This window comes from Nonomuraea jiangxiensis (genome assembly GCF_900099965.1).
GTDB classification, from domain to species: Bacteria; Actinomycetota; Actinomycetes; order Streptosporangiales; family Streptosporangiaceae; genus Nonomuraea; species Nonomuraea jiangxiensis.
The window spans coordinates 400,384-457,113 of sequence record NZ_FNDJ01000004.1 but is presented as its reverse complement, the minus strand read 5'-3'; the positions used below and the strand labels follow the sequence as shown (position 1 = coordinate 457,113).

50 protein-coding genes (2 of these 50 cut by a window edge) are annotated in these 56,730 nt (G+C 73.2%); 22 read left to right on the top strand and 28 right to left on the bottom strand.

What is annotated here, in order from left to right; genetic code table 11:
• A protein-coding gene (mmsA, locus tag BLS95_RS11490) for a multiple monosaccharide ABC transporter ATP-binding protein (RefSeq protein WP_218135690.1) crosses the window boundary here: on the bottom strand, positions 1-1,033 show its 5' portion. Its footprint begins 488 nt before the window's first position; 1,033 of the gene's 1,521 nt are visible here — the first part of the coding sequence; it begins with the start codon at positions 1,031-1,033; its stop codon lies off the left edge, out of view.
• 340 nt (positions 1,034-1,373) lie between these two features.
• Between mmsA and BLS95_RS11485 the strand changes: the two genes are divergently transcribed.
• The 3 genes from BLS95_RS11485 (at position 1,374) to BLS95_RS11475 (ending at position 4,828) form a co-directional block, all read left to right on the top strand.
• Entirely contained in the window at positions 1,374-2,561 is a 1,188-nt protein-coding gene (locus tag BLS95_RS11485) for an ROK family transcriptional regulator (RefSeq protein ID WP_218135689.1), read from the top strand.
• An 18-nt stretch (positions 2,562-2,579) separates the two neighbouring features.
• Positions 2,580-3,539, top strand: coding sequence for an ROK family protein (locus BLS95_RS11480; protein ID WP_090930883.1), 960 nt, complete (start codon positions 2,580-2,582; stop codon positions 3,537-3,539).
• Between the two features lie 113 nt (positions 3,540-3,652).
• On the top strand, positions 3,653-4,828 hold the full coding sequence (locus tag BLS95_RS11475) for an extracellular catalytic domain type 1 short-chain-length polyhydroxyalkanoate depolymerase (RefSeq protein ID WP_090930882.1): 1,176 nt from the start codon (positions 3,653-3,655) through the stop codon (positions 4,826-4,828).
• Positions 4,829-4,837: 9 nt separating this feature from the next.
• Here BLS95_RS11475 and BLS95_RS11470 read toward each other — a convergent pair whose 3' ends face one another.
• From BLS95_RS11470 to BLS95_RS11435, 8 genes are all read right to left on the bottom strand, one after another.
• Positions 4,838-5,746 carry an amidohydrolase family protein gene (locus BLS95_RS11470; protein WP_090930881.1) on the bottom strand — a complete coding sequence of 303 codons (909 nt, stop codon included), beginning with the start codon at positions 5,744-5,746 and terminating at the stop codon, positions 4,838-4,840.
• Positions 5,743-6,906 (bottom strand): vWA domain-containing protein, encoded by a 1,164-nt coding sequence (locus BLS95_RS11465; protein ID WP_090930880.1) that lies wholly within the window; start codon positions 6,904-6,906, stop codon positions 5,743-5,745. The genes BLS95_RS11470 and BLS95_RS11465 overlap by 4 nt, the downstream gene beginning before the upstream one ends.
• A gap of 124 nt (positions 6,907-7,030) precedes the next feature.
• The gene (locus tag BLS95_RS11460; RefSeq protein ID WP_090930879.1) at positions 7,031-7,891 is read right to left on the bottom strand and encodes an AAA family ATPase; all 861 of its coding nucleotides are present in this window, start codon (positions 7,889-7,891) and stop codon (positions 7,031-7,033) included.
• Positions 7,888-8,190, bottom strand: a complete 303-nt coding sequence (locus BLS95_RS11455; RefSeq protein WP_090930878.1) for an EthD family reductase — start codon at positions 8,188-8,190, stop codon at positions 7,888-7,890. The genes BLS95_RS11460 and BLS95_RS11455 overlap by 4 nt, the downstream gene beginning before the upstream one ends.
• Entirely contained in the window at positions 8,184-9,197 is a 1,014-nt protein-coding gene (locus BLS95_RS58960; RefSeq protein WP_090930877.1) for a xanthine dehydrogenase family protein molybdopterin-binding subunit, read from the bottom strand. Before BLS95_RS58960 ends, BLS95_RS11455 begins: the two co-directional genes overlap by 7 nt.
• Positions 9,198-9,199: 2 nt before the next feature.
• Positions 9,200-10,588, bottom strand: coding sequence for a xanthine dehydrogenase family protein molybdopterin-binding subunit (locus tag BLS95_RS58955; protein ID WP_090930876.1), 1,389 nt, complete (start codon positions 10,586-10,588; stop codon positions 9,200-9,202).
• Positions 10,585-11,073, bottom strand: coding sequence for a (2Fe-2S)-binding protein (locus BLS95_RS11440; protein WP_090930875.1), 489 nt, complete (start codon positions 11,071-11,073; stop codon positions 10,585-10,587). Before BLS95_RS11440 ends, BLS95_RS58955 begins: the two co-directional genes overlap by 4 nt.
• A gap of 133 nt (positions 11,074-11,206) precedes the next feature.
• The gene (locus tag BLS95_RS11435; RefSeq protein WP_090930874.1) at positions 11,207-12,004 is read right to left on the bottom strand and encodes an FAD binding domain-containing protein; all 798 of its coding nucleotides are present in this window, start codon (positions 12,002-12,004) and stop codon (positions 11,207-11,209) included.
• 101 nt (positions 12,005-12,105) lie between these two features.
• Here BLS95_RS11435 and BLS95_RS11430 point away from each other — a divergent pair, with 101 nt between their 5' ends.
• On the top strand, positions 12,106-12,786 hold the full coding sequence (locus tag BLS95_RS11430; protein WP_090930873.1) for a GntR family transcriptional regulator: 681 nt from the start codon (positions 12,106-12,108) through the stop codon (positions 12,784-12,786).
• Positions 12,787-12,897: 111 nt separating this feature from the next.
• On the opposite strand, the gene BLS95_RS11425 is transcribed toward BLS95_RS11430, so the two are convergent.
• A complete protein-coding gene (locus BLS95_RS11425; RefSeq protein ID WP_176993134.1) occupies positions 12,898-15,687 on the bottom strand; it encodes an AfsR/SARP family transcriptional regulator in 2,790 nt (929 codons plus the stop codon).
• Positions 15,688-15,905: 218 nt separating this feature from the next.
• Here BLS95_RS11425 and BLS95_RS11420 point away from each other — a divergent pair, with 218 nt between their 5' ends.
• Positions 15,906-16,406 (top strand): hypothetical protein, encoded by a 501-nt coding sequence (locus BLS95_RS11420; RefSeq protein WP_143043669.1) that lies wholly within the window; start codon positions 15,906-15,908, stop codon positions 16,404-16,406.
• Between the two features lie 61 nt (positions 16,407-16,467).
• On the opposite strand, the gene BLS95_RS55560 is transcribed toward BLS95_RS11420, so the two are convergent.
• Positions 16,468-16,614 carry a hypothetical protein gene (locus tag BLS95_RS55560; RefSeq protein ID WP_176993133.1) on the bottom strand — a complete coding sequence of 49 codons (147 nt, stop codon included), beginning with the start codon at positions 16,612-16,614 and terminating at the stop codon, positions 16,468-16,470.
• Between the two features lie 739 nt (positions 16,615-17,353).
• Here BLS95_RS55560 and BLS95_RS11415 point away from each other — a divergent pair.
• From BLS95_RS11415 to BLS95_RS11380, 9 genes are all read left to right on the top strand, one after another.
• Positions 17,354-17,797 (top strand): helix-turn-helix domain-containing protein, encoded by a 444-nt coding sequence (locus tag BLS95_RS11415; protein ID WP_090930870.1) that lies wholly within the window; start codon positions 17,354-17,356, stop codon positions 17,795-17,797.
• Between the two features lie 47 nt (positions 17,798-17,844).
• Positions 17,845-18,324 carry a ParH-like protein gene (locus BLS95_RS11410; protein ID WP_143043668.1) on the top strand — a complete coding sequence of 160 codons (480 nt, stop codon included), beginning with the start codon at positions 17,845-17,847 and terminating at the stop codon, positions 18,322-18,324.
• Positions 18,309-19,478: a DUF6545 domain-containing protein gene (locus tag BLS95_RS11405; protein WP_090930868.1), complete on the top strand. Its 1,170-nt coding sequence runs from the start codon at positions 18,309-18,311 to the stop codon at positions 19,476-19,478. Before BLS95_RS11410 ends, BLS95_RS11405 begins: the two co-directional genes overlap by 16 nt.
• A complete protein-coding gene (locus BLS95_RS11400) occupies positions 19,475-20,464 on the top strand; it encodes a methyltransferase (RefSeq protein WP_090930867.1) in 990 nt (329 codons plus the stop codon). The genes BLS95_RS11405 and BLS95_RS11400 overlap by 4 nt, the downstream gene beginning before the upstream one ends.
• A gap of 6 nt (positions 20,465-20,470) precedes the next feature.
• Positions 20,471-22,015 carry a hypothetical protein gene (locus BLS95_RS11395; RefSeq protein ID WP_090930866.1) on the top strand — a complete coding sequence of 515 codons (1,545 nt, stop codon included), beginning with the start codon at positions 20,471-20,473 and terminating at the stop codon, positions 22,013-22,015.
• Positions 22,006-23,727, top strand: coding sequence for an HAD-IA family hydrolase (locus BLS95_RS11390; protein WP_090930865.1), 1,722 nt, complete (start codon positions 22,006-22,008; stop codon positions 23,725-23,727). Before BLS95_RS11395 ends, BLS95_RS11390 begins: the two co-directional genes overlap by 10 nt.
• Positions 23,728-23,868: 141 nt before the next feature.
• Complete coding sequence (locus BLS95_RS11385; protein WP_218135688.1) at positions 23,869-25,677, top strand: CocE/NonD family hydrolase; 1,809 nt, start codon at positions 23,869-23,871, stop codon at positions 25,675-25,677.
• 104 nt (positions 25,678-25,781) lie between these two features.
• A complete protein-coding gene (locus tag BLS95_RS55555; protein ID WP_176993132.1) occupies positions 25,782-25,931 on the top strand; it encodes a hypothetical protein in 150 nt (49 codons plus the stop codon).
• A gap of 99 nt (positions 25,932-26,030) precedes the next feature.
• Positions 26,031-26,903: an AfsR/SARP family transcriptional regulator gene (locus BLS95_RS11380; protein WP_090930864.1), complete on the top strand. Its 873-nt coding sequence runs from the start codon at positions 26,031-26,033 to the stop codon at positions 26,901-26,903.
• On the opposite strand, the gene BLS95_RS54030 is transcribed toward BLS95_RS11380, so the two are convergent.
• From BLS95_RS54030 to BLS95_RS11365, 3 genes are read right to left on the bottom strand one after another with little or no spacing between them, the layout of a single operon-like run.
• Entirely contained in the window at positions 26,824-29,538 is a 2,715-nt protein-coding gene (locus BLS95_RS54030) for an NACHT domain-containing protein (RefSeq protein ID WP_143043667.1), read from the bottom strand. The genes BLS95_RS11380 and BLS95_RS54030 overlap by 80 nt on opposite strands.
• Entirely contained in the window at positions 29,535-30,188 is a 654-nt protein-coding gene (locus tag BLS95_RS11370; RefSeq protein WP_090930863.1) for a hypothetical protein, read from the bottom strand. Before BLS95_RS11370 ends, BLS95_RS54030 begins: the two co-directional genes overlap by 4 nt.
• Positions 30,189-30,214: 26 nt before the next feature.
• The gene (locus BLS95_RS11365; RefSeq protein WP_143043666.1) at positions 30,215-33,775 is read right to left on the bottom strand and encodes an NACHT and WD repeat domain-containing protein; all 3,561 of its coding nucleotides are present in this window, start codon (positions 33,773-33,775) and stop codon (positions 30,215-30,217) included.
• A gap of 179 nt (positions 33,776-33,954) precedes the next feature.
• On the opposite strand from BLS95_RS11365, the gene BLS95_RS11360 reads away from it, so the two are divergent.
• Together BLS95_RS11360 and BLS95_RS11355 are read left to right on the top strand one after the other, a co-directional pair.
• Entirely contained in the window at positions 33,955-35,298 is a 1,344-nt protein-coding gene (locus tag BLS95_RS11360) for an ATP-binding protein (protein ID WP_090930861.1), read from the top strand.
• A gap of 129 nt (positions 35,299-35,427) precedes the next feature.
• A complete protein-coding gene (locus tag BLS95_RS11355; protein WP_090930860.1) occupies positions 35,428-36,444 on the top strand; it encodes an aminotransferase class V-fold PLP-dependent enzyme in 1,017 nt (338 codons plus the stop codon).
• Between the two features lie 13 nt (positions 36,445-36,457).
• On the opposite strand, the gene BLS95_RS11350 is transcribed toward BLS95_RS11355, so the two are convergent.
• From BLS95_RS11350 to BLS95_RS11325, 6 genes are read right to left on the bottom strand one after another with little or no spacing between them, the layout of a single operon-like run.
• Positions 36,458-39,139 (bottom strand): fumarate reductase/succinate dehydrogenase flavoprotein subunit, encoded by a 2,682-nt coding sequence (locus BLS95_RS11350; protein WP_090930859.1) that lies wholly within the window; start codon positions 39,137-39,139, stop codon positions 36,458-36,460.
• Positions 39,140-39,874, bottom strand: a complete 735-nt coding sequence (locus BLS95_RS11345; protein WP_090930858.1) for an ABC transporter ATP-binding protein — start codon at positions 39,872-39,874, stop codon at positions 39,140-39,142. It abuts the gene before it with no gap.
• Positions 39,871-40,623: an ABC transporter permease gene (locus BLS95_RS11340; RefSeq protein ID WP_245764986.1), complete on the bottom strand. Its 753-nt coding sequence runs from the start codon at positions 40,621-40,623 to the stop codon at positions 39,871-39,873. The genes BLS95_RS11345 and BLS95_RS11340 overlap by 4 nt, the downstream gene beginning before the upstream one ends.
• A 38-nt stretch (positions 40,624-40,661) precedes the next feature.
• Positions 40,662-42,047, bottom strand: a complete 1,386-nt coding sequence (locus BLS95_RS11335; RefSeq protein ID WP_090931038.1) for an ABC transporter substrate-binding protein — start codon at positions 42,045-42,047, stop codon at positions 40,662-40,664.
• Between the two features lie 11 nt (positions 42,048-42,058).
• Positions 42,059-42,286: a 4Fe-4S dicluster domain-containing protein gene (locus BLS95_RS11330; RefSeq protein WP_090930856.1), complete on the bottom strand. Its 228-nt coding sequence runs from the start codon at positions 42,284-42,286 to the stop codon at positions 42,059-42,061.
• Positions 42,283-43,020, bottom strand: coding sequence for a GntR family transcriptional regulator (locus BLS95_RS11325; RefSeq protein ID WP_090930855.1), 738 nt, complete (start codon positions 43,018-43,020; stop codon positions 42,283-42,285). Before BLS95_RS11325 ends, BLS95_RS11330 begins: the two co-directional genes overlap by 4 nt.
• A 273-nt stretch (positions 43,021-43,293) precedes the next feature.
• Here BLS95_RS11325 and BLS95_RS11320 point away from each other — a divergent pair, with 273 nt between their 5' ends.
• The 4 genes from BLS95_RS11320 to BLS95_RS11305 all read left to right on the top strand — a co-directional run bounded on the left by BLS95_RS11320 (position 43,294) and on the right by BLS95_RS11305 (position 47,456).
• Positions 43,294-44,262 carry an NAD(P)-dependent alcohol dehydrogenase gene (locus BLS95_RS11320; protein WP_090930854.1) on the top strand — a complete coding sequence of 323 codons (969 nt, stop codon included), beginning with the start codon at positions 43,294-43,296 and terminating at the stop codon, positions 44,260-44,262.
• A gap of 113 nt (positions 44,263-44,375) precedes the next feature.
• Positions 44,376-45,485, top strand: a complete 1,110-nt coding sequence (locus tag BLS95_RS11315) for a glycosyltransferase (RefSeq protein ID WP_090930853.1) — start codon at positions 44,376-44,378, stop codon at positions 45,483-45,485.
• On the top strand, positions 45,482-46,393 hold the full coding sequence (locus tag BLS95_RS11310) for an SGNH/GDSL hydrolase family protein (RefSeq protein ID WP_090930852.1): 912 nt from the start codon (positions 45,482-45,484) through the stop codon (positions 46,391-46,393). Before BLS95_RS11315 ends, BLS95_RS11310 begins: the two co-directional genes overlap by 4 nt.
• Positions 46,332-47,456, top strand: coding sequence for a glycosyltransferase family 4 protein (locus BLS95_RS11305; RefSeq protein ID WP_245764985.1), 1,125 nt, complete (start codon positions 46,332-46,334; stop codon positions 47,454-47,456). Before BLS95_RS11310 ends, BLS95_RS11305 begins: the two co-directional genes overlap by 62 nt.
• A gap of 96 nt (positions 47,457-47,552) precedes the next feature.
• Here the strand turns inward: BLS95_RS11305 and BLS95_RS11300 are convergent, their stop codons facing one another.
• Entirely contained in the window at positions 47,553-48,356 is an 804-nt protein-coding gene (locus tag BLS95_RS11300; protein WP_090930850.1) for an MBL fold metallo-hydrolase, read from the bottom strand.
• A 215-nt stretch (positions 48,357-48,571) separates the two neighbouring features.
• Here BLS95_RS11300 and BLS95_RS11295 point away from each other — a divergent pair, with 215 nt between their 5' ends.
• Positions 48,572-49,423, top strand: a complete 852-nt coding sequence (locus BLS95_RS11295; RefSeq protein ID WP_090930849.1) for an alkaline phosphatase family protein — start codon at positions 48,572-48,574, stop codon at positions 49,421-49,423.
• Positions 49,424-49,629: 206 nt separating this feature from the next.
• Entirely contained in the window at positions 49,630-50,157 is a 528-nt protein-coding gene (locus BLS95_RS11290) for a GNAT family N-acetyltransferase (RefSeq protein WP_090930848.1), read from the top strand.
• 7 nt (positions 50,158-50,164) lie between these two features.
• Here the strand turns inward: BLS95_RS11290 and BLS95_RS11285 are convergent, their stop codons facing one another.
• The 7 genes in view from BLS95_RS11285 to BLS95_RS11255 are tightly spaced (each overlapping or abutting the next) and all read right to left on the bottom strand, a layout consistent with a single transcriptional unit that may run on beyond the window.
• On the bottom strand, positions 50,165-51,547 hold the full coding sequence (locus BLS95_RS11285; protein WP_090930847.1) for an alkaline phosphatase family protein: 1,383 nt from the start codon (positions 51,545-51,547) through the stop codon (positions 50,165-50,167).
• Positions 51,544-52,653 carry a metabolite traffic protein EboE gene (gene eboE / locus BLS95_RS11280; RefSeq protein WP_090930846.1) on the bottom strand — a complete coding sequence of 370 codons (1,110 nt, stop codon included), beginning with the start codon at positions 52,651-52,653 and terminating at the stop codon, positions 51,544-51,546. The genes BLS95_RS11285 and eboE overlap by 4 nt, the downstream gene beginning before the upstream one ends.
• The gene (locus tag BLS95_RS11275; RefSeq protein ID WP_090930845.1) at positions 52,653-53,525 is read right to left on the bottom strand and encodes a TatD family hydrolase; all 873 of its coding nucleotides are present in this window, start codon (positions 53,523-53,525) and stop codon (positions 52,653-52,655) included. The genes eboE and BLS95_RS11275 overlap by 1 nt, the downstream gene beginning before the upstream one ends.
• On the bottom strand, positions 53,525-54,184 hold the full coding sequence (locus BLS95_RS11270) for an EboA domain-containing protein (RefSeq protein ID WP_176993130.1): 660 nt from the start codon (positions 54,182-54,184) through the stop codon (positions 53,525-53,527). The genes BLS95_RS11275 and BLS95_RS11270 overlap by 1 nt, the downstream gene beginning before the upstream one ends.
• A complete protein-coding gene (locus tag BLS95_RS11265) occupies positions 54,184-55,116 on the bottom strand; it encodes a sugar phosphate isomerase/epimerase family protein (RefSeq protein WP_090930844.1) in 933 nt (310 codons plus the stop codon). The genes BLS95_RS11270 and BLS95_RS11265 overlap by 1 nt, the downstream gene beginning before the upstream one ends.
• Entirely contained in the window at positions 55,113-56,120 is a 1,008-nt protein-coding gene (locus BLS95_RS11260) for an SCO3242 family prenyltransferase (protein ID WP_090930843.1), read from the bottom strand. Before BLS95_RS11260 ends, BLS95_RS11265 begins: the two co-directional genes overlap by 4 nt.
• Positions 56,113-56,730, bottom strand: the 3' portion of a protein-coding gene (locus tag BLS95_RS11255; protein ID WP_090930842.1) for an inositol-3-phosphate synthase. 594 nt of this gene lie beyond the right edge of the window; only the last 618 of its 1,212 coding nucleotides appear in the window; its start codon lies beyond the right edge, outside the window; it ends in the stop codon at positions 56,113-56,115. Before BLS95_RS11255 ends, BLS95_RS11260 begins: the two co-directional genes overlap by 8 nt.

Below are 56,730 nucleotides of genomic sequence, written 5' to 3'. Positions count from 1 at the left end.
CCTTGCGGTCCTCGCTCACGTAGGCCAGGCCGTGCCGGATGGCGTCGGCCACCGTACGCAGCTGGATCTCCTCGCCGTCCTTGAAGACCTGGCCGGACAGGTAGACCCCGTAGGAGCGGCCGAACAGGCTCATCGCCAGCTCGGTGCGCCCGGCCCCCATGAGACCGGCGAACCCGACGATCTCGCCGCGCCGGACGGTGAAGCTCGAATGCTTGCACACCAGCCGGTCGGCCGCGATCGGGTGCCGCACCGTCCAGTCGCGGACCTCGAAGAACACCTCGCCGATGCGCGGCGTGTGGTCGGGGAACCGGCTGTGCAGCTCACGGCCGACCATGCCGCGCACGATGCGGTCCTCGTCCACGCCGTCGGCCTTGACGTCGAGGCTCTCGATCGTCCGGCCGTCCCGCAGGATCGTGATGGTGTCGGCGACCGCCGCGATCTCGTTCAGCTTGTGGGAGATGATGATCGAGGTGATCCCGCGCTCCCGGAAGCCGCGCAGCAGGTCGAGCAGGTGCTGGGAGTCGGCCTCGTTGAGCGCCGCGGTCGGCTCGTCGAGGATGAGCAGCTTGACGTCCTTCGCGAACGCCTTGGCGATCTCGACGAGCTGCTGCTTCCCGACGCCGATGTCCTTGATCAGGGTGTCCGGGTCCTCTTGGAGCCCGACCTGTTCCAGCAGTTCGAGCGCCCGGTGCTGGGCGGCCTTCCAGTCGATCGCGCCGCGCCTGCGCGGCTCGTTGCCGAGGAAGAGGTTCTCGGCGATCGACATGCCCGGCACCAGCGCGAGCTCCTGGTGGATGATGACGATGCCGGCCTGCTCGCTGGCCCGGATGTTGGGAAAGCGGACCTCCTCGCCCTGGTAGACGATGTCGCCGGTGTAGGTGCCGTACGGGTGCACGCCGCTGAGCACCTTCATGAGCGTGGATTTGCCCGCGCCGTTCTCACCGCAGATCGCGTGGATCTCGCCCGCCCGCACCTTGAGGTTGACATCGGCGAGCGCCGTCACACCGGGGAAGGTCTTCGTGATGGAACGCATCTCGAGCAGGCTCGAGGCATGGGTCATGACCGGGGCTCCGCGCTTCGGGTGCCGCGAGGACCATGAGGATCCGGTCCTCGAGGGATGCGGGATGTCCTGGACATCAACTTGCCTCCGATGGCCTGGTCTGTCGGCCCGCAGCCCCCCGGCGCTGTACGCCGGGTCTCTGCGGGGTGCCTATGTTTCCGGTGGGTTACCAGCTATGGGGAGGAATCTAAATCCATTTGTTTTACTAAGTCAACGCCCTGGTGCAGAATGTCCGAGCGACGAGCAGAGAGGACCTCGGGTGCGACAAGCAGGTACGAATCTGCCCAAGGTGGGGCGCTACAATCGCGCAGTCGTGCTGGACCAGATCCAGCTCCGCGACGGCATCAGCCGGGTGGAGATCGCCCAGCGCACCGGCCTCACCCCACAGAGCGTATCGGGCATCGTGCGCCGCCTCCTCGACGAGGGCATCGTGCGGGAGGACCACGCCAACCGGGTCTCCAGGGGCGGGAAACCCCGGGTCGCGCTGCGGATCAACGCCGAGGCCGGCAGCGCGGTCGGAGTGCATTTCGACCCGGTCGAGCTCACCTGTGCCGTGGTCGACCTGCTCGGCCAGCCGCGGGTCGTCAAGCGGCGCCCCACCCCGCCCGGCATCGACCCGGCGCAGGTCGTCCCGGCCATCACCGAGCTGGTCGCCGACGTGCTGAAGGAGGCCGCCGTGCCGCCGAGCCAGGTGCTCGGCCTGGGCCTGGCCACCCCCGGCCCGATCGATCAGAACCGCGGCCTGGTCGTCTCCCCGCCCCAGCTCGCGCACTGGACGCGGGTGCCGTTACAGCAGATGCTGCGCGAGGGCACCGGGCTGCCGGTGACGCTGGACAACGACGCCACCGCCGCCGCGGTGGGCGAGCGCTGGTCGGGTGCCGGCCGGGGAGTGGCGAACTTCGCGTACTTCTTCTTCGGCACCGGCATCGGCGGCGGGCTCATCCTGAACCACCAGGTCTACCGGGGCGGTTCGCTGAACGCCGGGGAGTTCGGCCACTCCTCCGTGCTGGCCGACGGGCCGGAGTGCTACTGCGGCAACCGGGGGTGCCTGGAGGGGCTGGTCAACCCGTCGGCGATCGTCACCGAGGTGCACCGCCGGCTCGCTCAGGGGGACGGCGCGAGCGTGCTGCGCGAGCCGTTCGAGCGCGATCCCAGCTCGGTCGACCACGCCGCGATCCGGGGGGCGGCCGTCGCCGGCGACCCGCTCGCGACCGCGGTCATCGACGAGGCCGCGCGGCACGTCGCCTCGGTCGCCGTCAACGTCGCCAACTTCGTCGACGTGGACCTCATCGTCCTCGGGGGCCACGGGATCGAGCACGTCGAGAAGCGGTACGTCGACGCCGTCGCCGCGGCGCTGGCCACCAGGCCGCTGGCCCGCCACATCCGGATCGTCGACGTCGCGCCCTCCCCGCTCGGCGCGGACGCCGCCGTCGTCGGCAGTGCCGCGCTCGTCCTGCACGCCACGTACTCGCCACAACTGTCAGCACTCCTCGCCGACTGATCAGAACAGGATGATCACTTGGACCAGAACGTCGTGCTCGCCGTGGACATCGGCGGTACCAAGATCGCTGCTGGGCTGGTCGGCGCGGACGGGCAGGTGAGCGGGCACGCCGAGACCCCCACCCCGGCGACGGAAGGCGCGCTCGGCCAGGCGCTGCGGGCGCTGCTGACGTCGGTGACGGACGGCGTGCCGATCAGCGCGGTCGGGCTGGCCTCGGCCGGGCCGCTCGACATGGTGCGCGGCACGGTCAGCCCCGTCAACATCCCCGCCTGGCGTGACTTCCCGCTGGTCGAGGAGGTCCGAGGCATCGTGCCCGGGGTGCCGGTCAGCCTGGTGGGCGACGGCGTGGCGGCCGCGGTGGGTGAGCACTGGCGCGGCGCGGGCCGCGGCGCCGTCTCCATGCTCGGGATCGTCGTCTCGACCGGCATCGGCGGCGGCCTGGTGCTCGACGGCGCTCCTTACCCGGGGCCGAGCGGCAACGCCGGCCATATCGGTCACGTGGTGGTCGAGCCCGGCGGGCATCCCTGCTCGTGCGGGGGCGCCGGCTGCGTCGAGGCGTACGCGAGCGGCCCGTCGATGGTCCGCTGGGCCCGGGAGCACGGCTGGACCGGCACCGACGCCCGTGCCCTCGCCGCCGACGCCGGTCAGGGCCACGCCGTCGCGCTGGCCGCCTTCGACCAGGGCACCCAGGCTCTCGCCCGCGGCATCGTCGCCGCGTCGACGATGTGCGACCTCGACCGCGTCGTGATCGGCGGCGGCGTGTCGGCCGCGGGTCAGACCCTGTTCGCGCCGCTGCGCAGCCATCTCGGGCGGCTGGCCACACTCGGCTTCGTCCGGCGGACGACCGTCGAGCCGTCCCTGCTCGGACGGCAGTCCGGCCTGCTCGGAGCGGCGCGTACCGCGCTGCTCGCCTCGCGGGGCCCGGCGAGCGGAAATCCCAGCGAGGGCGGCGAGCAGCTGGTCGCTCCCCTGTCCTGACCCGCGGGTGCCGGGCGCACATGCCCGGCGCCCCTAAACCGGGCTCGTGCCACATATCCGGGGGCAGGCGCGGAGCGTACGGTCGCGGCAAGTCCCTCACCCCGGAGTCGGCCATGAATGGACTGCTCAGCCGCACCGCGACCGCCCTCCTTCTCTGTCTCGCGCTGATCGCCCTGCCGGTGGCCTCCCAGGCGGCCACCCTCGTCAGGGTCACCGGGTTCGGCTCGAACCCCGGCGCCCTCAACATGTGGGCCTACGTGCCCGACAACCTGCCGCCCGGCTCACCCGCCGTCGTCGCCCTGCACGGCTGCACGCAGAGCGCGAGCGCGTACCACACCAACTCGGGCTGGCGGAAGTTCGCCGACCAGCACGGCTTCGCCCTGATCTACCCGGAGGCCACGACCGCGCCCACGAACTGCTTCCAGTGGTTCCAGGAGGGCGACATCCGGCGCGGCCAGGGCGAGGCGCTGTCCATCGCCCAGATGGTGGCGTACGCGACGAGCACCTACCGGCTGGACCCGGCCCGGATCTCCATCACCGGCCTGTCGGCGGGCGGCGCGATGACCGCCGTGATGATCGCCACCTATCCCGAGCTGTTCCATGCCGCCTCGATCGTCGCCGGCCTCCCGTACCGCTGCTCTCCGCCCGCTGCCACCTACACCTGCATGCTCGGCCCGGTGAGCAAGTCACCCGCCGACTGGGGCTCGCTGGTCCGGGCCGCGTACGCCGGCTACACCGGCCCCCGGCCGAAGGTGGCGATCTGGCAGGGCCAGGCCGACTACACGGTCAACAAGGCCAACGGCGACGAGCTGAGAGACCAGTTCACCAACGTGCTCGGCCTGCCCACGACCCCGGCCTCGACGGCGAGCCTGCCGGGCGGCACGACGATGGAGACGTACGGGACCGGCGCGCTGCGCTACTACAAGATCGCCGGGATGGGCCACGGCACCCCGGTGGACCCGGGCGGCGCGGCCGACCAGTGCGGCACGGCGGGCGCCTACTTCCTGGACACGATCTGCTCGGCGTACCACGACACCCGCTTCTTCGACCTCGCCGGCGGCACCGGCCCCGGCCCTGATCCCGACCCGACCCCGACACCGACGCCGACGCCGCCGCTCGGGTGCTTCACCGCCAGCAACTACGCCCACACCCAGGCGGGGCGCGCCCACCAGTCGGGGGGCTACGCCTACGCCAACGGCTCGAACCAGCCGATGGGGCTGTGGAACACGTTCGTGATCACCACGCTCCGTCAGACCGGCCCGAACCACTACGAGGTGGGCACCTGCTGACCGCGCTGCTCAGAGGCGGTAGACGCGGGTGGCCGTGGCGGTGAACACGTCGTGGACCTCCTCGGCGGACCGGCCCGCGAGCACCTCCTGCCAGGTGGACAGCAGGGTGGGCAGGCCGGTCCAGAGTTTCTCGATGGGGAAGTTGCTCCCCCACATGCAGCGGCGGGAGCCGAACAGGTCCAGGCACGTGGCCGCCACCCGGTCGATCAGCGGCCGGTCCACGCGATGCACGAAGGTGCCCTGGCCGGTGAGCTTCACCACGACGTTGGGCAGCTCGGCCAGCAGCTTCATGCCCCGCCTCCACTCCGCGACGCCCGCCGGGTCGGTCTCCACCGGCATCCCGGCGTGGACGAGCACGAACGTCACCTCGGGGAAGCCGGCCACCAGCTCGGCGGCGTCGGGCAACTGGGCGGGGAACACCTGGAGCTCGAACAGCCAGCCGAGGTCGGCGAGCGCGGCGAGGTTGCGCCGGAAGACGGGATCCTTCATGCGGTCCGGGCCGGTCGCGAAGCGGAACTCGGGCCGCTCGTGCCAGTGCAGTTGCAGCCGGGTGCCGCGGACGAGCGGAGTGAGGGCGGCCTGGCGGCGCATGACGTCGGGGGCGTCCTCGTCGAACAGGTCGGCGCAGCCCACCACGGCGGTGGGCCAGCCGGTCTCGGCGTGTACGTCCCGCAGCCAGCGCACCTCGTCCACGCAGCGGTCGAGCGACCAGTTCGCCTGGACGTAGACCGCTGAGGAGATGCCGCAGGCGGTGGCCTCGGCGACGTACTCGGAGGGGAGATAGTCACGGCGGATCGGCTCGTACGGGCCGAAGATGCGCGGGACCATCTCCCCCTGCAGCCAGGGCAGGTCGGCGGCCCGCCAGATGTGGTGGTGCGCGTCGACGATCCCGGAGCGGCCGGGGGCGGAGGCGGTCATCGGGGGGCTCCCATGAGGTGCGGGGTGGACCAGTGGCGGGCCGCCGTGTGGCGGGGGCCGGACAGGACGGCGGGAAGGCGGCGGACCTCCGCCAGCGCGGTGGCCAGGTCGCGTACGCCGCCGAGGTGGTCGAGGCTCGGCAACTGGGCGGACATGGCGCGGGTGGCGGGGCGGTAGGCGGGCGAGCAGGCCAGCGGGGACCACCAGACGAGCCGGTGGCCGAGCCGCGACAGCCGGGCCGTGGCGCGGACCATGGGGGCGGGGTCGCCGCGTTCGAGCCCGTCCGACAGGACGATCACCAGCGCGCCGCGGGCGAGCGCGACGAAGCGCGGATCGGCCAGGAAGCCTTCCAGCGCCTCGCCGATCGCCGTGCCACCGTCGGCGTCGGTGACCATCCTCGACACCGACCTCAGCGCCCGGTCGGCGTGCGGGTGTGACAGCGCGGCCGTGACCCGGGTGAGCCGGGTGCCGAAGGTGAACACCTCGGTACGGGCGGGCGCGGCACGCAGCGCGGTGTGCGCCACGCGGAGCAGGTCGGGGGTGTGCTGCCGCAGCGAGCCTGACACGTCGACCAGGATCAGCAGGCGGCGCGGGCGGGGCGGGCGGGCGAGGTGGCGCAGTTCGATGAACTCGCCGTGGTGGCGGCGGGCTCGGCGCCAGGCGTGCCGGACGTCCAGCCGGTCGCCCGACCGGGCCGGGCGGCGGCGCCTGGACGGGGTGGCGGGCAGCGCGGCGGGCCAGGCGGCTTCGAGGGCACGCATGAGCGCGTGGCCGCGTTCGCCGGTCCGGCCGAAGTCCCGCGTGCCGTGGGTGCTCAGGGTGCTGGCCTCGATCCCGTCGCCCGGCCGCACCTCGCGGGGCGGCGGGTCGTCCGCGCCGGGACCGCCGGGTGACGGAGCACGTTCGTCCTCCCCCTGGATCGGCGGGTCGTCGGAGGCGCCCCGCCGGAACCAGGCGTCGAAGACGCGGTCGAAGGCGGGCAGGCCGGCCACGTCCTGGAGCAGGGTGATCCGGGCGTACCAGTAGAGGGTGGGCAGGTCGGGTGGCGGGGTCTCGGCGATCACCCGGAGCAGGTCGGCCCGCTTCGGCGGGGCGGTGGGCAGTCCGGCCCGGCGCAGCGCGGCCAGGAACCCCCACAGGTGGTCCGCGACAAGCTGCACCGGACCTGCCGCCGGGCCTGCCGCTGGGCCTGCCGCTGGGCCTCCCCTCGGGCCTGCCACCGGGTCTCCCCCCGGGTCAGCCGTTTGGTCGGCCGCTGGGCGGTTGGTCCTCGCCGCGGCCGGGTCAGGCATCGGTGAACAGCTCCTCGGCGTGGTCCAGGAGGAGCCGGGTGTCCTCCTCGTCCTTGATCAGCAGGCCGAGGGCCCGGCGCAGCGCCACGGGCCACGGGTCGCCGCCCTCCGCGAGCGCCATGGCGCCCCTGGCCCATTCCACCGACTCGGCGATGCCGGGCCGCTTGAGCAGCGGCAGCCGGCGTACTCGCTGCACCGCCCGGACGAGCCCCTCGGCGGCCCGCTCCTCCAGCCCCGGCACCGAGGCCCGCAGGATCGCCCGTTCCCGGTCCGGCTCGGGGAAGGCAATCCAGTGGTAGAGACAGCGGCGCTTGAGCGCGTCGTGCAGCTCGCGCGTACGGTTGGAGGTCAGCACCACGATCGGGGGCGTGCCCGCCCGTACGGTGCCGAGCTCCGGGATCGTGATCTGGAAGTCGCCCAGGAACTCCAGCAGGAACGCCTCGAACTCGCTGTCGGCCCGGTCGATCTCGTCGATCAGCAGCACCGCGCCCCGCTCCGCCTGCACGGCCCGCAGCAGCGGCCGGCGCAGCAGGAACTCCTCACGGTAGAGGTCGCCGGCCTCCTGGCCGCGGCTCTCGGCCACCCTGACCTGGAGGAGCTGCTTGGGGTAGTCCCACTCGTACAGGGCCTGGCCGGAGTCCAGCCCCTCGAAGCACTGCAGGCGGATCAGCTCCAGGCCGGTGACGCGCGAGAGCACCGCGGCCACCTCGGTCTTGCCGACGCCCGGCTCGCCCTCCAGCAGCAGCGGCCGGCCCAGCCGCAGCGCCAGGTGGATCGCCGTGCACAGGCCCTCGTCCGCGAAATACCCCTTCCCCGCCAGCGCCGCCGCCAGCTCACCGGGGCCGGGAGTCACAGCTGCGCGTGCTCGGTGGTCAGCAGGTGGACGCGCTGGGAAGTGTGCGCCGCCGCGTCGGCCGCCGCGGCCCTGCCGTGCTCGGAGCCGAACGCGGCTGCGCGGGCCTCCTCGTCGTCGAAGCTCAGCTCGTTCACCGAGTCGTAGGCCCCGTCGTCGCCGTTGCTCACGCTCACCGTGTACCTGCGCAGGCCGGGCAGCTTCCTGGCGAACTCGACGTGCTCCTCCACCACCCACTTCGCGAACTCCTCGTGGGACATGCCCTCGGCGCGCTTGAGCAGTGAGATGACTTTCAACATGGTTCCTCCGTCCTCAGGGCGTCCAGCCCGCGCAGGACGCGTTCGGGGGTGAACGGCATCGCCGTCAGGCGCACACCGCAGGCGTCGAAGATGGCGTTGGCGATGGCCGGGATCGGGGCGTTCGCCGTCATCTCACCGATCCCCTTCGCCCCGTACGGCCCGTTGTCGGCCGGGCGCTCCAGCAACAGGCTGTGCTGTACAGGGAGGTCGGCGGGCCCCGGCATCAGGTACCCGGCGAAGTCGCGCGGCCCGTGGTCGCGGGCCGGGTAGTACGGCTCGGTGGTCTCGAACAGGGCGTGCGACACGCCCATCCACGCCCCGCCCTCCACCTGCTGCGTCGCCATGGCGGGATTGAGCGCCCTGCCGACCTCGTAGGTGTTGAACAGCTCCAGCACCTCGACCACCCCGGTCTCGTCGTCGACCTCGACGACGGCGACCGTGCACGCGTGCGCCTGACAGGAGTCGGGGTCCATCTCCCCCGTCTCGGGCACCGGCGTGCTCGGCTCCTTGAGGTAGATGCCGCGGCCGGAGATCGTCCGCCCGTGCTTGAAGTGCGCGGCCAGCGCCAGGTCGGTGATGTGCACGCGCTTGTCCCGCGCCCCCTTGACCGCGATGTAGCCGGTGCCGTCGGTCTCCAGGTCCGCGGCGTCGACCTCCAGCTCCTCGGCGGCGACCTCCAGCATCACGCCGCGGGCCTCGGCCGCGGCCATGATGACGGCGTTGCCGACGCGGTGGGTGCCGCGGCTGGCGAACGTGCCCATGCAGTGCGGGCCGGTGTCGGTGTCGGCGGTGTCGACCAGGACGTTCTCGATCGGCAGGCCGAGCGTCTCGGCGGCGCACTGGGCGGCGATCGTCTTGATGCCCTGGCCCAGGTCCACCGAGGACAGCGAGACCACGAACGTGCCCGTGGTGGTGGCGTGGATCAGCGCCTGCGAGGGGTCGCCGCCCAGGTTCATGCCGGTCGGGTAGTTGACCGACGCGTACCCCCGGCCGCGCAGCTTCGCCATCGCTACAGCCCCTCTCGGCTCGTGGAGGACATCCGGCGGTAGGTCTCGGGCAACTCGTGCCCGGCCAGCTCCGCCGCCTTCTGGATCACCTCGACCAGGGCCGTGCCCTTGGCGACCTTGCGGTGCGCCTTGAGGTCGCCGTCGCGGTAGGCGTTGAGCAGCCGCAGCTGGAGCGGGTCCATGCCGAGGGCGCGGGCGATCCGGTCCATCTGCGACTCCAGCGCGAAGTCGGCGATGGTCACGCCGAATCCGCGCATGGCGCTGGACGGCGTGCGGTTGGTGAACACGCAGTGGCAGTCGGCCCACACGTTCGGGATGGAGTAGGGGCCGGGCAGGTGAGCGGCGGCCTTGGTGGTGCCGTACGGGGTGTGGCGGGCGTACGCGCCGGCGTCGACGTACAGGGTGACCTGGCGGCCGGTGATCCGGCCGTCGCCCATGACCGCGTCCTTGATGTAGATCCGCTCGGCCGCGCGGGGCGAGGAGACCTGCATCTCCTCGGCCCGGTCGTAGACGAACTTGACCGGACGGTCGACCGCCATCGCCGCGACGCACGCGATCGGCTCGACCACCACGTCCACCTTGCCGCCGAAGCCGCCGCCGACCGTGCCGCCCACGATGCGCAGCTTGTTGAACGGCGTCCCGAGGATGAGCGCGGTGTTGTCGAGGGTGAAGAAGCACGCCTGGGTGTCGGAGTGGATGCGCAGCCGCCCGTCGGCCTGCGGGACGACGACGCAGCCGGTGGTCTCGACGGGCGCCTGCTCGATCGGCGCCGACTGGTAGCGCCACTCGAAGACGTGGTCGGCCCGCGCGAACGCCTCCCGCACGTCGCCGAACCGGATCCGCCGGCAGTGGTGCCCCTCGTACACGAAGTGGTTCTGTCCTTGGTACTCGTTGACCAGCGGCGCGCCCTCCCGCAGCGCCTCCTCGACGTCGAAGACCGGGGGCAGGTCATCGTAGGCGACCTTGACCCGGGCCGCGCCCTCCAGCGCGGCCGCCTCGGTCTCGGCGACCACGGCGCAGATGGGCTCGCCGAGGTAGCGCACCTTGTCCACGGCCAGGACGGGCTCGTCGTCCGGCTGGACGCCGATCAGCTTGAGCACGGTGTAGAGGTTGTTCGGCACGTCGGCGTGGGTGAGGACGCGCAGGACGCCGGGCACGGCCAGCGCCTCGGTCGCGTCCACGTCCCTGATCCGCGCGTGGTGCCGGGCCGAGCGGTGCATCTTCAGGTGCGCGAGCCGCGGCGGGGCCACGTCCTCGAAGAACTCGGTACGCCCGGTGACGTGCCCGCGCGCGTCCGAGCGCCGCACCACCGAGCCGATGACGGTGAGGTCGCCGCCGTCCCGCTCGGCGGCGAAGGCGCCGGTGTCGATGGGGGCCAGCCGGTACGTCATCGCGTCACCGCCCGCTCGCGGCGCCGCCGGGCCGCCTCCAGGATGGCGATCACGATGGGCCGGTAGCCGGTGCACCGGCAGACGTTCCCCGAGATGGCCTCGATGACGTCCGCCTCGCTCGGGTCCGGATCGCGATCGAGCAGCGCCTCGGCGACCATGATCATGCCGGGGGTGCAGAAGCCGCACTGGGTGGCGAAGCAGTCGATGAAGGCGCTCTGCACCTCGTCCAGGTCGCCCCCGGTGGCGACCCCCTCCAGCGTGCGGATCGCGCTGCCGGCGACGGTCTCCACCGCGACCAGGCAGGCGGCCTCGGGCCGGCCGTCGACCAGGACCGTGCAGGTGCCGCAGGCGCCCTGCGCGCAGCCGCGCTTGGCCGCGGTGAGCCCCAGGGACTCGCGTAGGCAGGCGAGCAGTGTGGCCCCCGGCGCGGCGATGAACTCGCGTCGCTCACCGTTGACGTCAAGCGAGACGATCTGTGACGGCACTGTCCCACCTCTTTTGATGCGATCGCTCAGGGGGTTTGCGGGGAGATCGGGGTTTGCGGGGAGATCGGGGGTCGCGGGGAGATCGGGGGTCGCGGGGATCAGTGGTTGCGGCGGGATCTGGGGTTGCGGGGTCTCAAGGGGACTCGGGGAGGAAGGCGCGGCGCAGGTGCACGGGCAGGACTCTTGCCCGATACCACGCGCTGGCGTAGGCGTCGTCGAAGGGGTCGATGTCGGCGCGGGCCGCCTCGCCCGCCTCGGTGAGGCTCTCGGGGGTCAGCGGCCGGCCGCGCAGCAGGCGTTCGGCGGACACCGCGCGCACCGGGCGCGGGGCGAGGCCGCCCAGGGCGATCCTGTAGTCGCCGGCCGAGGTGACGGAGGCGACGGTGACGATGGCGGCCGAGTTCAGGCGGCGGCGCATGGCCTTGTGGTAGTGCCAGGTGCCCGGCTCCGGCAGCGCGAACCGTACCGCGACGACGACCTCGCCCGGGGCGATCCCGGTGGTCAGGACGTCGGCCACCGGGGCCTCCCGCCGGCCGGCCGGGCCGGCGAGCTCGCAGGTCGCTTCCAGGGCGAGCAGGCAGACGGCCAGGTCGCCGTACGGCTGCGGGACGAACAGGTTGCCGCCCACGGTGGCCTGGTTGCGGATGGTCGGGGAGGCGATCGTGCGCAGCGCCGGGCGGAGGAAGGCGAGCCCGGGGTGCTCACCGACGGCGGCGAGCGTGGCCGCCGCCCCGATCGTGGCCACCCCGTCGCTCACCTCGATGCCGTCCATCCCCGCGCGGCGCAGGCTGACCAGCTCGGTCACGGCCGCGGACCCGCTGTTGACCAGCGGCATCACGACCGTTCCGCCGCCCATGAGCAGGCCGCCCCTGGCCGAGCAGGTCACCACGGCATCGACGGACTCCGGCACGTGCACCGCCTGGATCACCATGTGCGGCCTCCCTGTGCGGGGGTTCAACAATTATCGATAATTGATTATCGACAGTGGCCCGTCAAGGGATCTTGTCCATCGATGATCGGTAGGATCGCGCCATGACCGAAGAGCCCGCCAAGCTGCCGCGACTCACGCTGGCGCGGCAGATCCGCGACTCGCTGGTCAGCCGGATCGTCTCCGGACAGGTCAGGCCCGGCGAGCGGCTGGTGGAGACGCGGCTCGCGGCCACGTACGGCACCAGCCAGGCGCCGGTCCGCGAGGCGCTGCGCGAACTGGAGGCCATGCGGCTGGTGGAGACGCAGCCGCGCCGGGGCACCTTCGTCCGGCCCTTCATCCAGGAGACCCTGCGCGAGAGCTACGTCGTCCGGGCCGCGCTGGAGGAGACGGCCACCCGGCTCGCCCTGCTGGCCGGGACCGTGCCCGTGGAGGCGATGCGGGCGGAGGTGGAGGCGATGCGGGCCGCCGCCGAACGCGGCGACGACGAGGCCTCGGCACGCGCGAGCGTGTCCTTCCACCGGCACATCGTCGAGGCCGCGCACAACGAGTTGCTCAAGCTCACCTGGGAGGGCCTGCAGATCGAGGCACGCACCTCGGTCACGATGGTCGCCACCGAGGTCGACCTGCACGACATCGTCCGCGACCACGCAGAACTGCTGGCCGCGATCGAGGCCGGCGACCTGGAGACGGCCTGCCTGCAGGCCCGCGACCACCAGTGGCACTACGCCGACCTCCCACACGACGCCCACGGCCGCACCCGCGACAACACCGCCACCGGCTGAGGCCGGCCGACAACGGGAGCGAGAGCGGGAATCAGCCAGCACAGCGCGGTCGGCACAGCGCGGTCGGCTTCTGAAGGACGGCGTCTGAAGGGTGGCGGCCGTGGCGGGGGCTCAGCCGGTGGTCGTCAGTATCGTCTCCAGGTCCTTGGCGCGGGGGTCGGCCAGGTCCTTCATCATCCCGTGCGCCGTTCGCAGGATGCCGCGTGCGAGCAGGGCGTGCCCGTGCTCGTGGAGCACCTCGCCGAGATCGGCGAGGGTGACCGCCTCCCAGCGCTGGTTGCCCATGCGGCGGAAGATGTCGATGGCCAGGCGGAAGGCTCGTACGGCGTTGCGGACGTCGCCCGTCATGGCGTAGGCGCGGCCCATGTTCCGCAGGCACTGCGCGTCGGAGGGTTCGTCGCCGGCCCGTACCAGGATCTCGTGGGCCCGCCGGAAGGCGCGTACCGCCCGCCCGTAGTCGCCCGCCACGATGTGGGCCATGCCCAGGTTGTCGAGGACCAGGCCGACGCCGCGGGGGTATTCGCAACTCTCGTGCAGTTCGAGGGCGCGGGTCAGATGCCGCCGCGCCGTCTCGTATTTACCGGCCTCGCCCTGGACCATGCCGAGGTTGCCCAGCGCCATGGCCTCGCCGTGAACGTGCCCGGCCTGTTGGAAGAGGGTGAGGGCCTCGCCGAAGTATTTCTCCGCCAGCCCGACCTCGCCCCTGTCGGAGTAGTGGCAGCCCACGGAGTTGAGGGTGTACGCCTCGCCGACGGGCTCGTTCGCGGTCCGCGCCGCGCTCACCGCGGACATGAGGAAGTCCAGGCCGTCGGACCACGGGATCCGGGCGTCGAAGAAGCTGGTCATGGCCATGGTCGTACGCCAGGCGTAGCCCGCCCACTCCGAGCTCGTGGCCGCCCACGACGTCACCGCCCGCAGGGAGTCGAACTCCAGCTCCAGCCAGGCCAGCGCCTCACCCGCGTCGGCGAACGGGGACGCGGGCCGCTGCGGCCGCATCGGCTCCACGAACTCCCGGCGCCGGCCCGGCAGCAGTTGCCGGTCGGCGCTGACGGACGCGAACAGGTAGTGGTCGAGCAGCCGCCGGACGGCGGCCCGCCGCTCGTCGTCGGACATGTGCAGCCGGGCCTGGTCGACCGCGTACAGGCGGATCAGGTCGTGCAGCTGGTAGCGCCGGGGGTGGCGCTGTTCGAGCAGGTGCGCCGCCAGGAGCTGGTCGACGCTGCGCTCGACCTCGGCGGGCGACAGGCCGGCCAGGGCCGCGGCCGCCTCCAGCGCGATGTCCCCGGCGGGGTGCAGGCCGAGCACGTGGAACGTGGCCGCCGCCGCCGGGCTGAGCGCCCCGTACGACCATGACAGGACGGCGCGCAGGTCGGTGTTCGGATCGTTCTCGCCGGTGCCCAGGTTGTCGAGGCGGGCCTTCTCGTCCTCCAGCGCCTCCACGACCTCGCCGAGCGTGGCGGCGCGCTGCGCGCGTTCGGCGACGACCGCCAGCGCGAGCGGCAGGTGATCGCAGAGCGCGACCAGCCTGGAGGCCGCCTCGGGCTCGCGGGCGACCCGAGCCGAGCCGACGGTCGCCGCCAGCAGCTCGATGGCCTGCGATTCGGGCATCGCGCCCAGCGTGACGCGGTACGCGCCGTCGCGGATCGACAGGGACCTCAACTGGTTGCGGCTCGTCACGACGACCAGGCCGCTGGTGCCCGGCAGGAGGGGGCGCACCTGGTCGGCGTCGCGGGCGTTGTCCAGCAGGATGAGCACGTGCCGGTCGGCGAGGATGGTCCGCAGCAGCGCGCAGCGCTCGTCCACGTCGACGGGGATGGCCTCGCTGGCCACGCCCAGGCGGCGCAGCAGGCTCTCCGCCGCCGCGGCGGAGGTCATCGGGTCGGCCGGGCCGTATCCGCGCAGGTTGAGGTAGAGCTGCCCGTCGGGGTAGCCGTGGGCGACGCGGTGCGCCCAGTGCACGGCGAGCGTCGTCTTACCCGTGCCGGGCGCGCCGTCGATGGCCACCACCGTCGGGGCGCGCCCGTTCCGGCCCGGGGCCGGCGCTCCGTACGGGAGCCGCTCCAGCGCGGCCAGCTCCTGGCTGCGGCCGGTGAAGCAGACGATGTCGTGCGGCAACTGCCGGGGCCTGGGCGGCTCGCGCCGGGCGGGCGGGATGGCCGGATGGTCGGCGGCGTCGCCCATGAGCACCGTCTGGTGCAGCTGGACCAGTCGCTCGCCCGGATCCAGGCCGAGCTCCTCGCTGAGCACCGTACGGACGCGCTGATAGGCGCTCAACGCCTCGGCCCGCCTGCCGCCGCGGTGCAGGGCGGTGATCAGGCGCGCCCACAGCGACTCGCGGGTCGGGTAGCGGTTGGTCAGGTCCGACAGCTCGGCGATGAGGTGCCCCGGCGGCTCGCCGGCCAGCTCCAGGTCGATCCGGCGCTCGGTGGCGGCGAACCACTCCTCCATCAGGAGGGGTACGATCTCCTGCTCCAGCCAGGCGTCGCGGGAGTTTCCGAAGGGCCTGCCGCGCCAGAGTTTCAGCGACTCGCGCAGCAGCGCCAGCTCCTCCTCCGCGGCGTCGGCCAGGCCGGCGCGGCGCACCAGGCCGCGGAACCGGTGGAGGTCGACGGTGTCGGCCTCCACCTTGAGCCGGTAGCCGTCCGGGCACGTCTGGATGAGCTCCGGCCCGAGCACCCGCCGCAGCCTGGTGACGTAGGTGTGCACCGCTCCCTGCGGCCAGTCCGGGCCCTGATCGGGCCAGAGCCGCTGGGCGAGCATGGGGGTCGACACCGACTCCCCCACCGACAGCAGCAATGACGCCAGGATCGTCCGTTGCCGGCCGGCGGGCACGGTCGTCAGCTCCCGGCCGATGCGGACCTCCCACGGTCCGAGGATGCCGAAGCTGACCTCACCCGCCATGCAACCCCGCAGCCGTTCCGGGAGACGTTCCGGCCATGCCCGACCTCCCATCACCCAGACAACCCCGTCGCCGGCGCCCCCGGGACCATGGGCCACGCCTGGCATGTCCATCCGAGTTTAGGCCGGTAACGGCTCGAACAATCCTCTGGTGCGGGGCCCGCGCGTAGGGGGTGGATTCCCTGTCGCGCGGGGCCGGCTCGGCGCACATCATGGGGGTTGTGAAGCTGCGAGCACACCCGATCGTGCGCGGCTGCCTGGCCTTGGCAGGGCTGGTCTACATAGGGCTCGGCATGCTGTGGGCGACCACCGTCATGAACGGGGCGGACGGCCGTTCGCTGCCGGAGGACTTGGCCCTGGCCTCGTCGGCGGAGCTGGTCGCGGTGGCCGTCGTCTCGGTGCCCTTGGCGGCGCCCGGCGTGCTGATGCTGCTGCGGGCCTACTTCTACGGCGTCACCTGCACCCCGGACGTCATCAAGGTGCACAACATGTTGTGGACCCGCCGGGTGCCTGCCGGGAGAGCCGTCGAGGTCCGCCGTACCGTGACGGGCAAGACGGATCTGTGGTGGAAGGGCAGGAACGGGTGGCCGCGCTGGGGGCGGATCTCCGCGTTCAGCCTCCCCTTCGGCGTTCGCCGGTATGTACGGCAGTGGCTGGAACCGTACAACGAGCGGCGGGCCGGCATGCTGCGGCAATGGATCGACGAGCGGCGCCGCCGATAAATCCGGGCCGGAATTCAGGTGCCGTGCGAACCTGGTTGGCCACCGCCGGTCATTTCGCGAGTCATTGCGCGTCCGGGTGCTCGGCGGGGCGGTCGTGGCGGGCGCCGGTCTGGCCCGAGAGCAATCGGCTGAGCTCGTGCCCGCAATCGGCGGCGAGCGTCGCCGAGGAGTCGGGGTCGTACGCGGGTCCGCGGACCCGGGTGGCCATCCAGTAACCAGGGCCGCCGTCATCTCGGCGCGCCCTCCAGACGACCCACCCCGGGTAGGCGGACCGGAGGTTTTCCAGGAGCGGGCCGACATTGTCCGGCCTGCTGCCTTGCCGGCAACCCGCGGACGGGCCGGACGGGCTGACAGGTCGATTCATGAGGTCCCCAGAACCTTCGGTGTATTTTCCGGTGAGCACCGGGTGAGAAGGCGTCCGTGCATGTTCAGCCGGGCCCCGTACGGCTAATAACGACTCACGGACGAATCCCTGCGGCGCCCAGGAGGCCAATATTCGCTGGATCTTCCAGATAATTCTTACGACGCCTGCCATGAAGTGTCAACCACGAGTAGAAACCATGGGAATGGCCGGTCCGAAATATCGATATCCGTCTCGACCGAAATCGACTGTCCGAGGACCCCTTCGCCCTTGAGGACGAATCGTAATGCGTGATTCGGGCCGGCCGGCCGGGAAACCTGTGCAGGCAGCGTGCACAAAGGCGTCACCTCCGCGAAATCTCGCGGCAACTCGTCAACCAGCAGAAGACATATCCGGCGGCGCCCCCACCACCCGGCGGAGGCGTTCCCGGCACGGTCGCCGGCGACGACCTCGACCCGGGGAACTTGACTCGACGCAGTCAAGGCACGGCCCTTGAACACGCCTCCGATGCCCTCTACTGTTGGCTCTGGCCATAAATCGGCGATCTCGCATGACAAGGGCGATAACCTCGAGGCGGCCATAAAGCATGGAAGCGCAGTCCTTTCCCAACGATCCAGCCGAACGCCAGCCGCTGTCCGTCGTCCTGACGCGACTTCTCGCCGGAAACAATCCGGCAAAAGGCAGGCCGTGGCGGGTCGTCGAAGTGTGCGAGAAAGTCGAAGAGGTCAGCTCGGGACGGGTGACCCTCAGCCCGAAATACCTCTACGCCCTCAAAAGCGGGGTGCGGGACAATCCGGGACCGGCCATTCTGCTGGCCCTCGCCGACGTTTTCGAAGTCAGCCCCGGCTATCTTCTGGAAGGCAAGAACAATCCTGCCCCCGGCTCGGGCCGGCGGGCCCTGGAAAAGGCGCTCGCGGACGAGCGCATCACGAAGATAGTAGGCCGGCTGGCCGAGCTGTCGGACGGGGAGAAGGAACGCGCGTTACGCGTCTTGAATGCCTTCGTGCAGGAGGATCAGGAAGAGCGATGAAACGGGATTTCCGCGCCATTTTCCAGCGTATCCTTGACGATGTCAGGGTGCCTGAGCCGTTCGACCTGGACGAGTTCGTCTCCCGGGTCGCGGCCTATCGCGGCCGGCCCATCCACCTGCTGAGCGTCCCCGGCCTGCAACCCAGCCGCTGTCTGTGCGCGGAGACCGACCGCGGCGACGTGATCCTGCTGTCGGAGTCCATCGGGCCGCTGCACTATCTCGCCGTGGTGTGCCACGAGATCGCCCACCTCCTGGCGGGACACCCCTCCGACGACGAGCTCATCGACCTGCTCACCAACACGCACACCGAGTCGCTGCCCGATCTGATGGGCCAGGACACCCGGATCCACGGGCTGCTGGCCCGCCGGCACTTCGACTCGGTGCAGGAGCAGGAGGCCGAGATCGGCTCCACCATGATCGTCTCACGTGCCCTCTACCAGGACATGGTGCCTCCCTCCTGGGGAGACGTCCTCGTGGAGGGTCCCCGCCTCTACCGCGCGGGAAGGCCACGGTGGAAGTTCAGGTAGTCCACCTCGTCCTGCTGGCGATCCTCTGGCCGGGCGTGATCGTGCACGCCCGTACGGCCATCGCCAAGCCCGCCATCCGCCCGCTGTGGGGATTCCTGTGCTGCTACGCGGTGTCGGCCACGTTCTCCCCGCTGGCCTGGAACGAGGACCTCACGGTGCCCGGCGTGCCCCGCTGGGTGTGGGTGCTGGCCTCGCACGTGGCCCTGCTCCTCGCGGTCGCCTGCGTGCGGCGCTTCTTCTCCCCCGGGCCGAACGGCCGCCGGTGGCTGATCGTCGCGGCGGCCACGCAGCCGGCCGCCCTGATCGTCCTGGCCGTGCTGGACCCCCGGCACCTGACCGAGCCCCCGTCGCCCGGCGTCGCCGTGGCCATGGCCTACTGGCTCGTCTACTGGGCGGTGCTGAGCTGGACGGACCTGCGGGTCGCCTGGGCGGCGACCACGGCCGGGCTGCGGGACCAGGCGCACCCGGCGATCAGGGCCGTCGGGCTGACCCTGGCGGCGCTGGGCGGCTTCGCGTGCGTGGTCGGCGTCATCACGATGGTGCGGATCGCGACGGTGCCGTTCAGCGGCGACCTGGCCGTGCTGTTCCCCCAGGACACCTTCTTCGGCATGGAGCTGACATTCCTGACCGCCGCCACCCTCGGCGCCACCGTGTCGGTCCTGCTGACGCCGTTGCAGTGGCTGGCCGACCGGTGGGCGCTGCGCCGCATGGCGCCGCTCTACACCGCCGTGGTCGCCGCGTACCCGGAGCTGGTGATCACCGGGTACGACGGATCGCGCGGCCGGTTCTTCGCCGCCGGCCACGAGCGGCTCTACCGCCAGGCGGTCACGATCAGTGACGCGCTGGCCGACCTGGCGGCGACGTACGGGTGGCTGCGAGCACGCGCGCGGGAGGAGCTGAGCGGCGTGGAGGCCGAGGCCGCCTGGGTGGCCGCGGCGCTGGCGCTGCGTGGCGGGGCCGCGCCTGCCGAGGACGCGCCCGGCCCACAGGACGACCCCCACGAGCTGGGCCCCGTCCCGCCGGAGGCACTGTCGGTACGCGGAGCAGGAGATGAGATCCGCCGCCTGAGTCACGTCAGCCGGGCGTTCGCCACCTCGTCCGGCGTGACCGCGTTCGTCGCAAGGCACACCCGCCCCAAGGAGATCCGTATATGAGCGATCAGCAGGAATGGCTGACCCCGGAGCACCTGCTCGACGTGGCCCAAGGGTTCATGAAGGCGCAGGTCGCGCTGGCGGCCGCCGAGCTCGGCGTGTGGAGCGAGCTGGCCGGGGACTCCCTCGGCCTGGCGGACCTCTCGCGGCGGTGCGGGCTGCACGACCGTACCGCGCGGGACTTCCTCGACACCCTCACCGCGCTCGGGCTGCTGCGCCGCGACGAGGACGGCCGCTACGCCAACACCCCGGAGACGGCGTTCTTCCTCGATCGCGCCAAGCCCACCTACCTCGGCGACATCCTGCTGGAATGGCACCGCCACCTGTACGCGGACTGGGGACACTTCACCTCGGCCCTGCGCTCCGGGGAGCACCGCGACATGTTCGCCTCTTATGACGCCAGCCGGGCCGCCGAGTTCGCCCGGTCCATGGACGCCACCACCGCCATGACGACCGGCATGCTCGCCTTCTCCTTCGACTGGCCCTCGGTGAAGACGTTCGCCGACGTGGGCGGCGGCTCCGGCGCCCTGGCCGCGGGCCTGGCCGAGACGTATCCGCACCTACGCGGCGTCTGCTTCGACCTGCCCGAGCTGGCCGGGACCTTCGCGGCCGGCGCGCGCCCGGACCAGGTGGAGTTCGTCGCGGGCGACTTCTTCGCCGATCCCCTGCCCAGTGCCGACGTGCTGCTGATGGGGCGGGTCCTGCACGACTGGGACGTGCCGCGGCGGCGCGCGCTCATCGCCGGCGCGTTCGCCGCGCTGCCGCCCGGCGGGACCCTGCTGGTGTGGGACAGCATGATCGGCGACGACCGCCGCGGGCCGCTCACCTCCTTGCTGATGAGCCTCACCACGGCCCTGGTGACGCAGGGCGGCGAGTACACCGCCGCCGAGCTCGGCGAGTGGCTGGCCGAGGCGGGCTTCGGCGACGTGCACGTCCAGTCCGGCCTTGGTCCGGTCACGCTGGTCAGCGCCCGCAAGCCGGAAAGGTGACCGGCGTTGATCCACGTCCTGCGCGTGATCGACGAACGCAAGGCGCTCCTCGAAGACCATCCGCTGCACCGCTGGCTCGTCACCTGGGACGACGGCGGCCCGCCCGAGCGGCGGCTGTGGTTCTCCCTCTACTTCCTGAACTTCATCATGTACTTCAGGGAACTGAACCTCTACCACATCTCCTACGCGAGCCCCGGCCGGGACAACGGGCTCGGTGAGCCGGCGCAGCGGGCGGCCATCACCAGGCACGCCGAGGAGGACATGACCCACTCCCGGCTGTTCCTGCGGGACTTCCGCACGCTCGGCTGGGACACGATGCTCGGCTGGCGGCCGTCGGAGGTCTTCCACTGGCTGTTCAGCAGCCGGATCACGGCGGACCTGCGCAGCCGTACCTCCGCGATCACGAAGCTGGTGATCGAGGCGCAGGACCCGGTCGTCCGGTTCGCCGTCGTGGAGGCCATCGAGGCGTGCGGCAACGCGCTCTTCCGGCACACCAACGAGATCGCCGTCGAGTACGCCCGCAGGACCGGGCGGGAGCTGGTCTACTGGGGCCCCTACCACCTGGCGCGCGAGACGGGCCACGCGGTGGACGACGACTCCTTCGAGTCGGCCGTCCTCGACCCCGCCCGGCGCGCCGCCGCGATCGCCAAGGCCGTCCGGGTGTTCGAGCTGATCGACGAGCAGAACAGCGACATGCTCAGGCTGGCGCAGGAGACCCTGTCCCAGGGCGGCTTCGGCTACCGCAGGGGCCGGCACGCCAGTGCGCCGGCCACCATCGGCTCCCGCCCCGGGCCCGAGGTCTTCGACTTCCCGTTCTGGCCCGAGCACCCGCACCCGACGCAGCAGGCGATCAAGGACCTCCAGGACAAGAGCGTCGCGGCCGTCCGGGAATCGGCGGACCTGTCCTATTTCGAGGACGTTCCCGACCTCACCGAGGCCATCAGGCGGTTGAGGATCGCGCTGCTGTTCATGGCGACCGACACCACGGGCGCGCCCACCGTCTACCGCCGGATGATCTCCTACCCGATCCCGGTCAGCGCCCCGCAACGCGCGATCAACCGGTTGTGCCGGCGCTTCGGCCGCCGCTCCGGCCTGCTGTACGAGGACTGGCGCTCCCTCCGGCTGGACGACCTGCTGGACTGGCCGGTGAGCCGCACCCTGGAGTTCATCTACCTGTCCAAGGACACGGCCGAGCATCGCGACCTGCGGGGCGTCATCACCCACCAGATCGACCACACCCTCGACCCGCTCCTGAGGTACTGGGTGATCGTGGCGCTCAAGGGGCTGACCGCGCCGGTCTCCGACGCCATCGGGGCGCTGGCCCGGCGGGTCGAGAGCGAGACGGGCCTGCCGCTGCCCTACCTCGCCCAGCGGCTGCCCGTCCAGCCGCTGGAGCTGGAGCCCGACCCCGAGGCCGACGCCCTGCGCTTCGAGTCCCTGGCCGCCGGCCCCGACCTGGCCGCGCAGGCGATGGGCGCGATCGACGAGATGCGGGACGGCATCCTGCGGCGGACCTCGCACATGATCAAGCAGGGCGGCAGATGGCTCTGAGAGCGGCCATCTTCGATGTCGGCGGGGTGCTCGTGTCACAGCCGGGCGGGCTGCCCCCGGACCTGTTCGGGCCCCGGGACGCCGACACCGACCACCCCTGGCACCGGCTGGAGCGCGGCGCGCTGGCCCTGGCCGATCTGCCCGTTCCCGCCGGGCTCGGGGGCGGGCCGATGCCGCCGTACCGGCTCGCCGACGACCTGGTGGCGGTCGCGGAGCAACTCGCCGCGGCCGGGGTCCGGCTCGCGCTCTGCACGAACTCCGTACGCGAGTTCGCCACGCTCTGGCAGCGCCTGTACGCGTGGGAGGAGACGTTCTCCGTCATCGTCCGCTCCTGCGACCTGGGCCGGCGCAAGCCGGACCCGGAGATCTTCCACGAGACGCTGCGCCGGCTCGGCACCCCGGCGGAGGACACGCTGCTGGTGGACGACGTCCCCGCCAACGTGGCCGTGGGCCGGAGGTTGGGCCTGCGGGCGATCCTGCTGGGCCAGGACCGCGACGCGGCGGTGGCGGAGATCCTCGCCGCCGCCGGTCTCGGCCGGTCGGCTCCCCGCAGAATCCCGCCGCCCTCCCACCCGCTGCGCCCTCGCCCGCGTGGCCGGGCCGACGAGCTGCTGGCCGGGGCGCTGTTCGGGGGCGCGGCCGAGCCGTTCGCCGGGCTGCACGAGTTGCGCGCGCTCAGCCCGGTGCACCGGCTGGCCGGACGCCCCTGCTGGTACGCCACCGGGTATGCCGACAGCGTCCGGCTGCTGCGCGATCCCCGGCTGGTCAAGGGGACGGCGGCGCCGCTGCGCGACCTCATCACCGGCGACCCGCTGCCACCGCCACCGCCCGGCCTGCCGGTCCCGCTGCCCTTCCTGGACCCGCCCCGGCACGCCGTCACGCGCTCGGCCGTGAAACAGGCGATCGGCCGCCGGCCCGGCCCGGACGCCGGGCTGCGCGAGGTCGCCGCCGGGCCGCTGGCCGACCTGCGCCGCGGGCCCGTGGAGGTGGTCGGGCGGCTCGCCGCTCCCCTGGCGGCCCGGCTCGTACGAGACCTGCTGGGCCTGCCCGAGCTGGACCTGGAGCTTGCCGCGGCCGGATGGATGGCCATCGAGCCGGCCGCCTCGCTCGACCAGCTCCACGCCGGCCTGACCGCGCTGGCGGAGCTGACCGGGCGGATCCCCGAACCGGCCGCGGCCGGCGGGATGAGCGGCCAGGAGATGCGAGCCAATCTCGCCTTCCTCGCCGTCGCCGGATACGACAGCGTCACCCAGTTGATCAGCGGGACCCTCCATCTCCTCGCCCGCCATCCGGACCAGCTCGCCCGGCTGGCCGCCGATCCCGCCCTGATCGGCCCGGCGGTCAGCGAGGCGGGCCGCGTCCACGGCCCGGTGCAGCTGGCCTCCCGCGTCACGGCCGGCGAGATCGGCCTCGGCCCGGTCACGATCCCCGCCGGCCACGTCGTGGTGGCCCACCTGGGAGCCGCGAACCGCGACCCGGCGGTGTTCGGCGACCCGGACCGCTTCGACGTCACCCGCAGGTCCCCGCAACCGCTGACCTACGGCTCCGGCCCGCATCGCTGCCTCGGGGCGAGCCTCGCCGACCGGACGGTCCGCATCCTGCTCGAAGAGCTGCTGGCGACCGGCGTGACCCGCCTGACGCCGCACCGGCACGCCTGGCGGGACACCGTGATGCTCCGCGGCCTGGACGCCCTCTGGCTACAGGCGGCCTGAGGCGGAGGCCGGGGGGTTCATACTCGGCGGCGCCCTACCGCTGCCGGCCCCGGAGCCGGTTTACCCGCGTAGGTCAAGTGGCGACAAGCCATCCGAAAATCGTTACTCTCCCATGGCAGCCCCTTGATCGCGGGAGTGTCCATGAACATGCGCGGGAAGGCGTCGGCCGCTTTGACGGCCGGTGCGCTGGTAACCATCACCACCTTGGCCGCGGGCGGCTTACCCGCGGTCGCCCAGGCCGGAGCGGTGGGCGCGCCCACCGGCGACCCGGTCACCCACGAGGAGAACCCGCGGGTTCCCGAGGGCGCCGCGTGGACGGAGGCGTACTTCCCGTCCTCGGACGGCAGCGGAGTCGAGCTGCACGCCGACGTGCTGCGCCCGGCGCACCTGCCGCCCGACGCGAAGACGCCGGTGATCCTCTCCGTCGGCCCCTACTTCGCGCACGCGGGTCAGACCGGCCCCGAGGGCTGGGACCGGGTCGGACCCTCCTCGCGCTTCCAGGACTTCATCGACGGCGCCGGCCTGATGGCACGCGGCTACACCTTCGTCATGGTCGACCTGCGCGGCTTCGGCGGCAGCACCGGCTGCCTGGACTGGGTCGGCCCCGGTGAGCAGGCCGACGTCCGGGCGGCCATCGAGTGGTCGGCCAGGCAGCCCTGGTCGACCGGCAAGGTCGGCATGTACGGCAAGTCGTACGACGCCGTCACCGGCCTGGTGGGCAACAACCTCAAGCTGAAGAGCCTGAAGGCGGTCGTCGCGCAGGAACCCGTCTGGAACATGTACAACTACCTGTTCAGCAACAAGGTCCCGCGCCCCAACGTCACCGGCACGCCGCAGGCGTACAACTCGATCGCGACGATCCCCGCGCTGGCCGACGACAGCGACCGGTACAAGGCGAACGCGGCGTACGAGGAGAGCCATCCGGAGTGCCTGAGCGACAACCTCACCAACAACAACAATCCTGACCTGCACTCGGCCTACTGGCGGGCCCGCAACCTGGCCGCCGACGCGGCCGGCACCAGCACACCGCTGTTCGTGACCCAGGGGTTCATCGAGCCCAACACCAAGCCCGAGGACATGGAGGAATACCTGGACAACCACCGCGGCCGGGAGCGCGGCTGGGTCGGCCAGTGGGAGCACGTGCGGGGCAACGACACCGACTCCGAGGGCCGGCTGCTCCAGGGCCGCGCCGGCTGGTTCGACGAGGTCATTCGGTTCTACGACCAGTACCTGCGCGGGGTGCGCCCGTCGGTGACCGATCCCGAGTACGCCGTCGAGGACAACCTGGGCAACTGGCGCGCCCAGCCCACCTGGCCCGTGACCACGACCTCGTACGACGCCCGGCTCTCCACCGGCCAGTATGTCGACAACGGCGGCGGCACGGCGGCCGCCCGGGCGGACGACGGCCGCTGGGACATGGAGAACGCGCCGCGGATCGAGCCGCTGTCGAGCACCGAGGCGAACGCGGCCCGGCGGGGCGACACCACCGGCACCAGCTTCTGGACCTGGTCCACGCCCGCGGCCCAGCCGCTCCGGCTCACCGGCACGCCAAGGATCCGGCTCGACGCCGGCGCGAACGGCAACGTGATGGTCCGCCTGTGGGACGTCTCTCCTGACGGCACGGCGACGATGTTCGACGAGAACGTCGCCCTGCTGGAGGGCCGGGGACGGGTCTCGTTCGACCTGAAGTCGACCGACTGGACCATCGAGCGGGGGCACCGGCTGGGGGTCCAGATCGGGACCATCGACACCGGCCGCTGGCGGGACGTGCCCTCGGGCAACACGATCAGGATCTCCGACGCGCGGCTGACGCTCGACGTGCAGTCCCCGAGGTCCGACGTGCCGACGCAGGGCGACCGGTCGCCGTACCTGGACGCCTACCTCGCGGCGAACACCACCACGCTCACCGACGTCGGCCGCGGCACCTTCCCGCTGAAGCCGGGGCGCTGACCGACCGGCCACCCGGCACCCGTCGCACCGGGTGCCGGGTGGCGCGTGCCCGGCCGGCGAAAGTCGTCCGCTATCTTGCGGGCTGACGGGGTAGGGGAAGGCGCATGGCCACACTCATGGATCGGGTGCGCGCGTATCTGCGCAGCCCCAAAGGCAGGCAGAACATCGAGAAGGCGAAGCGCATGGCCCGAGACCCCCGTACGCAGGAGAAGGCGCGGGGCCTGCTGAACCGCTGGCGGTCGCGGCGGCACTGACCCGGACGGGCGGCGAGGACCCGCCGAGGCGAAGTGACCGGTCAATGCCCGGTCACATGCCCTGTCTTCCCACCCCCGGCTGATCAAGGGTGGGGAGGCATGGAACTCCGACCTCATGGGCCTTCGGCGGCGGGCGAATCCCGTGCCGAATTCGGACTGCTCGGCCCGCTCACGACCCGGGTGAACGGGCGGCCGGTACGGTTCCCATCACCCAAGCACCGGATCGTACTGGCGGCACTGCTGCTCAACGCGGGGCGGGCAGTACCTGTCGAGGACCTGGTGAACGCGGTCTGGGGCGACACGCCGCCCAGGAATCCGCGCCGCGCGGTCCAGCTCTACGTGACCCGGATCCGGGCGTCGCTGGCTGAGGAGAAGCCCGGCCAGGTGATCGTCACGCACGCGAACGGCTACGCGGTGGAGGCGGAGCCCGACCGGGTGGACCTCGGCCGGTTCGAGTTCTGGCGGGACCGGGCGAGGCAGGCCGCCGTCAAGGGAGACCTCGACGCGGAGGCGGACCTGCTGGGGCTGGCCCTGACCCAGTGGCGCGGCGAGCCGCTGGCCGACGTGCCCTCGAACCTCCTGCACCAGGAGGACGTCCCCCGGCTGCGGGAGCAGCGCCTGAGCGTCCTGGACCGGCGTATCCAGGTCGACCTGCGCCGCAGGAGGCACGCCGAGCTGATCGGGGAGCTGCGGGCGCTGACCGCGCGCCATCCCTTCCACGAGCGGTTCTGGGGCTACCTGATGACGGCGCTGCACGGCATCGGGCGGCGGGCCGACGCGCTGGAGACCTACCGCGCCGCCCGCCGGCAACTGGCCGAGGAGCTGGGGATCGCTCCGGGCGCGGAGCTCCAGGCGCTGCACGCGCGGATCCTGGCGGAGGACGGCGGCGGGGTCATGTGCCACCGCCGCCCTCGCGCGGAGTCAGGAAGTCCTGGAGCTCGCGGTGCCGGAACTGGTACGTGGCACCGCTGACGCGCAGCAGCCGGGCCTCGCAGGCCCAGTCGAGGAAGGTCCACAGCCGCAGCGGAAGCAGCCCGCGCATGGCCGCGACGGCCAGGCCGATCATGGCGCGGGCCCAGGCGATCGCGCCGAAGGCCAGCCCGAAGGTCACGCCGCCGATGAGCGCGCACACCAGGGACTCGACGACGTCCTGGTTCATGACGAACACCAGGAAGGCCGCGACACCCCCCGTGAGGCCGAAGGCCACGCCGATCACCGGGTTGCGGTGCAGGGCCTCGCGCGGATGGGCCAGCTCCGCGTCCTTGCTCCAGCCCCCGGTGGCGACCTTGAAGACCACCCCGAGCGCGAAGGCCAGGACGAAGGCCCCGGCGACACCCACGACCAGCGGCACCGGGCCGGCGTGGGCCAGCCGCAGCGGCGGCAGCCCGGTCAGCGCGCCGCACAACCCGAAGCCGAGCAGGGTGACGGGCTCCGCCCTGACCGCCTCGGCCACGCTCATCCGCCCGGCGCCCCGGCCGCCGGCGGCGGTCAGCCCGATCACCGCTCCGAGCACCAGCCCGCCGGTTCCCCCCGCGCCCACGGCGAAGGCGGGGCCGAAGACCTTCCCGCCGGTCAGCGCGAGCCCGGTCAGGCCACCGAGCACCCCGACGGGCGCCCCCACCAGGGCGCCGAGCAGGCCACCGGTCACCCGCCGCCGGCGCGGAACGTTGACCCGCCCGCCGGCGGCGGCCGGCCAGGGCGACAACGACAGGCCGGTCGCTATGACCACCCAGCTCACCATGATCGCCAGGGTGAGCAGTTGCTCGGGGCTGAGGCCCGCGCGCAGCTCGGCGGGGCCGTCGACCGCCGAGCCCGTCCAGAACGCCAGCATGGCGATGATGGCCAGGATCACGCAGCACAGGCAGTGCAGCGCCCTGACCCGATAGCGGCCGCCGATCGGCCACAGCAGGTGGGGCACGATGTCGATCCCCGTCAGGCCGGGCGGCGGCCGGTCCTCCTCCGCGCCGCGGGCGGCCTGCCAGCGCAGGTGCTCCGCCAGGTGCACGAGCCACGACCGCACCTGGCCCGGCTGGTACGGCGTGCCGTTCGCGGCCCTGGGTGTGAGGTCGGTCGCCGCCGGGACGTACGCCTCCAGCAGCCTCCTGGCGATCCGCCTCGCCCCTTCGCCGGGGTCGGCGGCCGGGTCCGCGTCAAGCAGCTCGGCCGGGTCGGCGCCGGACTCCACGGCGGTCACGGTCAGCAGCAGCCGCCACGGCGTGGCCAGCGCGGCGTGCACGGCCTCGCCCGCCGGCCCGGACAGCGCGGCGTGGATGGCGTCGCGCTGTGCCTGCCACGGATGGCCGTCCGGCCAGCGGGCGTGCAGATACGTATCGATCTGCCCGGTGGTCAGGTTGTGCAGCCGGATCCGGGCGGCGTTGTCCAGCGCGACCCCGGCCTCGCGCAGCTCGGCGTCACGAGCGGCGCGGCAGGTCACGACGACCGCCCCCGGCCTGCGGCCGGACAGGTCGCTGTAACGGTTGAGCTCGGCCAGCAGGCCGATCGCCCGCCGCGGCGGGCCGGTGGACGGCTCGGGGTCCAGCTCGTCCAGACCGTCCACGACCGGCAGCACCCGGCGGTCCCGCACCAGCCGCAGCGCGTCCTTGGCCGCGAGCCCGTAGTCCTGCGTGAGCTGCTCGGCCAGCCAGGGCTCGAAGGGCCTGCCCAGGGTCCATCGGGCGGCGTTCAGGCGCACCGGGACCGGCAGCCCGTGATCGGGTTGCCCGCGGGCGGCCAGCAGGGGCTCCAGCAGTTGCAGCACGAGCTCGATGGCGAGCACTGTTTTGCCCGCTCCCGACTCCCCGACGACCAGCAGCCGCCGCGGCTCTAGGCCCCCGAAGAACCGGCCGATCCCGCGCAGATCGTCCGCCACCGAATCCGCCGCCAAGTCCGCCGCCAAGTCCGCCGCCGTCTCGGCCGCCCTGCCCGCCGCCGTCTCGGCCGCCCTGCCCGCCGCCGTCTCGGCCGCCCTGCCCGCCGCCGTGCCCGCCGCCGTGTCCGGCGCGGTGGCGTCGTGGGGGCCGAAGGAGACGGACGCGAGGTGGTAGCCGCCGAGCAGCCCCTTGCGGGCCCGGTCCTCCTCCAGCACCACTCGCCGCGCCAGCAGCTCCACCACGGGGTCCGGTCCGGGCCGCTCGGCGCTCTCCGCCTCGGCCGCACGGGCGGGCGACCCGGCCCCCGGCGCACCAGGAGTCGCGTCCTCCGGAGTACCGGGCACCGCGGCATCGGGGACCGCGGGGGTGGGAGTCGCGGTCTCCGGCGGGCGGGCCGGCGATCCGGCCAGGGCCGTCCTGGCCGCCCGCCAGCGTTCGAGCTCGCCGGGGATCAGCTCGGCCGGATAGTCGCAGTAGTGGAGGCACGCGGTCACGAAGGCCCGTACGAAGTCCCAGCGCGGCAGCCGGTCGGCCTGCCGCAGCACGTACGAGGTCGTGCTCTTGGGCAGGGCGTCCACCCTGGCCCCGTCCGAGGCCACCGTCTGCCCGCCGAGCGCGCGCAGCCTGCTCAGCGACGGCTCGCCCGCCCACTGCCTGAGCAGGACCAGCGACCGTACGAACTCCGCCGCGCTGCCCGCGGCGGTGGGGTCGGGCGGAACGGGAGGCTCCTCGATCACTGGCCCTCCGTCCTCACCAGCGCCCACACGAACCTCCCTCTCCCTCGCCGCGGCCAGCGGCCGTCCAGCAGCCGGCCCTCCAATGTCTGCACGTGGCGTGACTCCATCAGGAAGTTGCGTGCCTCGTCGGCCTCGACCAGCTCCCTGCCGACCGCGATGGGCACGAACCCGTGCCGGGGGATGTAGACCCACCGGCCGCGGTCCCAATCGTAGGGATCGAACCAGCGGTGCCGGACCGTGCCGGACACCCGCACCTCCGGCCCTTCCCTGGTCAGGACGAACGAGCCCTGCGAGCGCAGCAGGCTCATCCTGCTGACGTAGAACAGCTCCGTACCGATGAAGGCGTTGATCCGCGCGTCCCAGTGGTCGTGCGCCCAGGTGGACTCGCCGTCGCTCAGCGACTTCGCCTCCCGGGCGAGCTGCCGTTCGAACCGGCGCTGGTTCTTGCGCTCGGCCCGCTTGATCACCTTGAACGAGCGCAGCCACCGCGGCGACATCGTCCTGGAGGCGCCCGCGCCGTCCATGAAGTGCTCCAGGAAGTCGGAGGCGATCGGGTGGAAGTCCCGGCCGCCGTCGATGATCGAGCGGAACAGCGCGACCAGCTCGGGGACGGGCCTGTCCGTCCGCCGCCGAAAACCTCGCAGGAACATTCCGGCTCTCTCCGTGGGGCCCGGGGTCACTGACACGTCCGGCGGTACTCCTCCTGCCGCACGAGGCTCTCCCATTCCTCGCGGGTGAGGGAGCGGCCGGCGTTGGCGCACGCCGCGGCCTCGATGTCGGGCGGTGTGCGGACGTTCCACAGCCGCGCGGTCCCGTCGTCGGCCACCGAGGCGACGGACGTCCCGTCCCGGCCGTAGGCGACCGCCGTCACGCCGCGGCCGTGGCCGGTCATGGGTGTGCCGAGCTGCCGGTTGACCCGCAGATCCCACAGCCGCACGCCTCCGCCGGTGTCGCCGGTGGCGAGCACCTGGCTGTCGGGGCTGAACGCGAGCGCGTTGGTCGCGGCGTCCTCGATGATCAGGGCGATGCCGGCCGGGCGGCGGCGCTGCATGTCCCACAGCCGGACGGCGTTGTCGGAGGCCGTGAAGGCCAGCTTCCGGCCGTCGGGACTGAAGGCCAGGGCGTTGACGAACCCGCCGGCGACCGTGTCCCGCGGGCCGGGGATCTCGCGGCGGGTGGCCACGTCGAACAACCGCAGCCGGTTGTCGAAGCCGGCGCTCGCCAGGATCGCGCCGTCGGGGCTGATCGCCATGCCCGTGAGGACGCCGGTGTGGTCGGGGACGCTGATGCGCGGCCCGACCTCCTTGCGGCCGGCCAGGTCCCAGAACGCGATGGCCTGGTCCCGCTGGACGGCGACGTACCTGCCGTCGGGGCTGAGCCGGGCCACGCCCTTGAGCGCCTCGTCGCGGGCGATCTCGCGGCGGCTCGCCACGTCCCAGAGCCACAGGCCGTCCAGGCTGGACGCCACGAGCGTCCGCCCGTCGGGCGCGAACTCGATCGAGGACACGGACCGGCGGGCGCCCTCGGGGCGCAGCGGGGGGCCGAGGGGCCGCTGGGTGGCCACGTCCCAGAGCTGGATCGCGGGGTCCTTCTCGCGGGCCACGCCGGCGGCCAGGGTGCGCCCGTCGGGGCTGAGCGCGACGGTGGTCCGGGCGGGCATCGGGGTCCCGAGCTGCAGGTGGGTCCGCGGGTCCGCGAGGCGTGTCACGCCGTCGCCGCTGGCGGCGGCCAGCAGCCGCCCGTCCGGGCTGAACGCCACGCGCTCGACGCTCACGCTGTTGTCGGACAGCGCCATGAGCTGCTGCCGGCTGGCCGTGTCCCACAGGACGGTACGGCCGCTGGCCCCGGCGGTGGCGAGCCGGGTGCCGTCCGGGCTGAAGGCGATCCCGTAGAAACCCGCTGTCCTGTCCCTGAGCACGCCCGTCTGCTTCCCCGTGGCCACGTCCCAAAGCCGGGCGGTGCGGTCCCAGCTCGCGGTCGCGAGGGTGGCGCCGTCGGGGCTGAAGGCGACGTCGGCGACGGTGCCTCCGTGGTCGAGCGGGGCGCCGAGCCGGCGGGCCGTGGCGGTGTCCCAGAGCCGCGCGGTCTTGTCGTTGCTCGCGGTGGCCAGGGTCCGCCCGTCCCGGCTGTACGCCACCGCCTGGATCCTGCTGGACAGGTCGTCCTTCGCGCGGCCCATGGCGGGCCCGTACGGGCGGCGGGTGACCGCGTCCCACTGCCGGACCACGCCGGTGAAGTCGCCGGTGACGAAGGTCTTCCCGTCGGGGTTGTAGGCGAGCGCCGACACGACCTCGCCGGTCCGCAGCGGCGCGCCGCGTTCGCGGTGCGTGGCCACGTCATAGAACCGGACGGTGTCGAGGCAGGCCGTGGCCAGTGTGCGGCCGTCGGGGCTGAGGGCGAGGTGGACCTCCGAGCACTCGTACTTCTCCCGGGTGATCGGGGCGCCGAGCTGCCGGCGTGTCGCCGCGTCCCAGAGCCGCGCGGTGCCGTCGTCGCTTCCGGTCGCGATGACCGAGCCGTCGGAGCTGAACGCCAGCGCCATGACTCCGCGCGTGTGCCCGGTGAGGACTCCCCGGCCGGTGCGGATCGCCGCGGACAGCACCCGGTTGCGGGCCTCGTCGGTATGCGCGATGTCCCACGCGGCCACGGCCAGCATCGAGGACAGGGCGGCGTCCCCGGTGACCTCGCTCTGCGCCGCGAGCTGGCGGGAGCTCGCCACCTTGCGCTGCGCGTCGGCCTCGCTCGCCGCGTTGACGGCGGTGCCGGCCGCGAGCAGGGCGAGGACCGACAGCAGCGCCAGACCGGCCATGACGAGCCGCCGGCGGCGGCCCGCGCGCCGCGCCTCGCGGGTGGAGGCCGCGAGGAAGCCCTCCGCGGTGGGGCCGGGCGGCGGGAAGCTGTCGGGGTCGCGCTCCCAGTGGGGCCGGCTGTCCTGTACGGCCAGCAGCCGGGCGCCCCGGTAGAGGAAGGCGGGGTCGCGGTGGTTCTCGGCCCACTGCCCTGCGGCGTCCAGCAGCCGCTCGTACACCGCCTGGGCGGCGAGGTCGGGTTCGATCCACTGCCGCAGGGTCGGCCAGGCGGTCAGGAGCGCGTCGTGGGCGATCTCTGCGCTGTCCTCGTGCAGGGTGAGCAGGCGCCGGCCGGCGAACGCGGACAGCAGCGCCCCGGCCCGCTCGCGCCGCTCCGGCGAGTGCGCCGCCGCGGCGGCGTGCAGTTCGGTCAGGGTCGCCCTGCGCCGGGCCACCTGCCCGCCCGCCGTGATCACGGTCATCCGCCGGAAGAACCGGAGCGCGCTCCTGCGATCCTCCGGCGTCAGCCGGCCGAGGACCTCGTCGGCCGTGCGGCGCACGGAGTCGCGGACCCGGCCGGACTCCTCGTAACCCCGCAGCGTCAGGGTGCCGTCCTCGCGTCTCTCCCAGGTGTTGCGCAGTGCCTGCGAGAGCAGCGGCAGGGCGCCGGCCTCGTAGCGGTCGCCGGCCGGGCGGCCGTCGCGCAGCTCGCCCAGGATGGTCTCCACCAGGCCCGGCTCCAGGTCCAGGCCGACCGTGGCGGCGGGGCCGGTGATGGCCAGCCGCAGGTCCGATTCCGTCATCGGCTCGACGATGACCTGACCGTCCTGGATGGCCTCGGCGAACTGCGGGTAGGCGGCGCAGCGGTCCCAGTAGTCCGCGCGCACGCCGACGATCACGGCGGCGCCGTCCCGGCCCTCGGTCAGGGCGTGCAGGGTCCGGACGAACGCCTGGCGCTCCCGCTCGTCGGTCACCAGGGTGAACAGCTCCTCGAACTGGTCGACCACCAGGACGAGCCGGCCGCCCGGCGGGAGGACCTCGGCCAGCGCCCGCCGGGGGTCCTCGCGCAGCCGTACGAGCACCGTCTCCGCCCGGCCGCCGAACGCGCGTGACCACCCCTCGCAGAGCGCCAGGAACGGGTTCGCGGCCGGTGTGAGGAGCAGGCACGGCCAGTCCCGTGATCCGGCGACCGGGAGCATGCCCTCCGCCAGCGCCGGCAGCAGCCCCGCCCGTAACAGCGACGACTTGCCCACCCCGGAGGCGCCCGAGACCAGCAGGATGGATCCGCGGTCCGTCAGCCGCCGTCCCAGCCGGTCGAGGAGGCCGCGCGTCGCCCGCGTACGCCCGAAGAACAGCTCGGACCTGCGGCTCTCGAACGGCGCCAGGCCCTGGTAGGGGCACACGTCGTCCGGATGGCCGCTCTCCCGCCGCTCGCCCATGGCGCTCATTTTGGCCAATCCTCGCCATTCCCATCAATTCGATAGGCCCGGGATGGCGGAGTTCGCGGCCTGGCCGTCCAATTCCGTGCGATGTCGTCCCACCAGTGGCCGGAACACCCCGAACACAGTTTCGATGGTCACCTGCACGCGCCGGCGTCAGGCCGGTGAGATGAAACGGGGGCGAAGTCGTGGGGGATCCCGATTCCGGGCGGTCCTTTGGAACACTCCTGCGCGCGTGGCGGAAGCGTGCCCTGCTGACCCAGGAGCAACTCGCCGAACGGGCCGGGCTCAACGTCAGGACCATCCGGCGGCTGGAGACCCACGCGCTCAGGCAGCCGCGCACCGCGTCGATCCTCCTGCTGGCGCGGGCGCTGGAGCTGGACGGCGAGGAGCGGGCGGCGCTCGCCGCCGCCGCCCGCGGCCTGCCCGTTCCCGGGACCGCGACGGCGAGCGGCCCGCCGGCGGCCGTGCCCCGGCAGTTGCCCGCCGATGTCGCGGAGCTGACGGGCCGCGAGCGGGAGCTGGCGATCGTGGAGGGTCACCACAGCGCGAACACCCTGCCGGTCGTCTCCATCACCGGCATGGCGGGAGCGGGCAAGACGGCACTGGCCGTGCACGCCGCGCACCGGCTCGCGCCTCACTACCCCGACGGCCAGCTCTTCGCCGACCTGCGCGGCCATGGCCGGACGGCGGCGCCGTCCGAACCGAGCGCGGTCCTCGGCTGCATGCTGCGCGGGCTCGGCATCCCCGACGAGCACGTTCCCGTGCGCCTCGACGACCGTGCCGCCCTCTACCGCAGCGTGCTGGCCGGCCGCAGGGTCCTGGTCGTGCTGGACGACGCCGCCGACGAGCAGCAGATCCAGCCGCTGCTGCCGGCGGGGCCGGGCTGCCGGGTGATCGTGACCGGCCGGCGCCGCCTGATCTGCCCCGGCGATGCCCGCGACCTGGCCCTGGACGTCCTGCCGGTGGCCGACGCGGTCGCCCTCCTCGTCCTCATGGCCGGGCCGGAGCGGGTCGGGGACACGCCGCCGGACCTGCTGGCCGAGGTCGTACGGCGCTGCGGGCTGCTGCCCCTGGCCATCCGGGTCGCCGCCGCCCGGCTGCACGTGCACCCCTCGTGGGACGTGCGGCACCTGCTCGACCGGCTGGCCGGCGACCGGCTGGCCGAGCTGAGGGCCGGGCGGCACAGCGTGGCCGCCGCCCTGGACGTGTCCTACGAGCGGCTACCGGCCGACCTCCGGCGCGCGTACCGGATGCTGGGGTCGTGCGTCAGGTCGGACTTCGGCCTCGACGTTGCCGCCGTCCTGCTGGACACCACCGTGGCGCGGGCGGGACGGCTGCTGGCGGGGCTCATGGACGCCCACCTCCTGCGGGAGCCGGCCCCGGGCCGGTATACGTTCCACGACCTGGTCCGCGACCATGCGCGGGAGCTTCGCCGGACGCGGGAGCCGTTGACCGGGGCGGCGCGCCCAGCGGGGTCCGACATCACGCCATTTCACGGCATAGCTGGTGTTTACTCCCACATTGAGTGACTCCTGGGTGTTCCACGGCTCCCCTCACCCGTACAGCGTCGCAGGTGCCGGCTTCATCCAGGCTTCACATGCTGGACGGCGGATCCGGGACGATCGAGCGCGCGGAAGCCTGGGACATACTCTGCTCTTATGGACATCGCCACGGCGGCCAAGCTCTGGGACGCCGATCCCGGCTGGCTCAACACCGCCTCCTACGGCCTGCCCCCGCGTCCCGCCTTCGAGGAGTTGCAGGCCGTGCTGACCGGCTGGCGGCACGGCAGCAGTGACTGGAAACCTTGGGACGCCTCCGTGGGACGTTCCCGGGCGGCCTTCGCCCGCCTGGTCGGAGCTCCCGTGGCCGACGTGACCGTCGGCGCCTCGTTGTCGCAGATCATGTCCGCCGTGGCCACCGCGCTCCCGCCGGGCGCCCGCGTGGTGGTGCCGGAGATCGAGTTCACCAGCAACCTGTTCCCGTGGGCGGTGGCCGCCGAGGTCACGACCGTGCCCGCCGATCGCCTGGCCGACGCCGTCACCGGCGGCACCGCCGCCGTCGCCTTCAGCCTCGTGCAGTCGGCCACCGGCGAACTCGCGAACCTCCCCGACATCCTCGCCGCCGCCCGCGCCCACGACGCGCTCGTCATCGTCGACGCCTCCCAGGCCTGCGGCTGGCTGCCGGTGGACGTCGCGGGCGTCGACGTGCTGGCCTGCGCCGCGTACAAGTGGCTGATGGCGCCGCGCGGCGCCGCCTTCGGCTACCTGTCGCCGCGTGTTCGCGAGCGCATGCGCCCGCTGGCCGCCAACTGGTACGCCGGCGCCGACGAGGGCGGCTCCTACTACGGCCCGCCGCTGCGGCTGGCCCCCGACGCCCGGGCGTTCGACCTGTCCCCGGCGTGGTTCTCCTATGTCGGCGCCGCCCCCGCCCTCGAACTGCTCGACGAGATCGGCGTCGAGCGGATCCGCGACCACGACGTCGCCCTGGCCAACCGGTTCAGGGCCGGCCTCGGCCTCGAACCCGGCGACTCCGCCATCGTCTCGGTGGACGCCCCGGGCGAGCGCCTCGCCGCGGCCGGCATCCGCGCGGCCGTGCGCGCGGGCCGGGTACGCGCCAGTTTCCACCTCTACACCACGACCGACGACGTCGACCGCGCCCTGGACGCCCTGACCTGATACCGGGGCGTGCTCAGGAGGCGGCCGGGCCGGCGGTCTCGATCGCCTGGCGGGCATAGGCGCGCACGTCGGCGTCCGGGTCCGCCAGCACCCCGGACAGGGCGGCGGTCACCCGCGGCGCGCCCGCCCAGCGGGTCAGCGCGAGCACGGCCGCCTTGCGCACGTCGGGATCGGCGTCGGTGAGCGCGCCGGTGAGCGGCTCTGACGCGGTGGCCGGATCGGCGGCGGCCAGGCAGCGGGCCGCGCCCACCCGTACCTGCCAGTCGGGGTCGCGCATCGCCTCGACCGCCTGCGCCTCCAGCGGAGCGCCGACCTCACCCGAAGCCTCCAGCGCGGCGGCCCTCACCAGCGGATCCGGGTCGGTGGCGAGGTCGGCCAGCGCCGGGGACGGCTTGCCGATGAGGCCGAGGCCCTTGGCCGCCCACACGCGTACCTCCCTGGAGGGGTCGGCGGCGGCCTCGGCCACCAGGTCGGCCTCGTCCAGCGAGACGAGAGCGCGGATGGCCTCGATGCGCACCCGACGGTCGGGGTCGGACAGCCCGCCGGCGAAGAGCCGCCGGTCGCCGAGGCGCAGCGCGCGCAGGACGTCGAGCGCGCTCGCCCGGACCATGGCGTCCGCGCCGGTCGCCCGCTCGGCCAGGGCCGCACCGAGTTCCGGGGTGGGCGGCAGCACCTCGACCAGCTCCTTGAGCGCGGTGGCGGCGGCCCGCCGCACCGTGCCGTGGGGGTCGGCGAGAGCGGCGGCCAGCGCGCCGCCCGCGCCCTCGGGCACGATCTCGGTGAGGGTGGCGATGGCGGCCCGCCTGACCTTGGGATCGGGGTCGGCGAGGTAGGGGGCGAGCCGGCCGATGGTGGGCTGCTCCTCGGCCAGCCGGTGCAGCTCCAGGATGCGCGGCGAGTGGCCGACGGCGGCCCGCTCGGAGCGGGTGGCGGCGGCCCGCCGCACGGCGGTGGTGGTGTGGGCGCCGAGGAGCACCGGTTCGGCGCCGGCCGGGACGCTGAACTCGGGGACGGGCACGAGGTAGGGCTCCACCGGCCGCTTGACGAACTCCATCGCGCCGTCGGCCCGCTTGCGCAGGTTCAGGTGGAACAGCCACTCGCCGTCGTCGCGGGCGGGCAGGTCGGCGCGTTCGTGGTAGAGGCCCCAGCGGCTCTCGGTACGGGTGAGCGAGGCGCGGGCGGCCATCTCCGCGCAGTCCCGGATGAAGTCGACCTCCACGCAGCGCATGAGCTCGTGCGGCGTACGCGCGCCCATCCCCGCGATCTCCTCGCGCATCCGCTCGAACGTCTCCAGCGCGAGGTCCAGCTTGGCGGCCGTCTTGGGCGGGGTGACGTAGTCGTTGACGAAGCGGCGCAGCTTGTACTCCACCTGCTGCTGCGGTGGCCCGTCCGGATGGCGGAGCGGGCGGTAGATCAGCCGGTGGGCCGCCTCAATCTGGTCCTCGGGCAGTGCTTCTGGGATGGCCTGGTGGTGGGCGGCGGCGTGGGCGCCGGCCAGGTCACCGAAGACGAACGCGCCGATCATGTAGTTGTGCGGCACGCAGGCCAGGTCGCCGGCCGCGTACAGGCCCGGCACCGTGGTGGCGCCGTGCTCGTCCACCCACACGCCGGAGGCCGAGTGGCCGCCGCACAGGCCGATCTCGGAGATGTGCATCTCCACGTCGTGGGTGCGGTAGTCGTGGCCCCGCCCGGCGTGGAAGGTGCCGCGGGTGGGCCGCTCGGTGGTGTGCAGGATGCCCTCCAGCGCGGAGATCGACTCTTCCGGCAGGTGGGTGAGCTTGAGGTAGATCGGGCCGCGGGCCGAGGCGATCTCGGTGGCGACCTCGGCCATCATCTGACCCGACCAGTAGTCGGAGTCGACGAACCGCTCGCCCCTGTTGTTGACCTGGTAACCGCCGAACGGGTTGGCCACGTACGCGCAGGCCGGGCCGTTGTAGTCCTTGATCAACGGGTTGATCTGGAAGCACTCGATGCCGCTCAGCTCGGCTCCGGCGTGGTAGGCCATGGCATGGCCGTCGCCGGCGTTGGCCGGGTTCTCGTAGGTGCCGTACAGGTAGCCGCTGGCGGGCAGGCCGAGCCGGCCGCAGGCGCCGGTGGCGAGGATCACCGCCCCCGCCGACACCGTGACGAACCGCCCGGAGCGGGTGTCGAATCCGGCCACGCCGACCGCCCGGCCGCCCGAGGTGAGCACTCTGACGGGCATGACCCGGTTCTCGATGCGGACCCGCTCGCGGATGTCGCGGCGGCGCAGCACCCGGTAGAGGACCTTCTTGACGTCCTTGCCCTCCGGCATGGGCAGCACGTAGCTGCCCGAGCGGTGGACCCGGCGCACCGCGTAGTCGCCGTGCTCGTCCTTCTCGAACTTGACGCCGTACCGTTCCAGCCGCTGCACCATGGCGTGGCCGCGGGTGGCGGTCTGGTGGACGGTCTTCTGGTTGACGATCCCGTCGTTGGCCCGGGTGATCTCGGCGACGTAGTCCTCGGGGGTGGCCTTGCCGGGGATGACCGCGTTGTTGACCCCGTCCATGCCCATGGCCAGGGCTCCGCTGTGGCGTACGTGGGCCTTCTCCAGCAGGAGCACGTTGGCGCCGTGCTCGGCCGCGGTGATCGCGGCCATCGTGCCCGCGGTGCCACCGCCGACGACCAAAACGTCGCATTCCAGGCGCAGCCGGTCGTCGATCGAGGGGATCTCCATCTACAGCTCCTTCAGGATCCTGTCGCGCAGTGAGGCCCGATCGGCCGTGCCCCGCACGTCGAGCACCGTACGGACGCCGTGTCCGCCGAGCACCGCGACGCGGTCGGCCAGTAGCAGCGCCTCGTCCACGTCATGGGTCACGAACACGACCGTCGCCCGGGTGTCGCGCAGCACGTCGAGCAGGACGCGTTGCATCTGGGCGCGGGTCTGGGCGTCGAGCGCGCCGAACGGCTCGTCCATCAGCACGGCCCGCGGCGACGCGACCAGGGCGCGGGCGAGCTGCACACGCTGGCGCATGCCGCCGGACAGTTCGCGCGGCAGCTTGTCCTCGGCCTCGTTCAGGCCCACGCGCTCGATCCAGGCGTGTGCCGCCGCGGCGCGCTCGCGCCGGCCGACCTTGCGGATGCGCAGCGGCAGCTCGATGTTGCGGCGGACGCTGCGCCACGGCAGCAGGCCGTCGTCCTGGAAGACCATCGCGCGCTCGCCCGAGGTGCCGGCGACGTCGGCGTCGCCGGCCAGGATCCGCCCGCTGACCGGCGTGAGCAGCCCGGCCAGCGCCCGCAGCAACGTGGACTTGCCCGACCCTGAGGCGCCCACCACGACCAGCACCTCGCCGGGCACCACCCGCAGGTCGATCTCCTGGACGACCAGGTCGCGGCCGTAGCCCAGGGACACCCGTTCCAACGTGAAGCCGAGCCCGGTCTGCTCCTGCTCGGCTCGTACGAGCGTGGTCACGTGGTGGTCCTCTCGCCTCGGGGAAGCCAGCGGGTGATCCTGCGCCCGACCAGCTCGACGGCGGCCGAGGTGAGCCACCCGAGCAGGCCGATGGTGGCCATCCCGACGATCACCGCGGGATAGTCCACGAGCGTGTACGCCTGCCAGGTGCGGTAGCCGACCCCGAACTCGCCCGAGATCATCTCGGCGGAGATCACGCAGATCCACGCCACGCCGATGCCGACCGACAGCCCGCCGAACACCCCCGGCAGGATGCCCGGCAGCACGACATGCCACAGCACGTGCCTGCGGGCTCCGCCGAGGGTCCGGACGGCGTCCTCGAACAGGGTGGGCAGGGCTCGTACGGCGTGCCGGGTGCTGACCGCGATCGGGAAGAACGCCGCGACGAACGTGATGAACACGATCCCCTGCTCGTCGGTCGGGAACAGCAGGATCGCCACCGGCACCAGGGCGATGGCCGGGATCGGGCGCACCACTTCCAGCAGCGGCAGCAGCACGTCCCTGGTACGCGCCGACCTGCCGAGCGCGACGCCCGCCGCGACGCCCGCGACCGTCGCCAGGCCGAACCCGGTGAGGATGCGGATCAGGCTCTGCAGCAGGTCGAGCACGTAGACCGGGGTCGCCAGCTGCCGGGCGGCCTCGGCCGCGATCTCGTCCAGCGTGGGCAGCCGGTCGAACCTGAGCCACAACCGGGCGTCCGTGGCGGTCAGCACCTGCCACAGGCCGGCCGCCACCAGGACGGACGCCACCCTGACGGGCCAGCTCCACCGGCCCCCGCGACCGCCCTTCACCCGTCACCGCCCTTCGCCGCCGCCTTCACCGCGGCCTCGTAGGTGATCGGCTCGGCCCCGGGGTGGTCGCCGCGGTAGGCGTCGGCGCCGTCCTGCGTGGTGAAGGGCAGGAACCGGGTCCCGTCCCTGAGCCACACCGCGTGGTCGGCGAACCAGCGGGTCCCGGTGACGGTGTCGGGGACGTACGCGGCGCGCACGGCCGCCGGACCGGCGGCGGCGATCTGCCGGAGCAGGCAGGTGGGGTCGGCCGCGGGCCGCGTCGTCTCCGCGCCCTTGAGCCACAGCTCCGAGGCGGTCCCCGGGTCGCCGACCGCGCCGCCGCACACGGGGTCGGTGCCGGTGATCCTGGCGGGGTTGGCGGTGGCGGCCACGTCCTTGTCGTAGCCGGGACCATAGGCCTTGCGCAGGTAGGAGTCGTTGACGAAGGCGGGGACGTCCACCCCGGCGAAGTCGGTGCCGATGCGTTCGAGGTAGGGCACGTCGTGCTCGTGGGCCGCTTCGAGCCGCGCTTTCAGCGTGACGTCGAAGGTGGAGATGCCGCCGGGCCCGTTGTAGAGGTAGACGACCTCCGGGGGCAGTCCGGTGGTGCTCGCCACGGACTCGGCCGCCGCCAGCGGATGCTCGTGCAGGTAGCGGGTGGCGTCGATCTGCGCCTTGAGGAACGCGTCCACGACGTCGGGGTGCTCCTTGGCGTACTCCTGGCGGACCACCACCCCGTGGAAGGTTGGCACGTCCAGGGCGGAGCCGTCGTAGAGCAGGCGGCCCTTGTCCTGGAAGACCAGCAGGCCCGGCCAGGCCACGAACTGCGCGTATCCCTGGACGCCGCCCGACTCCAGCTGCGAGGCGCCGACCGCGGGCTGGTGGTTGACCACCTCGACCTCGCTGGTGCCGGTCTTCTCCAGCGCCTGGACCAGGGTGCCGTGCCCGGCCGAGCCCACGCTGGTGGAGACCTTGGCGCCCGCCAGGTCGGCCAGCGTCCGCGCCTTGGAGGCGGGCGGGACGACGATCATGTTGAGGCCGCCGCGCAGGTTGTAGCCCGTGATGGAGATCAGCTCCGTACGGGCGGCGGGGATGTCCCGGGTGCGGGCGGCGTTGATCAGCAGCGGGTAGTCGCCCATCGAGCCGATGTCGATCTTCCCGGCGACCATCTTGGCGGTGATGGGCGCGCCCGTGTCGTAGTCCTGCCACTCGACGGTGTAGCGGTCGCCGAGGCGCTTCTCCAGGTAGCCGAGCGAGCGCAGCAGCGTGCCCGCGGTCACCGTGTTGATGGTCTTGGACTGGTAGCCGATGACGACCGTGGGCTTGCCCTGCCCGCCGGCCGCTCCGGCGACCGAGCAACCGGCCGCGGCGAACAGGGCGAGCGCCGCCAGCGCGACACGCATGGCCGTCACCCTCACCGCAGCAGGTAGGGGATGTTGATGGTGACCGCGTCCACGGGGCACCTGGCCGCGCAGGGGCCGCAGTACCAGCACTCGTCCACGTACATGTACGCCTTGCCGGTCTCCTCGTGGATGGCCAGGGAGTCGAGCGGGCAGGCCTCGACGCAGAGCGTGCACCCGTCGATGCACAGCGCCTCGTCGATGGTCACGGGCACCTCCACCCGCTGGTTGATCAGGGTCATCGGTCCTCCTCCGCGATGCGGCTCAGGTGGCCGCGCATGGTCAGCCGGTCGCCCCTGAAGCGGATGAACTCCAGGTCGACGGGCCGGCCGTCGGCCAGGTGGGCGAGCCGCTCGACCATGAGCAGCGCGGCGGCGCGCGGCGCGTCGAGCACGGCGGCGGTGTGCGGGTCGGCGTTGACCGCCTCCAGCGTGAGCTCGGCGACGCCGAGCGGCTGGCCGGCGATCCTCTCCAGGAGCACGAAGATGTCGTTGTGCTCCAGGTCGGCGTCGAACAGCGGCTCGCCGACGTCGCGCACCAGGTACGTCAGGTCCAGCGAGAGCGGCAGCCCGTTGAGGCGGCGCAGCCGTTCGAGGTAGACGACCGGCTCGCCGGGGGCGAGCCCGAGCCGGTGGCTGACGGCGGCCGGCGGCTCGATCAGGGTCATGGTCCTGACCTGGTTGGTGACCTCGCCGTGCTCGTGCAGGGTCTCGGCGAGGCCGAGCAGCCGGTGCAGCCCGTGCGGATACTTCTCCGCCGCCACCGTCGTGCCCACGCCCGGGCACCGCTCCACCAGCCCTTCCTCGCGCAGCAGGCGCAGCGCCTCTCGTACGGTGTTGCGCGAGGCGCCGAACTCGTGTGCCAGCGCCGCCTCGGGCGGCAACGGCCCGCGTGCGAAGTGCCGGTGCACGATCTGCCGCCTGAGCAGGTCGGCCACCTGCCGGGCGCGGTCGGCTCTCCGCCGCGCGGCTGCCATGTGTCCCACTTCCGCCTCCTGACCTGCGCCAACGCCATTAACCTAGCAAGTTGGTAGGCAAATGGGGATAACGGAAGAATTGCGCCACCTCACGAGGCGCTCACCCCGGCTCCGAGCAGCCGATACGTGCCGCCGGGGGCAAGATCTGCCACCCCTGGAACCCGCGGCAGGCATCGGGCCGAGCCGCTAGACAGGCCCTGGGCGGGCCGGGCCGGGCAGAGTAGGTTCTCGTCAGGAGGCGTTCCGGAAAGCGGCGTCGAGAGGAAACCCGCGATGAGAGCCGTGGTCCACGACCGGTACGGGCCGCCCGACGTCCTGCGGCTGGCGGAGGTGCCGCGACCCGTCCCCGAGGCCGGCGAGGTGCTCGTCGCCGTCATGGCCACGACGCTCAGCAGGACCGACTGCGCCTTACGGAGCGGCAAGCCGTTCGTGGGCCGCTTCGTCACCGGGCTGCGCCGGCCCAAGCGGCCGGTCCTCGGGGTGGAGTTCGCCGGCGAGGTCGTGGCGGCGGGGCCGGGGGCCGGCGAATACCAGGCCGGGGATCGGGTCTTCGGCGTCAACCCGTGGCGGTTCGGCGCGCATGCCGAGTTCGTCCGCGTGCCGGAGAGCGCGCCGATGGCACGCATGCCGGACGGCCTGGGCTACGCGGAGGCGGCGGCGATCTGCGACGGGGCGACACAGGCCCTGATCGCCCTCAAACCGGTCAACCCGCGCAAGGGGCAGTCGATCCTCGTCTATGGCGCCTCGGGTTCCGTCGGGACCGCGGCCGTCCAGCTGGCCCGGCACTTCGGGGCCGAGGTCACCGCGGTCTGCGCCACCGCGGCCGTCGACCTGGTCGGCTCGCTCGGCGCCGACGTGGTCATCGACCGCACCCGGGAGGACTTCACCGCGAACGGCCGCCGGTACGACGTCATCTTCGACGCGGTGGGCAAGCACTCCTTCCGCCGTTGCCGGGCCTCGCTCAACCCCGGCGGCGCCTACCTGGCCACCGACGGCCTGCGCAACGTGCTGCTGGCCAGGTGGACGGCGCGGTTCGGGGACCGGAAGGTGATCTTCCCCGTTCCTCCCCGCTACGACCGGCAGGACGTCCTGCTCCTCAAGCGGCTCATCGAGGCGGGCGAGTACCGCGCGGTCATCGACCGGCGCTACCGGCTGGACGAGGTGGCCGAGGCCACCCGGTACGTCGAGACCGAGCAGAAGATCGGCAATGTGGTCCTGACGGTCGGCGACATTTCCGCCTGATGACCACCGGCCGGCAGGGGCAGGTCCGGAGTGCCTGACCTGTCGAGCACCCTTATGTTGCCCGTCATACGCCGTTACCCAATTGTGTGGACTATGCGGCAATCCCACTGAATGTGCGAATAGTTCGGCTTGCAAACTTCGTCACCCCGGTCTCCGGGGGGCTGCGTACCTCGCTCGACGAGCTCGGTGCCGGATACCTCGCCGCCGGCCACGAACCGGTGCTGATCGTGCCCGGCGCGGCCGCTCGCGACGAGCAGACCCGTGCCGGCCGGCGCATCACCGTCCCCGGTCCGATGGTCCCCGGAATGGGCGGATACCGCGTCATCACGGCCAGGCGGCGGCTCCGGCGGCTGCTCGACGACCTCGAACCCGACCGGCTGGAGGTCTCGGACCGGACCACGCTGCGCTGGACCGGCTCCTGGGCCAGGGCCGCCGGCGTGCGGTCGGCGATGGTGTCCCACGAGAGCCTGGCGGGCCTGCTGCGCCTGTCCCACCTGCCCGCCCGCCGCCTCGCGGACCGGCTCAACCACGCCAGCGCCGAGGATTACGACACGGTGATCTGCACCACCGCCTGGGCGGCGGCCGAGTTCGAGCGGCTCGGCGCGCCGAACCTCGTCCGCGTGCCGCTGGGGGTGGACCTCGACGCCTTCACCCCCGGCCACTTCGACGCCCGGATGCGCGCCGAGCTGGCCCGCCCGGACCAGCCCCTGCTGGTGCACTGCGGCCGCCTGTCGCCGGAGAAACGCCCGGACCGTTCGATCCGGGCGCTGGCCGAGCTGCGGCGCAGGGGCTCATCCGCGGTGCTGGCCGTGGCCGGGGACGGGCCGCTGCTGGGAGCGCTGCGGACCCGGGCGGCCGGGTTGCCGGTCCGGTTCCTGGGCCACGTCGCCGACCGGGAGCGGCTGGCCCGGCTGCTCGCGACCGCCGACGTGGCGCTCGCGCCCGGCCCGGTCGAGACGTTCGGGCTGGCCGCGCTCGAAGCGCTGGCCAGCGGCACGCCGGTGGTGGTCAGCCGCGACAGCGCCTTGCCCGAGGTCGTCGGCCCGGCCGGGGCGGCGGTGGACGACCACCCGGCGGCCTACGCCGACGCGATCCAGACCCTGCTCCACCCGCGATTCAGCGCGGCGGCCCGGGAACGCGCCGAGCGCTACACGTGGCCGGCCGCCGTCAAGGGCTTCCTGCGGGCCCACGCGCTGACCGATCTGCCGGCGAGGCGGCGATGACGGCCCCCCTGCGGCTCGCCGCCCTCGGCGACTCGGTGACGGCCGGCATCGGCGATCCCGTGCCCGGTCGGGGCTGGACCGGGCTGCTGGCCGGCGCGCTGGGCGCGTACGGACGGGTCGAGCTGAGCAACCTCGCCACCTGCGGCGCCCGCTCCGTGGACGTGGCCCGCGAGCAGCTCCCCCAGGCCCTGGACCTGCGCCCGGCGGTCACCACGCTCCTGGTCGGCGTGAACGACACCCTGCGCGGCCGGTTCGATCCGCCGGGCATCGCCCGCGATCTGGAACAGGTGGTGACCGAGCTGGGCCGTGCCGGCAGCCTCGTGGTGACCACCACTCTGCCCGACCCCGGCCTGCTGCTGCGTGTCCCGGACGCGTTCCGCCGCCCGCTGGCCCGGCGCGTCCGGCTGATCAACGACATCGTGACCGCCCTCGCCGAGCGGCACCACACCGTGCACCTCGATCTCGCCGGGAACCCGGCGCTGTACGACGCGCGCCTGTGGAGCATGGACCGGCTCCACCCCAACGAACGCGGCCACCGGATGCTCGCCCGGCTCGCCGCCGCCCGGCTGGACACCCACGGGCTGCCCGGGCGACTCCCCGATCTGGAGGCGGTCCTGCCCGAGCCCACTCCCTGGAAGAGCATCCCACTGGGGATCGCCGCGGCCACCGGCTGGCTGACCCGGCGTTGCTTCGACTTCCTGCCCACGTTCGCGGTGCTCGTCGCCAAGGAGCTCTGGCGTCCGCGGCCTGACCAGCGCGTTGACCAGGAATTCGCCTGGCGGAACCCTGCCGGGCAGCCAACCGTCGCGAACGGATGGGATGAATCGCCATATGAGGGTCGCCATAGTGACCGAATCGTTCCTGCCACAGGTGAACGGGGTCACCAACTCCGTCTGCCGCGTCCTTGACCATCTGGCCGCGACGGGCCACCAGGCCATCGTCTTCGCCCCAGAACCCGCGCCCGCCTCCTACGCCGGCTTCACCGTCCACGCGGTCCGGAGCCTCGCCCTGCCCTTCTACCGATCCGTCAACGTCGGCCTGCCCTTCGCCGCGCGCCTCACGCGGATGCTGCGCGACTTCAAGCCCGACGTCGTCCACCTGGCCTCCCCCGTGCTCCTGGGCGCGGCGGGAGCGGTCGCCGCGCGGCGGCTCGGCGTGCCCTCGGTCGGGGTGTTCCAGACCGATCTCGCCGGGTACGCCCGCCGGTACGGCCTGCCCGGCGCGAGCCCGGCCGTCTGGTCCTGGCTCAAGCGCATCCACCGTCAGACCACGCTCACCCTGGTGCCCTCCACCGCCACTCTGCGCGAGCTGGCCGCGCACGGCATCCCCCGGCTGGCGCTGTGGCGGCGCGGCGTCGACCTCGACCTGTTCCATCCCCGGCACCGTGCCGCCGGCCCGCCCGACGGCCCGATCACCGTGGGCTACGTGGGCAGGCTCGCCACCGAGAAACGCCCCCACCTGCTCGCCGCCGTCGCCGACCTGCCCGGCACGCGGCTGTCCATCATCGGTACGGGACCGGAGGGCGAGCGCCTGCGGCGGCTGCTGCCGAACGCGCGCTTCCACGGCCTGCGTACCGGGCAGGAGCTGACCCGCCTGCTGGCCTCGTTCGACGTGTTCGTCCACACGGGCAGCAACGAGACCTTCTGCCAGGCCGTACAGGAGGCGCTCGCCTGCGGCGTCCCCGTGGTGGCCCCGGCCGCCGGCGGGCCGCTCGACCTGATCACTCCGGGGGTCAACGGCCTGCTCTACCCGCCGGACGATCCCGCGCGGCTGCGCGCCGCGGTCGCCGAACTCGCCGCGGACCCGGCGCTCCGCCGCCGGATGGCAGAGCAGGCCAGGGCGTCCGTCGCGGGCCGCACCTGGACGGCGGTCTGCGACGAGCTGGTCCAGCACTACACGACCGCCGGCGCCACGGATCCCGAGATGCAACCCGCCGCCCCCAAAGCCGGGCTCGGGTGGAAGCGGCCCTGATCGCCGGGCTCCTCTCAGGCGAGGTCGTGCGCAGGGCCCTCTCAGGCGAAATCGTGCGCAGGGCCCTCTGAGGCGAGGTGGTGCGCCGCGCCTTTCTCAGGGGAGGTCGTGTGACAGGCCCGGGGCGGCGACGTGGACGGGACCGTCGAAGTGCAGCTCGGCCTCGGCCCTGCGGGCGTCACGGACGGCGTCCCCGTCGGGAAAGTGGGTGATCATGAGCTGGGCGGCCCCCGCCGCCTGCGCGGCGCGCGCGGCGTCGGCGGCGCTGAGATGGCCGTGCCGCGAGCCGTCGGTCTCGTCCAGGGTGGCCTCGGCCAGCAGCAGGTCGACGTCCTTGGCCAGCTCGTGCAGGGCGTCGGTGACCCCGGTGTCACCGGTGTAGGCCAGGGTCGCGGCGGGCCCCCGGACCCGGGAGCCGCAGTTGGGCTGCGCGTGGCGCAGGGCATGCATGCCGACGTGGCAGTCACCGATCTCCAGCACGTCATCCGGGCGGTATTCCCGCACGTCGAGGGCGAGCTCGAAGACGCGGTCCAGGATCGGGACGGTCGACAGGGGGAACAGCCCCGCCAGCCCGCGGAGCAGGTCCCGGCCGCCGACGGGCACGTAGAGCGGGATCGCCGGGCCCAGCGCGCCGGCGTCGGGCGCGGCGAGAGAGCCGGCCAGCTGGTCGGACAGGATCCTGCGGCCCAGCGGCAGCAGGTCGTAGCAGTGGTCCAGGTGCAGGTGGCTGATGACGATGCCGCTCAGGCTCCCCGGCCGGACGACGCCGCCGAGGGCGGTGGTGATCCCCGGCCCGCAGTCGAGCAGGAGCCGGGTGACGCCGGTGGTGACCAGGTAGCCGGAGCTGGCCACCCCGCCCGAGGGCATCCCCGCCCTGCATCCCAGCACGGTCAAACGCATCTTCCCGCCTCCGCGTGTGCCCGCCGGACGACCCGTACGTACCTTGATCGTGTCCCGGAAGCGGATCAAGCTCGCCAACCGCACCTGACGACCATGCGAACCCTGGCCGACATGACGGTGCCGGCAGCCCGGACCCCTGAGGGCTTCGGGGCGCCGGTGTGATCGTCACTTGCCGCCCTCTACGGTGACTCCGGCCCGAACGGGGCGTCCTCACCGTGGCGGAGGCGACCTTCCACACGGTCTCCAACCCCTGCCGGGCCTCCATGAGCACGGGCGCCTATCCCGAGGTGCACGGCAACGTCGCGTACGTGTTCGACCCGGTGAGCGGCCGGGCCCGGGGGCAGAGCCGGTTCCTGGCGGCCGAGACCATAGCCGAGACGCTGGCGGCCGAGGGCCGTACCGTGGCCTCGGTGCAGTGGTACATGATCCAGGACCACGGCGTGCGCTACGGCGACCCCGAGCACCTGTACGTGCAGCCGGGCGGCGGGTTCGGGCAGCGGGTGGACGTGGCGATCGACATCCTCAACCTGCGCCCGGTGGACTCGGGCGGGCAGCAGGTGACCGTCCCGAAGATCCCCGACCTGCTCGCCGTCTACAGCTCCGACCTTGACGGCCTGGGCCACTACGAGGGACCCGCCAGCCCGAACATCGCCGCGCTGCTCGCCGAGCACGACCGCCGGCTCGGCAGGCTGGTCCAGGCCACGAAGGACCTCGGGATCCATCGGGACACGGCCTTCCTGCTGACGGGTGACCACGGCATGACGGCCTGGAACCGCGGCTGCCTCCCGCAGGTCGTCGGCGCCGTCGAGGCCCTCGGCCACACCGTCCAGGTCGTCCCCGGGGGCGGCTCCCCGGCCGCCGGCGTCGAGGTGATCATCGTGCCCGACGCGGTGCGGGTGGGCGACATCACGCTGCGCGGCGCGGCGGCCGAGCCGCGCGCCCGGGCCCGGATCAAGGCGGCGCTCCGCCGGCCGGGCAGTGGCGCGGGTCGCACGGCAGCTCGCGCGAGATGCTGCTGTCCGGCGCGGGGATCCGGCCCGGCATCCGCCCGCGCCGGCCCCGGCTGATCGACGTCGCCCCGACCATCGCGGCCCTCCTCGGCACCCGTCCCCCCGCGCAGGCCCAGGGCCGGGACCTGACGGGAGCCTCGGCATAACGACGGCCCGGACCCCTTGAGGAGCAGCGGGCCCCGGGTGGCGGCGGAAACTCCGTTGCGTCAGGACCAGGCGCCTTGATAGTCGTGGGCGCGCTTGACGAACGAGGAGATCGTCCCATGTTGACCGGGAAACGTGTTCGCCTGCGGGCCCTTGAGCCGGCCGACAGCGAGGCGATGTGGCGCTGGTATCACGACCCGGAGGTCGGCCGGTGGATGAACAGCGAACCGCCGATCTCGCTGGCACAGAACCTGGAGAAGGGCCAGAACCGGCCGCGCAACACCTTCGAGCAGATGGTGCTGGGCATCGAGACGCTCGACAGCCGGCGCTTCATCGGATATGTCGCCCTGGGCGACACCGACTTCCCGCAGGGAGAGGCCATCCTGCAGAGCATCGCCATCGGCGACCGCGACCATTGGGGCGGTGGCTACGGGAGCGACGCGCTCCGGGTGATCTGCCGGTACGCCTTCGAGGAGATGGGACTGCACCGCGTGATGCTGTGGGTGGTGGCGGACAACACGGCGGCCGTCCAGGCGTACCGGAAGGTCGGTTTCGTGGAGGAGGGCAGGCGCAGGGAGGCGTTCCGTACCCGCGGCAAGCGGTACGACTACCTCATGATGGGCATGCTCTCCTCCGAGCTGCGGTGAGCCGGGCTCACCCTGTTCTCGTCGCGAGCTCCAGCAGGAAGTCCTTCACCTCGGTGGCGGCCAGGCCGGACCGCTCGGCGGACGGGTCGGAGCAGAGCAGCACCGGGGCGTCGGCGGGGTCGGCGGGGAGCCGGCCGTGCGAGCCGCGTACCGCCCGCGCGCCGGCGTCCAGGCCGACCACGTTCATCAGATAGCGCAGGCCGGCCTTCTTGCGCATCAGCGCCACGGCCGCCCGGCGCTTGGCCGCCGCCGGTGCCGCCGGGTCGAAGAACAGCTCGGCCGGGTCGTAGCCGGGTTTGCGGTGGATGTCGACGAGGCGGGCGAAGTCCGGCGCGGCGGTGTCGTCGAGCCAGTAGTAGTAGGTGAACCAGGCGTCCGGCTCGGCGACCAGTACGAGCTCGCCGGAGCGAGGATGGTCGAGGCCGTGCGCCGCCTTGCCGGTCTCGTCCAGCACCTCGGCCACGCCGGGCAGCTCGGCGCACCGCTTCGCCACGGCGGGCACGTCGCCGGGGTCGCGGACGTACACGTGCGCCACCTGGTGATCGGCCACGGCGAACGCGCGTGACGTCCACGGGTCGAGGTATTCCATGCCGTCCTGCCGGTACACGCGCAGCAGCCCCTCGGCCCGCAGGGCGCGGTTGACGTCGACGGGGGTGGAGACGTCGGTGATGCCGTACTCCGACAGCACGACCACGGTCGCGTCGCGGGCCGCGGCCGCCGCCAGCAGCGGGGCGAGCACCTCGTCCACGGCGGCCGCCGCGGTGGCCGCCTGCGGCGCCGACGGGCCGAACCGCTGAAGGTCGTAGTCGAGGTGCGGGACGTAGACCAGGGTCAGATCGGGCTGGTGGGCGGCCATGACGCGCTGCGCCGCCCGGCAGATCCACCGCGAGGACGGCAGCCCGGCGCCCGGCCCCCAGTACGTGAACAGCGGGAAGGTGCCGAGGGCGGAGGTCAGGTCGTCGTGCAGCTCGGGCGGGTCGGTGTAGCAGTCGGCCTCCTTGCGGCCGTCGGCGTAGTAGATGGGGCGGGGGGTGACGGTCCAGTTGACGTCCGCGCCCATGGCGTACCACCAGCAGATGTTGGCCACCGTGTAGCCCGGCTGCCGCCGGCGCGCGGCCTGCCACAACTTCTCGCCGCCGACCAGCGCGTTGTGCTGCCGCCACAGCAGCACCTCGCCCAGCTCGCGGAAGTACCAGCCGTTGCCGACGATGCCGTGCCCGGCCGGGGTGGCGCCGGTCAGGAACGTCGATTGCACGGTGCAGGTGACCGCGGGCAGCACGGTGCCGAGCGGGGCCTGGAATCCCTGCTCGGCCACGGCCCGCAGGCTCGGCATGTGTTCGAGCAGCCGTGGCGTCAACCCGACGACGTCCAGCACGACCAGGGGTTTCATCGGCTCACCTCCGCGGGGAGCAGGGATCGGGCGACGGCCAGCTCGGCGGCGATGCCGCGGGCCAGCGCGGCCGCGTCGCGGGGCCGCTGCTCGGGTGGCAGCACGTCCCAGGTGTAGGTCTCCACGTCGAAGTGGTCGCAGGCCGGTTCGGGCCCGGCGAGCAGCTCGCGTACGGCGGCTCGCAGCAGCGGCATCGTGGAGGTGAGCGGGGCTGCGGGCGCCGCGTGCAGCGGGACGTGGTAGTGGACGCGCCACGGGCCGGGCAGCCGCTCGCCCAGCGCCTGGTCCAGGTCGTCCGCGGCGACGCCCAGCGACGACCTGGTCTGGTGCAGGAACCGCGGTTCGACGTAGGCACGCAGCGCTTCGGCGGCGGCGGCCGGATCGGCGGCTTCCAGGGCCGCGGACAACTGGACCTTGACCACCGGCAGCCCGGCGGCCCGCAGCCGGTCGAGCGCGGCGGCGGGCTCCTCCCACGCGACGGCCAGATGCGCGAGGTCCAGGCACACGCCCAGCCATCGGGTGTCGATGCCGGACAGCAGCGCCGCGGCCTGGGCGGTGTTCTCGACGACGCAGCCGGGCTCGGGCTCGAACCCCACCCGCACCGGGCGGCCCGTGGCCGCGGCGAGGTCATCGAGGCCCCGCGCCAGCTCGTCCAGGTGCCGCCGCGCGGCGTCGGCGCGCGCGTGGTCCCAGGGCAGGCGCCAGGCCAGCGGCAAGGTGGACACCGAGCCGCGGGCCGCGCCGTCCGGCAGCAGGTCGGCCAGGACCCGGGCCAGGTCGAGGGTGTACGTCAGGCGCTGCCGGCTCGTCCAGTCCGGATGGTAGACGGCGTGCTTGACGACGGGCGCGTGGAAGGCTCGGTGCGGGAACCCGTTGAGAGTCACCACCTCCAGGCCCCGGACGTCGAGCTCCCGGCGCAACCGGCGGCGCAGTCCCGCGTCGGCGGCCAGTTCGGCGGCGGCCGGGGCGGGCAGCCACAGCCCGAGGCCGAGCACGTCGGCCGCCAGCTCGCGCCGGACGGCGACCGCGTAGGTGTCGAACTGCGCGAGGATGCCGGCCAGGTCCTCGGCCGGATGGACGTTGGTGCAGTAGCTCAGGTGGAGCATCAGGCGCCCCCGCGCAGGATCGAGTTGCCGGCGAACGTGGCGCCCCCGCCAGCGGCTACGGCCTCGCCGGGGTCGGTTTCCGGCAGGGACAACCGTCCGGACCGGCCGTAGAACTCGACGGGGTTGCGCCACAACACCCGGTCGACGTCGTCCTCGGTGAAACCGCCGTCGAGCATCGCCTCGGCCGTACGCACCGTCAGCAGCGGATCGGAGCGGCCCCAGTCGGCGGCCGAGTTGACCAGCACCCGCTCCAGCCCGTACCGGCGCAGGATCTCCACCATCCGGGGCGGCGACATCTTGGTGTCCGGGTAGATGGAGAAGCCCAGCCACACCCCGGCGTCGCGGGCCCTGGCGACGGTGACCTCGTTGAGGTGGTCGAGGGTCACGAGGGCCGGGTCGATGCCGGACTCGGCGACGACGGCGAGGCTGCGCTCGACGCCCCGTTCCTTGTCCCGGTGCGGGGTGTGGACCAGCGCGGGCAGGTCGTGCTCCAGGGCGAGCGCGAGCTGCGCGGCGAACACCTCGTCCTCCTCCGGCGTCATCGAGTCGTAGCCGATCTCGCCGACCGCCACCACCCCGTCCTTTTCCAGGTAGCGGGGCAGCAGGTCGAGAACGGGCCGGCAGCGCGGGTCGTTGGCCTCCTTGGGGTTCAGCGCGATGGTGGCGTGGTGGTGGATGCCGAACTGGCTCGCCCGGAACGGCTCCCAGCCGACCAGCGCGTCGAAGTAGTCGGCGAACGAGCCGGGGTTGGTACGCGGCTGGCCCAGCCAGAAGGCCGGTTCGACCACCGCCCGCACCCCGGCCGCGGCCATGCGCTCATAGTCGTCGGTGGTGCGCGAGGTCATGTGGATGTGGGAATCGAAGATGCGCATCAGCCCTCCTTGTCCTGCTCCAGCGGGGCGATCCGATGAGGTACGGCCAGGTCCGGCGCGGCGACCAGGTCCAGCACGGCCAGGGCGTCGGCCGGCACCGGCCGCCCGGCCGCGCGGCGTTCGCGGGCGAAACCGTCGAGCATCGCGGCCAGCTCGGCGTCCGCCCGCTCGTCCAGGCCGTGCACCCGCTGCAGCGGCACGCCCATGAACACGCACTTGAGCACGCCCTGCCGCCAGGCCGCGTCGTCCAGGCGGGCCGCGTACGGGCCGAGCGCGGCGGCCACCAGCCGGGGATCGTTCGTGCGCAGCGCGTCGCCCAGCAGGGGCACGGCCGCGTCACCGATGGGCAGCAGCGGCAGCGCCTTCAGCACGGCCAGCTTCTCGCCCGCGTCCCCCTGCCGGTACGCGGCCTCGACCGCGGCGGGCAGCCGGTCCGGCGGCAGCGCGGCGAGCAGCAGCGCCCGCGCGGCCTGATCGGCGCTCCACCCGGGTGCCTCCCGTAAGGGTGCCCGCCCGCAGTGCCGGCCCGCGGCCGGGAACAGCCGCTCCAGCGCGTCGGGGTCGGTCATGAGGCGTGCCACGGCCGAGGCGAGCCACCCGCCGGTGTCCAGGGCACCGTGCTGGGCGAGTGCGCCGCGCAGGCCGTCCAGAGTCGTCATCACTCCTCCTTCCGAGTCACCAGGTCAGCCCGCGCCGATACCACCGAGCCGATGCCGACCTGGGGCAATGTCACCGGCCGCTGCCGTCCTGCGGCGGCGGCTCGGCGCAGGAAGTCGATCGATCGCGCCGCCACCGCCGGTGCGGCGTGCGCGTGGCGGGGCAGCTCCACCGACACCAGCCCGCGGTATCCGGCGGCGGCGAGCGCGTCCAGCACCGGCGGGAAGTCGATCTCGCCCTCGCCGAACTCCAGGTGCTCGTGCACACCCCGCCGCATGTCGTCGATCTGCACGTTGACCAGGTGCGGCGCCGCCACGGTGACGCACTCGGGCACGGACAGCGGTTCCAGGCAGCGGCAGTGCCCGATGTCCAGGGTGATGCCGAAGCCGGCCGGGCGGCCCAGGTCGGCGTGCAGCCGCCGCCAGTCCGCGAGATCGGCGACCAGCATGCCGGGCTCCGGCTCGAACCCGAGCGTCACGCCCGCCGCCGCGGCCACCTCCACGATCTCGGCGCAGCCGCGCACCAGCCGGTCCCACGCGTCGGGCAGCCCGGGCGGGGACACGCCCGCCCAGCAGGAGACGGCCTCCGCGCCCAGGTCGGCGCCCACCCGCACGGCCCTGCGCAGGTACTCCAGGCGTCGCGCCGGGTCGTCGTCCAGCAGCGTCGGCGCGTGCTTGTGCCAGGGGTCCATCAGGTAGCGGGCACCGGTCTCGATCACCACGGCCAGGCCCAGCCGGTCGAGGTCCGCGGCCACCCGCGCGGTACGCCGGGCCAGGCCGGGGGCGAAGGGGTCCAGGTGGCAGGTGTCGAGGGTCAGGGCGACGCCGTCGTAGCCCAGGTCCGCGATGACGGCCAGCGCTTCGGGCAGCCGGTGGTTGGTGAAACCGTTCGTGCCGTAGCCGAAGCGCGGGCGCGGGTCCGCCGATGCCGTCATGTCGGGGACACCTTCCTGGCCAGCCGGCGTGCCAGGAACGCGGCGGCGGCCACGCTCAGCCCGGCCACGGGGGCACCGGCGCGTGCGGCCAGCGCACCCTGCAGCAGCGGTAGTTGGGTGATGCCGGCGCTGACCGCGCCGCGCACACGCTCCGGGGAGGGGTCCACGAGCGCCCGCACCTGAGCGGCCCCGTACCGGACCGCATACCCCGCGGCCAACACCCCGGCCACCCCCGGCCCGCCAGAAGACCCCACCCGACGCCCGATCCCGGCCGCCACCCCTGCCCAACGGCTCAGGAAGGCCGCCACGCCCACCTCGTGCTCCGGAGCGGTCGCCGAGCCCTGATGGGTGGCGCGGGTGGCGCCGGGGGCGGGGGTGGTGGTTGCGGCGGTGGCGAGGGTGCCGGCGAGGGTCAGCGCGGGGAGGGTTCGGCTGGTGCCGGAGACTTCGTGCCGGGACAGGGTCGTCACCATGTACGTGTGCGCCGCCACCGTCAGCGCCGCGGGCACCGCGCTGGCGACGGCGCCGCCTGCCCCGGGTGGCGCCGATCGGCCACCGCAGGCGCCCAGCAGCACGTCGAGCCCGCGGCAGGCGGCCATCGTCGCCGGCCCGGCCCGGGTGCCCTTGGCCCGCAGGTCGTACGCCCACACGGCGCCGGCCAGCGGCAGCGCGAACGCGGCGGCGCGCCGCCCGCCGGTCGCCACCGCGAGCGCCAGCCCGGCCGCGGTCAGGCCCGCCGCCACGGTCACCGCCTGGCCCGGGCTGATCCTGCCGGACGGGATCGGCCGTTCCGGCCGCTCGCGGGCGTCGAGCTCGCGGTCGGCCCAGTCGTTGGCGGCCATTCCGCCCCAGTACAGGCAGACCGAGGCCGCGATCAGTCCGAGCGTCGCGGGGCGCAGCGTGCCGGCCGCCGCCGCCCCGGCCACGGCGTCACCGGGCACCGACAGCGCGGCCGGGGCCCGGACCAGTTCGGCGAGGTCACGCCAGCTCGGCCGGTCAGCCATCGGCCAGCCCCCGCACGAACCGCGCCAGCACGGCCCACTGCTCGGCCAACGCGTGCGAGATCGCCTGCGGGACCCTGTCGCGCGGATCCTGCTGGCCCTCGGGCGAATCTTGAGGGCCTGTGGGTGGGTCGTCGTCGCCGAGTGGATCCTTGAAGAAGAAGGCCAGCTCGCTCAGCGCCCCGGTACGCCCGGCGGCGTGCGCGGCCGCGGTGAGCCTGGCCAGGTCCAGGACCAGGGGCGCGGCCAGCGCCGAGTCGCAGCCGTGCCAGGTGAACTCCATCCGCATCGCCGTGCCCAGGAACCCGGTGAACGTGATCAGGTCCCAGGCCGTCTTGAAGTCGCCGAGGTCGTCCACGAACTCGATGAGGGTGGTGCCCTGCGGCTGGTAGCCGAGGGTCTCGGCCAGCACCCGCTGCTTGCTGGCGGCCTTGGCGGCGTTCGCGGCCGGGTCGGCGAGGTTGGCGCCGTCGCCGCCGCCCAGCAGGTTGGTACCGGACCACGTACGCACCCGCAGGTGGCGCATGGCGAACATGGGGGCCAGTACGGACTTGACGAGGGTCTCGCCGGTCTTGCCGTCGCGGCCGGCGTACGGCACGCCCGCCCGGACTGC

Excerpts from the sequence above, each read along its gene's own strand:
- BLS95_RS11320 (WP_090930854.1), top strand. The coding sequence starts at position 43,294 with ATGAGAGCCGTGGTCCACGACCGGTACGGGCCGCCCGACGTCCTGCGG.
- BLS95_RS11275 (WP_090930845.1), bottom strand. The coding sequence starts at position 53,525 with ATGCGCATCTTCGATTCCCACATCCACATGACCTCGCGCACCACCGAC.
- BLS95_RS11300 (WP_090930850.1), bottom strand. The coding sequence starts at position 48,356 with ATGCGTTTGACCGTGCTGGGATGCAGGGCGGGGATGCCCTCGGGCGGG.
- eboE (WP_090930846.1), bottom strand. The coding sequence starts at position 52,653 with ATGCTCCACCTGAGCTACTGCACCAACGTCCATCCGGCCGAGGACCTG.
- BLS95_RS11385 (WP_218135688.1), top strand. The coding sequence starts at position 23,869 with ATGAACATGCGCGGGAAGGCGTCGGCCGCTTTGACGGCCGGTGCGCTG.
- BLS95_RS11265 (WP_090930844.1), bottom strand. The coding sequence starts at position 55,116 with ATGACGGCATCGGCGGACCCGCGCCCGCGCTTCGGCTACGGCACGAAC.
- BLS95_RS11475 (WP_090930882.1), top strand. The coding sequence starts at position 3,653 with ATGAATGGACTGCTCAGCCGCACCGCGACCGCCCTCCTTCTCTGTCTC.
- BLS95_RS11270 (WP_176993130.1), bottom strand. The coding sequence starts at position 54,184 with ATGACGACTCTGGACGGCCTGCGCGGCGCACTCGCCCAGCACGGTGCC.
- BLS95_RS11290 (WP_090930848.1), top strand. The coding sequence starts at position 49,630 with ATGTTGACCGGGAAACGTGTTCGCCTGCGGGCCCTTGAGCCGGCCGAC.
- BLS95_RS11390 (WP_090930865.1), top strand. The coding sequence starts at position 22,006 with ATGGCTCTGAGAGCGGCCATCTTCGATGTCGGCGGGGTGCTCGTGTCA.
- BLS95_RS11330 (WP_090930856.1), bottom strand. The coding sequence starts at position 42,286 with ATGACCCTGATCAACCAGCGGGTGGAGGTGCCCGTGACCATCGACGAG.
- BLS95_RS11425 (WP_176993134.1), bottom strand. The coding sequence starts at position 15,687 with ATGGCGGGTGAGGTCAGCTTCGGCATCCTCGGACCGTGGGAGGTCCGC.
- BLS95_RS11365 (WP_143043666.1), bottom strand. The coding sequence starts at position 33,775 with ATGAGCGCCATGGGCGAGCGGCGGGAGAGCGGCCATCCGGACGACGTG.
- BLS95_RS11310 (WP_090930852.1), top strand. The coding sequence starts at position 45,482 with ATGACGGCCCCCCTGCGGCTCGCCGCCCTCGGCGACTCGGTGACGGCC.
- BLS95_RS11470 (WP_090930881.1), bottom strand. The coding sequence starts at position 5,746 with ATGACCGCCTCCGCCCCCGGCCGCTCCGGGATCGTCGACGCGCACCAC.
- BLS95_RS11380 (WP_090930864.1), top strand. The coding sequence starts at position 26,031 with ATGGAACTCCGACCTCATGGGCCTTCGGCGGCGGGCGAATCCCGTGCC.
- BLS95_RS11430 (WP_090930873.1), top strand. The coding sequence starts at position 12,106 with ATGACCGAAGAGCCCGCCAAGCTGCCGCGACTCACGCTGGCGCGGCAG.
- BLS95_RS11260 (WP_090930843.1), bottom strand. The coding sequence starts at position 56,120 with ATGGCTGACCGGCCGAGCTGGCGTGACCTCGCCGAACTGGTCCGGGCC.
- BLS95_RS11355 (WP_090930860.1), top strand. The coding sequence starts at position 35,428 with ATGGACATCGCCACGGCGGCCAAGCTCTGGGACGCCGATCCCGGCTGG.
- BLS95_RS58960 (WP_090930877.1), bottom strand. The coding sequence starts at position 9,197 with ATGGCGAAGCTGCGCGGCCGGGGGTACGCGTCGGTCAACTACCCGACC.
- BLS95_RS58955 (WP_090930876.1), bottom strand. The coding sequence starts at position 10,588 with ATGACGTACCGGCTGGCCCCCATCGACACCGGCGCCTTCGCCGCCGAG.
- BLS95_RS11435 (WP_090930874.1), bottom strand. The coding sequence starts at position 12,004 with ATGGTGATCCAGGCGGTGCACGTGCCGGAGTCCGTCGATGCCGTGGTG.
- BLS95_RS11285 (WP_090930847.1), bottom strand. The coding sequence starts at position 51,547 with ATGAAACCCCTGGTCGTGCTGGACGTCGTCGGGTTGACGCCACGGCTG.
- BLS95_RS11415 (WP_090930870.1), top strand. The coding sequence starts at position 17,354 with ATGGAAGCGCAGTCCTTTCCCAACGATCCAGCCGAACGCCAGCCGCTG.
- BLS95_RS11325 (WP_090930855.1), bottom strand. The coding sequence starts at position 43,020 with ATGGCAGCCGCGCGGCGGAGAGCCGACCGCGCCCGGCAGGTGGCCGAC.
- BLS95_RS11335 (WP_090931038.1), bottom strand. The coding sequence starts at position 42,047 with ATGCGTGTCGCGCTGGCGGCGCTCGCCCTGTTCGCCGCGGCCGGTTGC.
- BLS95_RS11400 (WP_090930867.1), top strand. The coding sequence starts at position 19,475 with ATGAGCGATCAGCAGGAATGGCTGACCCCGGAGCACCTGCTCGACGTG.
- BLS95_RS11370 (WP_090930863.1), bottom strand. The coding sequence starts at position 30,188 with ATGTTCCTGCGAGGTTTTCGGCGGCGGACGGACAGGCCCGTCCCCGAG.
- BLS95_RS11455 (WP_090930878.1), bottom strand. The coding sequence starts at position 8,190 with ATGTTGAAAGTCATCTCACTGCTCAAGCGCGCCGAGGGCATGTCCCAC.
- BLS95_RS11350 (WP_090930859.1), bottom strand. The coding sequence starts at position 39,139 with ATGGAGATCCCCTCGATCGACGACCGGCTGCGCCTGGAATGCGACGTT.
- BLS95_RS55560 (WP_176993133.1), bottom strand. The coding sequence starts at position 16,614 with ATGGCCACCCGGGTCCGCGGACCCGCGTACGACCCCGACTCCTCGGCG.
- BLS95_RS55555 (WP_176993132.1), top strand. The coding sequence starts at position 25,782 with ATGGCCACACTCATGGATCGGGTGCGCGCGTATCTGCGCAGCCCCAAA.